The sequence below is a fragment of the uncultured Mailhella sp. genome (assembly GCF_944324995.1).
In the GTDB taxonomy this organism is placed as follows: domain Bacteria; phylum Desulfobacterota; class Desulfovibrionia; order Desulfovibrionales; family Desulfovibrionaceae; genus Mailhella.
Window position 1 is genome coordinate 1 of record NZ_CALUYL010000023.1, and the last position, 57,671, is coordinate 57,671.

The window sequence follows — 57,671 nt, forward strand, 5'->3', positions numbered from 1 at the left end:
CAGCTCCGGAGAAAGGAGCAGCAGGGTTTCCATTTTGCGCATGTAGGATATCTCCTTACGGTCAGAGGTCCGCCGCTTCCGACTTCCTGCCGGAAAAACCATACGGCGAACAAGGTGAACTGTCGTATTTACTAGGGTGCCGCGCTTCTGTCAAGTCAAAAAAGGCGCACGGGCAAAGCGGTCGGGCCGCAAAAATGCTCGCGCTCTCACCTCGCCCAGCCCCGGCAGCAGGCGGCCTTTCGCTTCGGAGAAGAATCCGCAAAAAAGCGGACGCCTCGATGCGCCGACGCCTGACCCGGGCGAGCCCGCCCGTCATCGCCCCATCATCAATAAAAAGAGAAGCGAGCGGCGTTCATCGCGCCTGACTCCGGGCCCGGACTCAGGCCGAAACTCACGGCATCTTTGCGGCGAGCCCCGGCGCTTCGTAGCCTGCGGGCCTTCCGCCGCGGAACGTCGAACGCAGCAGATTGCGCCCGGCAGTGGCCGGACGCGCCGCTTCTGCTTCATTTCGATCAGAACAGAATGATCTGATTGGTGCTCACCGAACCCACCACGGGCGCGAGGAGGCTGTCGGAAATGCCGACGCCCACGCGCGCGACAGGCGAGACGGGCTCGGTCACGCCTTCCAGCGTGAACGCCTTCTGCGAGCGCGCGATGAAGGCCGAAATGTCGGTCACGCGCGGATTCATGCCGGCCAGCAGTTCGGGAGCCGGTTCGCGGTACTCGACCACCAGCTTGTCCTTCTGCGTGGTGCTCGTCCATTCGTAGCGCGCCACCAGCGTGTCGCCCTGCCAGGCCGTCTTTCCGGCGCCGAGGAACAGGGGCGTCCACGGATCCATGGAGGCCGGACGCACGTACACGCGCACGGTGGCGTCGTTGGGGCCGACGCCGTTGCTCTCGTAAAACACCTTCAGCCTCTGATATTCCACGCCCACGGCGCGCACTTCCCAGATCAGTCCGGTGGGGCACTCGGCCAGCATGACGGCAAGCTGCGAGCCTTCCCGTTCCTGAAGCGAGAACCACACGTTGGCGGACACGCTGTTCATGAAGCTGTTCTCGTAGGGCACGCGGCACAGCGTGTAGCCGGAAAGCACGTTGGCATATCCTTCCGCGGCCTTCACGCTCACCGTGGGAGACGACGTGGACACGAAATCGCCGGTGGCGGCATCCAGCCCTCTGTAAATGGGAGCGCCGACGCATCCGCCAAGAAGCGTCACGACGCAGAGCGCCGCGCAGGCCAGAATATGTTTCATAAAGACACCTCGGTTCGATGGGTTGTCCGAAATTCCCGAATATCAGGAAGTATCAGCATAAATCCTTCCCTGCGGATTGGCAACGGGAAGAGATTCGGCCTGAGGGCGGAGAATCGGCCTTGCCCTCTTCGTCCGCCGATGGCACACTGACGCCCATGAACGTCACTGTTGCCATAAGCGGCGGAACCGACAGCCTGTTCGCCCTGCTCAGCCTCAAGGAGCAGGGACACTCGGTCACGGCTCTGCACGCGCGCTTTCTCCCCGGAGCGGCCGGAACCGAAGCTGTTCCCGCCATGGAAGCCCTCTGCCGTTCCTTCGGCATTCCCCTGCACGTGGTCGATCTCTCCGAAGAGTTTTGCCGCTGCGTCATGACTCCCTTTGCCGAAGAACACGCCCGGGCGCGTACCCCCAACCCCTGCGCCCTGTGCAACCGGACCATGAAGTTCGGTCGCCTGTTCGACTGCGCCATGAACTACGGCGACGCGTTTGCCACCGGTCACTACGCCGCGGTGACGGAGCATCCCGTTTACGGCCGGACGCTGCGTGCAGGGCGCGACGGCTCCAAGGATCAGAGCTACTTTCTCGCGCTGGTGCCCGTCGAGCGCCTGCGCCGCTGCCTCTTTCCGCTCGCGGAATGGAAAAAGTCCGACATCCGCGCCAGCCTTGCCGAGCGCGGCATCACGCCGCCCGTGCCCGCCGAAAGTCAGGAAATCTGCTTCATTCCGGGCGACGATCACTACGCCTGGCTCGAAGAACAACGCGCCCGCGGTCTGCGTCTGCCCGGCCCCGGCCCCGTGCTGCTCGCCGGAGAAAACCGCGTCATCGCGCAGCATCGGGGACTGTGGCAGTACACCGAAGGCCAGCGCCGCGGACTCGGCATTCCCTGGAAGGAACCGCTTTATGTGCTGAGACGCCTGCGGGATTCCAACACCCTCGTGGTCGGGCCGAAGAACCTGCTTCCCGCAACCACGTGTTCCGCCGGAGCGCTGAATCTCATGGTCTCCCCCGACCTCTGGCCGGAACGGCTCTTCGTGCGCGTGCGCTACCATCAGGCTCCGACGCCCGCCCGCGTGAGCGTGGCCGAAGACCGCATGACCATAACCTTCGACACGCCCCAGCAGCCTCCGGCCCCCGGACAGATCGCCGCCGTGTACGACGCGGACGGCTTCGTGCTTGCGGGCGGCATTCTGGATTAGCGCCGCAGGAAAGCGGCCCCGTCGAGGCCCTTCCGCCCGACCTTCGCCGCCCTGACGGAGAACGGGGCGTCCCGCCTGCACAAACGAAAATCCCCGGCTCCGTTGCCGAAACCGGCGCTTTCTTGCTCCGCAAAGCAGGCAGGACAATCCAGGCCGCACCGACAGGCCCCGCTCTTCCGGTTTCGAGGCAGCGCCGGATGAATCCGACAGGCAGACGCCCGGCAGAACAAGCGCCGGGCAAAGCGCCTCCGCGCGCCGGAGAGCACGGCATTTTCTTCCGAAGTTTCGCGCAAGGTTGCCGGCGTCACTTGATTCCCGGAGCCGGTGCGGCTATGATGTGGCCCGGTCTGCCGCCGAAATGCGGCAGAACCGACGTTTTCCATGCAACATGGCGACGAAGCGGCGCATTCCGCTCCGTCTTTCCCATACAACGCCCAGTGAGGACACTACATGATTGGTATTTCCAAGCTTTACTGCGGACAGGTGGAACCCTCCGACGCCCTGCGTTACGGTCGCCAGTCCGGCAAGCTGCCTTCTCACCTTCTCCAGTTCTCCGCCGACAAGAAGCCGGTCGTCGTCTGGAACATGACGCGCCGCTGCAACCTTAAATGCGTCCACTGCTACGCCCAGGCCGAAACCGACAAGGGCGTCGATCCCATTTCCACCGAACAGGCCAAGGTCATGATCGACGACCTCGCCGCCTACGGCGCGCCGGTCATGCTCTTTTCCGGCGGCGAGCCCACCATCCGCAAGGACATGCCCGAACTTGCCAGCTACGCCACCAGCAAGGGCATGCGCGCGGTCATTTCCACCAACGGCACGCTCATCGACCGCGCCATGGCCAGGCAGCTCAAGGAAGTCGGCCTTTCCTACGTGGGCGTTTCCCTCGACGGCGGCGAAGAGGTCCACGACCACTTCCGCGGCGTGAAGGGCGCGTTCCGCCGCGCCCTCGAAGGCCTCGACTACTGCCGCGAAGAAGGCATCAAGGTGGGCCTGCGTTTCACCATCAACAAGCGCAACGCCGTGGAAATCCCCAAGATTTTCGACATTCTGCGCGAACGCAACATTCCCCGCGTGTGCTTCTATCACCTGGTGTACTCGGGCCGCGGCACCGAACTCATCAATGAAGACCTGAACCATCAGGAAACCCGCGCCGTGGTCGATCTCATCATGGACAAGACCCGCGAATGCTTCGACGCCGGCACCCCCAAGGAAGTGCTCACCGTGGACAACCACGCCGACGGCCCCTACGTGTGGATGCGCCTGCTCAAGGAAGATCCCAAGCGCGCCGAAGAAGTGTTCCAGCTGCTGCAGTTCAACGAAGGCAACAGCTCCGGCCGCGGCATCGGCTGCATTTCCTGGAACGGCGACGTTTCCGCCGACCAGTTCTGGCGTCATCACGTGTTCGGCAACGTGCTTGAACGTCCCTTCTCCGAAATCTGGGACGACCCGAACATCGAACTGCTGCACAAGCTCAAGGACAAGAAGCCCTACGTGAAGGGCCGCTGCGCCAAGTGCCGCTTCCTCAACATCTGCGGCGGCAACTTCCGCTCCCGCGCCGAAGCCTACTACGGCGACGAGTGGGCCGAAGATCCGGCCTGCTACCTCACCGACGAAGAAATCGGCATCAAGTAGCACATCGCTCACCACAACGGGGAGGCTCCGCGGAGCTTCCCCGTTTTCTATGCCCCGCTTCCGACGTTTTCCCCGTCACGGCCTGCCGCCGCATGAGCGCGAGCTCCTCCCTCACGGACAAACGCACGGCCTCATGCGCCGTGCGCGGCGCGGCCAGTTCCGCCGAAGTTCCGGCGTTGAGTCCGAAGAGCGCCGCATGAAGCCCAAGGCCGCGCGCCGGGCGTCGCGTTCGCTCCTTTGTTCCGGCCTCCCGCACCCCGCATCCCGCCTTTCCGCATTTTCCGCCTTTTCCCCAAGAGCCTTTCCATGATTATTTCCCTTCTTCTCGGCAAGCAGATAGCCGCCATGCTCCTCATGGTGCTCATGGGCTATGCCGTGGTGCGGCTGCGGCTGCTCCGGGCCGAAGACAGCGCTCCCCTTTCCGCCGTGGCCCTGTACATCGTGAGCCCGTGCATGATGCTCGACGCCTTTCAGGTGGATTTCTCCGGGGAAAAGCTGCAGGGTCTCTTTCTCTCCCTTGTTGCGGCCGCGCTTTCCCAGTCGCTGGCCATCGTCTTCAACATGCTCGTGCGCCGTCCGCTCAGACTCGATCCCGTGGAACAGGCTTCCGCCATCTACTCCAACGGCGGCAATCTCATCATTCCCATCGTCATCTATGTGTTCGGGCAGGAATGGGTGCTCTACACCAGCGGCTTTCTCATAGGGCAGACCGCCCTCTTCTGGACGCACTGCTACACCCTGCTCCACAAGAACGGGCAGTTCCATCTGCGCAACATTCTCTTCAACGTCAACATTCTGGCCATGCTCGCAGGCGCGCTGCTCTTTGTGACCGGGCTGCACTTTCCCGAAGTGCCGCGACTTGCCGTTCACGCCGTGGGCAGCATGATAGGCCCCCTGTGCATGATAGTCACCGGCATGCTCATAGGCTCCATGAATCTCAAGCGCGTGCTCGCCTATCGCAAGCTCCCCCTCATCGTGGCGCTGCGCCTTCTCGTTCTGCCCCTCGTCACCCTGCTCGTGTTCCGCGCAAGCGGCCTCGAATCCTGGACAAAAGACGGCGGCACCATTCTGCTCATCAGCTTTCTTGCGGCCGCCGCGCCCTGCGCCTCCACCGTCACCCAGATGGCCCACCTCTACGGGCACAACGGCGAATACGCGAGCCTCATCAACGTGGTCTCCACTCTGCTTTGCGTCATTACCATGCCCGTCATGGTCTTCCTCTTCCAGCTCTGACGCGGCACCGTTCCCGGGCAGGGCAACGTTCTCATCGTTGCGAGGCCCTCAACGCCATGCCTGCCGGAGGCTGCGGGGGTCATCCCGCAACGCAGCCCCTTTGCCGCGCAACGCCTCCCGTCCGCGCCCTGCCCTGCGCCTTCCGCTCTCATAAAAGTTCTACTGCCCCGACCGTGACTCCGGCCCTTTTCAAAGGCCGGGGCCGGTGTTATCTTCCTTCTCGTTTTCATTGGACCGTTGACGCGCCCCTCAGGCGCAAAGGATATTGTCATGACCGAACTTTCCTTCCATCGCGGCCGCCGTCTGCGCCGCACTCCCGCTCTTCGCGACATGGTGCGCGAAACCTCCCTTTCCGCGGCCGATCTCATCATGCCCTACTTCGTGGTGGACACCCCCGACGAACACTTCCGTCAGCCCATCAACTCCATGCCCGGCCAGTTCCAGCTTTCCCTTGCCGAACTCGAAAAGGAAATCGGCGAAGCCGTGAAGCTCGGCCTGCGCTCCGTGCTGCTCTTCGGCATTCCCGCCGAAAAGGATCCGCTGGGCTCCGGCGCCTACGCCAAGGACGGCATCGTGCAGCGCGCCACCCGCATGATTAAAAAGAACTGGCCCGACCTTGTCGTCATCACCGACCTGTGCCTGTGCGAATACACCTCGCACGGCCATTGCGGCATCATTGCCGACGGCGACAAGACCGGCCACGTGCTCAACGATCAGACCCTCGACCTGCTCGCCAGAACCGCCGTTTCCCAGGCCGAAGCCGGCGCCGACATCGTGGCTCCCTCCGACATGATGGACGGCCGCGTGCTCGCTCTGCGCACCGCTCTCGACAAGGCCGGATTCGAGGAAACTCCCATCATGTCCTACGCCGTGAAGTACGCTTCCGCCTACTACGGCCCCTTCCGCGACGCCGCGGAATCCGCCCCCCACTTCGGCGATCGCCGCACCTATCAGATGGATCCCGGCAACGCGCAGGAAGCCCTGCGTGAAATGCAGGCCGACATCGACGAAGGCGCGGACATGTTCATCGTCAAGCCCGCGGGCCCCTATCAGGACATCATCCGCCTCATGCACGACACCTTCGACGTGCCGCTCGTGACCTATCAGGTGAGCGGCGAATACTCCCTCATCTGCGCCGCCGCCCAGAACGGCTGGATAGACCGCAAGGCCGTCATCATGGAATCGCTCATCGGCCTCAAGCGTTCCGGCGCCAAGATGATCATCACCTACTTCACCGTGGAAGCCCTCCGCGAAGGATGGATTCGCTGATGAACGGCCACGACTCCGCCCTCTCCTCGCTGGGCGCCTGCCATCCCGGCGGGCATCCCCTGGGTCGCGTTCCCGACGGAGCCCCCGGCGGCCATCCCGCCACGTCCAGGCCCCGCTTCCTGCCCGACGGCTCTCCCAAGTGCCGCCTCATCGCCTGGGAAGTCACCCGTTCCTGCAACCTGGCCTGCAAGCACTGCCGCGCCGAAGCTCATCCCGAACCCTATCCGGGCGAGCTCTCCACCGCCGAAGCCAAGGCCCTCATCGACACCTTCCCCGAAGTCGGCGAGCCCATCATCATCTTCACCGGCGGCGATCCCATGATGCGCGCCGACGTCTATGAACTCGCCGCCTACGCCCGCGACAAGGGCCTGCGCTGCGTCATGTCGCCGAACGGCACGCTCATCACGCCCGAGAACGCCCGCAAGATAAAGGAAGCCGGCTTCCAGCGCTGCTCCATCTCCATCGACGGGGCCGACGCCGCCAGCCACGACGCCTTCCGCGGCGTGCCCGGAGCCTTCGACGCCTCCATGCGCGGCATCGAATACCTGAAGGCCGAAGGCGTGGAATTCCAGATCAACACCACGGTGACCAAGAGCAACCTGCACTCGTTCAAGGACATCTTCCACCTGTGCGAGAAAATCGGCGCCGTGGCCTGGCACATCTTCCTGCTCGTGCCCATGGGCCGGGCCGCCGAAATTCAGGAAGAGGTGATCACCGCCGAGGAATACGAGGAAGTGCTGCACTGGTTCTACGACTTCCGCAAGACCACTTCCATGCATCTCAAGGCCACCTGCGCCCCGCACTACTACCGCATCATGCGGCAGAAGGCCCGCGAGGAAGGCGTGACCGTGAACATGGAAAACTTCGGCATGGACGCCATGACCCGCGGCTGCCTCGGCGGCACGGGCTTCTGCTTCATCAGCCATACCGGACAGCTCCAGCCCTGCGGCTACCTCACCCTCGACTGCGGCAACGTGCGCGACACCCCCTTCCCCGAGCTCTGGAAAAAGACGCCGTGGTTCCTCAAGTTCCGCGATCAGAGCGCCTACAAGGGCAAGTGCGGCGTGTGCGAATATCACAAGGTGTGCGGCGGCTGCCGCGCCCGCGCCTACAGCATGACCGACGACCCCATGGCTCAGGAACCTTTGTGCCTGTACAAGCCCAAGGCGGCAAAATAACGGGGATTTCCCCTTCCGCGCCCGCTCCGCGCCTGCGGGGCGGGCCCACATTTCTCCGGGCAAGGCTCCGCCTTCCCGTCCAAGGAAGCATCATGGCTCAGATCGACGCTCTGGACACCATCGACAGAAAACTGCTGGACATCATCCAGACGGCCTTTCCGCTGGTTCCCCGCCCCTACGAGGCGCTGGGCAGACAGCTCGGCATTTCCGAAGAAGAAGCCCTCGACCGCGTGAAGGCCATGAAGGAAAAAAGAATCATCCGCCGCCTGGGAGCCAACTTCCAGTCGGCCAAGCTCGGCTTCCGCTCCACGCTCTGCGGAGCCCATGTGCCCGAAGACAAGCTCGACGCCTTCATCGCCGACGTGAACGCCCTGCCCGGCGTCACCCACAACTACCTGCGCAACCACGACTTCAACGTGTGGTTCACCCTCATCGGCCCCTCCTGGGACAGCGTGTGCGAAACCATCCGGGGCATCGAAGAGCGCACCGGCGTCAGCATCATGAACCTCCCCGCGGAAAAGCTGTTCAAGATCCGCGTGGATTTTCAGATGGAAGAGTAGGAGGCGGGGGAAGGAAGGAAAAATTTTGAAAATTTTTTCCTTCCTTCCCCCGGGCCCCCATCCTTCCTTTCAAAACTTTTCATCAGGGAGTCGGCACGGCTTCGGAACAAGGTTTCCGGCCGCGCCGGCTTCTTTTTTTATGAAGGCAGGGAAAGACAAAGGGCGGCGAGATGCTGCCGGGGCGCTGCGTTGACACGGCATCTTCCGTCCTGTACGCTTTATTATTCCGCGCACCTTGTCACAGAGGAGCCGACATGCTGGACACCTCACGCCTTCAGAACATGTTTGAGCTGCTCGGCTGCGAAGAGCCGCTGGGCGTCTTCTACGCCGAAAAGGCACCGACCTCCTCCCACACTCCCCCGCCGGGCAAAGGACACGCCTGCATCATCAACTATCTGCGCATGGCCTTTGATCGGAAAATCTGCGTCCACTTTGCCGCCGACGCATGCACCTGCATGGGCGGATGGGTCTATCTCGGCTACCGGCTTCCCGCGCCGGAGCGCATCGTCCACTTCGTCACCACCGGATGGGAAGGCGGAGAAGGCGAACGCTATCTCCCCTCGCCCGATTCCATGCGCCGCTTTTTCAAAGACATCGACGTGCAGCCCGCCCCCGCGCCCTTCTGCGCGGCGCGCCCTCTCTCCCAGTTTGCCGAAGGCGAAGAGCCGCTGCTCGTCACCTTCCGCTGCCGCGGCGAGGTACTCACCGGCCTTTCCATGCTCGCCGGATTCGCCCTCGACGATCACAACGCCGTGGTCATGCCCTTCGGCTCCGGGTGCGCCAACATTTTCGCCTGGCCGCTCAGCTGGCGGCGACGGGGTCTCAAAAAGGCCGTGGTCGGAGGATCCGACCCGTCGTGCCGCCCCTTCATGGCCGCGGACGAGCTTTCCTTTACCGTGACGGCAGACGTGCTGCTCGCCATGCAGGAAGCCTTTCCCCGCTCCTTCCTCACCGGGAAAACCTGGACCGGCGTAAGAAAAAAGATTGACAGAAGCCGGAAAGTCTGGGAAGAGGCCGCGTCGAGATGATGCGCGAAAGCCTCGCGCGAGCAACGCGCGCCTCCCCTTTTTCAGCGGGAAAAACGGCGGAACCATGACCTTCCCGCCTTCGGACAAAAAGGACGGCAACGCGTTGCAGCTTTCCGTTTTTTTGTGGAAAAACGGAAGGTTGCGCCTTGAACGCGCAAAAGAAAAACCTCCGGCGCTGCCCGGAGTACCCCATTTGCAGGCACGGGGAACACGCGCTCCGCTCCCCGTGCGCGGCGCAGAACATCCGGCGTTCGCAACGGCCGCGTCCCTCTCCGGGCACGAAGGAAAAATTTTCCGAAGGCATGATTTAGTGCTTTCTTTCCCGGGGGCTATCAAGTATAAGGGACAAGAGCGCAATGCGTCATCGGGGTGCCTTTCCGCTGAAAACAGGGCAGGAAGGTACGTTTATTATTTAAATTTCCCATCAATTTTCCATAGAAGGGCTCATTCATGAAAACCAAATTCATTTTTGTTACCGGCGGTGTGCTTTCCTCTCTCGGAAAAGGACTGGCCTCGGCTTCGCTTGGCGCTCTGCTGAAGGCCCGCGGCCTTTCCGTGACCATCCAGAAGCTCGACCCCTACATCAACGTCGACCCCGGCACCATGAATCCCTTCCAGCACGGCGAAGTCTATGTGACCGACGACGGCGCGGAAACCGACCTCGACCTCGGCCACTACGAACGCTATCTCGACGTTTCCCTCTCCCAGCGCAACAACACCACCTCCGGACGCATCTACTACAACGTCATCAACAAGGAACGCCGCGGCGACTATCTCGGCGGCACCGTGCAGGTGATTCCGCACATCACCGACGAAATCAAGCGCACCATCCTGAGCCTCACCGAAGGCGACAATCCCCCCGACGTGGCCATCATCGAAATCGGCGGCACGGTGGGCGACATCGAAGGTCTGCCCTTCCTCGAAGCCATCCGCCAGCTCCGTTCCGACATCGGCCGCAACAACTGCCTGAACATTCACCTCACCCTCGTGCCCTATCTGCACGCCGCGGGCGAATACAAGACCAAGCCCACGCAGCACAGCGTGAAGGAACTGCTTTCCATCGGCATTCAGCCCGACATCATTCTCTGCCGCTGCGAACAGACCATTCCTTCCGAACTCAAGAAGAAGATCGCCCTGTTCTGCAACGTGGACGAAGACGCCGTGTTCACCTCCGTGGACGTGAAAAACGTGTACGGCGTGCCGCTCAAGTTCTATGAGGAAGGCTTCGACCAGAAAGTGGCCATCATGATGCGCCTGCCTGCGCGCAACGCCGACCTCTCCGGCTGGATCAAGCTCATGAACGACTTCGACGAAGCCGCCAAGAGCAAGGTGAACATCGCCATCGTGGGCAAGTACGTCGATCTCAAGGAAGCCTACAAGAGCCTGCACGAAGCCCTCGTTCACGCCGGCGTGGCCAACCATGTTTCCGTCAATCTGAAGTACGTCAATTCCGAAGAAGTCACCGCCGACAACACCCGCGACATCTTCAAGGGCTGCGACGGCATCCTCGTGCCCGGCGGCTTCGGCTACCGCGGCGTGGAAGGCAAGATCGAAGCCATCCGCTACGCCCGCGAAAACAAGATTCCCTTCTTCGGCATCTGCCTCGGCATGCAGTGCGCCGTCATCGAATTCGCCCGTCATGTGGCCGGTCTTTCCAAGGCCAATTCCGAGGAATTCGATCCGCTCACCGACGAAAAGGTCATCTACCTCATGACCGAATGGTACGACTTCCGCAAGAACTCCGTGGAAGTGCGCGACGAAGCCAGCAACAAGGGCGGCACCCTGCGCCTCGGCGCGTATCCCTGCGCCCTGCTGCCCGGCACCAAGGCCGCCGAAGCCTACAAGCAGGAAGAAATCTCCGAACGTCATCGTCATCGTTACGAATTCAACAACGCCTTCCGCGAAACCCTCAGCCAGCACGGCATGGTGTTCAGCGGAACCTCGCCCGACGGCACGCTCGTGGAAATCGTGGAACTGCCCGATCACCCCTGGTTCGTGGGCTGCCAGTTCCATCCTGAATTCAAGTCCCGTCCCATGCACGCGCATCCGCTGTTCAAGGACTTCATCGCCGCTGCGGTGAAGCAGTCCAAGAAGAAGTAATCCGGGGCTCTCATTGCCGCAAAACAGAGGCGGGGAGGAACACACGTTCCTCCCCGCCTTTTTTCGTGGAAATTCCTTCGATGCTGTTCTGTCCGAAGCCGTCGGCAGGCCCGTCGGAACAGGCTACGTCAAAGAGCGCGGCCTTGCGCCGTCAGATGCGCTTTTCCAGGAAAATCAAATTCTCCGAAATGGAACCTTCAAACAGCACCTCGGCCTTTCCGGCGTAGCGGAAGCCCAGCTTGAGGTACAGGTTTGCGGCGGGCCTGTTGTTCTCCCATGTGTCGAGGCGCATCACCTCGCAGCCGCGCCGCGCCGCCTCTTCCAGCGCAAAGAGCACCATGCGCTTTCCGGCCCCCTTGCCCGCCTGCGAGGGCGGCACGCACAGCGTGTGAATGACCAGCACCTTGTCCGGCTCCGCCGCATATTCCCAGGGAATCGAGGCGTAGGCGTCGAGCTGCACATGGTTGAGAATCATGCTGGCGCAGACCTCGCCGTTCTCTTCCAGCACGTACAGCGTGCCGTCCTTCACGCCCTTTTCCGCCACGGCACGGGTGGGATACACGCCAAGCTCCCAGTTGGTGCTGCTGCCGTGCTCCTGCTCAAAGCTCAGCAGCTCCGTGTAATGGCGCTCCACCGCGTCAACGTCGCTATCCGTCGCTCTGCGTATCATCGTTATTTAATCTCCTCTAATATTTGTATCTAATGCATTACTTATTTTTTCAGCATTATCTAAAAGTTGTTCTTTATAAGTATTAAGCATTTTTATAAAACCTTCTATATAATTAAATATATCATTAATATCTAATTTTCTCCGTTCACCATGTGCTATACCATGTCGACATTCTACAAAGTTATTTATATAATTAGCTTTCAATTCAAATATATCTTCATTTATACCAATGAATGGTAATATTTTCATTAAATTTTTATAATTTAAATTTGACTCTGTATTAATAATATCTTCAATATCATAACATATACATTCATTATCTTTTATTTTATTCAAAACTTCTATAGCTCCATCGTATGAACTTTGTGTAGCTAATATTTTTTTATTTATTACAATAAAATGAGCAACCAAAATATTATTTGGAACATTATAAATTTTTTCATTTATAAAAATTTTTATAAATTTTTTACCCGTATTTTTAATAAACCCCTCCCAATGGGAATATATTAATAAAATACATGTTCTACATAAAACATCACGATTTGCATCATCAACATTATAGAGTAACTGTTTATAACATATTAAATCTCTAAACCGCCAAACCCATTCTCTCTCTATATCTTCTACAAATTGTGCAAGCCAATCATCTTTCATTAAAGTACTCAATTGCAAAAGGAATGGTTTTTACTACTCTGCTATTAGCCCTAATACCAGCTCCACTTGATGAAGTAAAATCACTTTCTGTAGAAAAATTATTAATCAATTCTTTTAAATTATCATTTTTTTCAATAAAATTTATATTTTTTGCAATACCAACAGATACTGCCTCAAAAATAGCAATAGAAAATCCACCCTTATGCCTGTTTAAATTAGGGTAGAACTTTCTAAATGCATCTTCACCCATAACGTTATTTATAATATAAAATGTTCTTTTGAACACATCAAATATTTCATTATGAACAGTTACATTATTTGCAATCTCTATAATTTTTGCATCTAAAAACTTTGCAACATCATCTATACTTAGCGATACATTTCTTTTCCAATCTATTTTATAGAAAACAATAAAACGTATAATCAACTCAAGATGGTATTGCTCCAGCATTTTATCATCACTAATCGATATCGAATTTATAAAATTATCATTTTTAGACAATTTATATATATTATCATAAAAATCTTTATTTGTCATTATTAAAAGACAGTTACGCACTTCTTGATCTGTTAATGGAGAACCTCCAGTATTTATTCGTTTAAATAAATCAAACTTAGTATCTTTAGTGCTCTCTTTTTTTATAATTTTAAAATCTATTTTTTCCCGTCTAAAAGATAATTTCATGGCTTTAGTAAACTTTTCTTCATCATTCCAAGAAACTTTATCAAGAGCTAGTAAATAGTCCCCTTTTTCCAAAACTAATGGATCTAATTTATTGCCATTTTCGTCCTTCAATTCTCCCATAAAAGATAAAATTGAAGAAAATCTTTGAAGCCCATCTACTAAATCCCAAACCCCATCATCTCTCTGAGAAACAAAAAAAGATGGAATAGGTATTCCCAATAATATTGATTCTATAAATTTTGATTTCTGTTCCTTACTCCATCGAAAAACTCGTTGAAACTCAGGATGAATTTCTAACTCACCATTTTGATACATACTAACAGCTTCGCCAATAGACATTGGATACGCATCAGAATGTATTTCTTTCTTATACTTTTCAATTTCTCGTTCTAGCTCAGTCATTTTTCCCCCTCCTGAAATAATTATACAAAAATCCCCGCGGAATCCGAAGACGCCGCGGGGAAGATGTCAGCGCATTACAGGTTTCTGCCGCAGCACTTCTTGAACTTCTTGCCGCTGCCGCAGGGGCAGGGATCGTTCCGTCCGACCTTCACGCCGTTGTACATGTGATGTTCCTCCTTCTCGGCGGAGGCTCCGCCGTCGCCAAGGGCGGCGGGATCGGTTTTGTGGCGCAGGTTCAGCACGGGCTCGGTCTTCTGAGGCTCCGCTTCGGCTTTGGCTTCGAGCTGAGGTTCGGCCTCGGGCTCCGGTTCCGCGGCAGGTTCGGGCTGCACGGGCTCGGCAGGCGCGCTCTCCGGCGCAGCTTCCTGAGAAGGAGCCTGTTCGGCAGAGGCTTCGGCGGGCGCAGTTTCGGCAGCCTGCGCTCCGGCTTCGCCTTCCGCGCCTTCGGCGGGGGCCGCTTCTTCGGCTTCCACACGTCTCATGCGCACGTGCGTGAGCGAGGTCAGCGCGCCCTCATGGATGCGGAACAGCATGTCCTTGAACATGGCCAGACCTTCGCTCTGGTACTCGCGCTTGGGATCGCGCTGGGCGTAGCCGCGCAGGCCGATGCCTTCGCGCAGGTAGTCCATGGCGCGCAGATGATCCTTCCAGCAGCGGTCCAGGGATTCCAGCAGGAAGTAGCGCAGAATGTCGTTGTACACGGGGCCGGCTTCCTCGCGCAGCTCCTGGAATATCTTCTTCACGGCCTCAAGCGACTGCTCGCGCGAAGGAATGGCGCTCATGGTCAGCTCGGGCATGGCGCGCGCGATGTTCAGCGTTTCCATGAGGCGGCTGTTCACCTCGGCGCACATCTGCGCGTCGGGCGCTTCCTTGTGCGCTTCCACGGGCTGATAGATGTTGTCCAGCACCTCGTCCACGAAGTCGAAGAGCACGCCTTCCACGTCGGGCAGCTGCATGAGATCGCGGCGCAGGGTGTAGATCACCTCGCGCTGCTGGTTCATGACGTTGTCGTAGTCGAGCAGCGTCTTGCGGATTTCAAAGTTGTGGCCTTCCACGCGCTTCTGCGCGTTCTCGATGGCCTTGGACACCATGCGGTTCTCGATGGGCTCGCCTTCCTTCATGCCCAGCTTTTCCATGAGGCCGGAAATGCGTTCCGAACCGAAAATGCGCATGAGGTTGTCTTCCAGCGACAGGTAGAAGCGGGAGGAACCCGGATCGCCCTGACGACCGGCGCGGCCGCGCAGCTGATTGTCGATGCGGCGGCTTTCGTGACGTTCCGTGCCCAGAATGTGCAGGCCGCCGAGTTCCTTCACGCCCTCGCCGAGCACGATGTCGGTGCCGCGGCCGGCCATGTTGGTGGCGATGGTCACGTGGCCCTTCTGACCGGCCTGCGCCACGATGGCGGCTTCTTCGGCGTGATGCTTGGCGTTCAGCACGCTGTGCGGCACGCCTTCCTTCTTGAGCATGGCGGAAAGCAGTTCGGAAGTCTCAATGGAAATCGTGCCCACAAGCACGGGCTGTCCGGTCTTGTAGAGTTCCTTGATGGACTCGATGATGGCGTGATACTTTTCCTTCTGCGTGCGGAAGATGAGGTCGGGCAGATCCTTGCGGATCATGGGCTTGTTCGTGGGAATGGTGATGGTTTCCAGATGATAGATCTGGTCGAATTCCACGGCTTCGGTCTGGGCCGTGCCGGTCATGCCCGCGAGCTTGTCGTACATGCGGAAGTAGTTCTGGAAGGTGATGCTGGCGAGCGTCTGGTTTTCGGCCTCGACCTTCACGCCTTCCTTGGCTTCGAGCGCCTGATGCAGACCGTCGCTGAAACGGCGGCCGGGCATGAGTCGGCCCGTGAACTCGTCCACGATGACCACCTTGCCCTCGTCGCTCACGATGTAGTCCACGTCGCGCTTGAAGCAGTGATGCGCCTTGAGCGACTGAAGAATGTGATGCTGATAGGCGATGCTCGCCGGATCGAACAGGTTCTCGATGCCGAGAATCTTTTCGCACTTGGCCACGCCAGCGTCGGTGAGCATGGCCGTCTTGGACTTTTCGTCGATGGTGTAGTCTTCCTCGGCCTTGAGCTGACGAACCACGGCGTCCATGGCCTGATACAGCTCGGTGGACTCGTCGCTCGCGCCGGAAATGATGAGCGGGGTACGCGCTTCGTCGATGAGAATGGAGTCCACTTCGTCCACGATGGCGAAGTTGTGGCCGCGCTGCACAAGCTGCTCGGCGTAGAACTTCATGTTGTCGCGCAGGTAGTCGAAGCCGAATTCGTTGTTGGTGCCGTAGGTGATGTCGCAGGCGTAGGCGGCCTTGCGCTCCTCGTCGGTGAGGCCCTGCACGATGACGCCCACGCTCAGCCCGAGGAAGTTGTACAGACGGCCCATCCACTCCGCGTCGCGGCGGGCGAGGTAGTCGTTCACGGTGACCACGTGGACGCCCTTGCCGGAAAGCGCGTTGAGCACCACGGGAAGCGTGGCCACAAGGGTTTTGCCTTCGCCGGTCTTCATTTCCGCAATCTTTCCGGCGTGAAGCACCATGCCGCCCACAAGCTGCACGTCGTAATGACGCATGCCCATCACGCGCGAAGAGGCTTCGCGCACCAGCGCGAACACTTCGGGCAAAACGTCGTCGAGCGAGCGGCCGCCGTTCTGCACCTGGTCGCGGTATTCCGCGAGCTTTGCGGGAATCTCCTCGTCGGTGAGCGCCTTCATCTGAGGTTCAAGGGCGTTGCACTTCTTCAGCTTGGGTCGCAGAGAACGAAGGTAGCGTTCGTTACGGGTACCGAATATTTTGCCGATCAGGAACTTGATCATGGGTATCTCCAGAAAATGTCGTTGGAACAAGGCAGAAGATAAGTCAAGGCCTTGTATTTGGCAAATGGTCATCGCCCACTTTTCCGCATATTTTCCCGGCGCGGCCCCTTTCTTCCGCCAGCGTCCGGCAGAGGCGGCGGCATAAGGCGCAAAGGAACACGCCGGGGCGCGCCGGGAAAAACGTCGGAACTTTCAACATATCAAAGAAGGTGGCAGGACGCGCCAGGGCTTGCGGAGAAAACGCCTGCGGCAACGCGGCGAGCCGCTCCGAATCCCGCCTCCATGCGGCGGCAAAACGAAGGAGCCGGCGGCCTGCCTGGGCAAAGACGATGCCGCTGCGCACAAGCGCTCTGGACAAATTGCCGCGCATGCCTCATGATGGCCGAAACGCCGCCCGTCGCCGGGCACATGGTGTGCCGGATCCCGGGGCCGCTTCAACAGATGCCCATGCTCAACATACGTCGATCGCTTTTCGTGCTTGTATGCCTTTTCGTCGCGGCCGCCCTTGTCGGCGGCTGTTCCTCCAAAAACGGCTATCAGAACGGCCGCTACCGGGGAACCAAGGCCTACACGGTGCGCGGGAAAACCTATTATCCGCTGCAGTCGGCGCGCAACTTCGTGGAAACCGGCGTGGCCTCCTGGTACGGCCCGGGCTTTCACGGCAAAACCACGTCCAACGGCGAACGCTACAATCAGAACGCCATGACGGCCGCGCACAAGCTGCTGCCCTTCGGCACGCGCCTCAAGGTCATCAATCTGGACAACGGCCGCACCACGGAAGTGCGCATCAACGACCGCGGCCCCTTTGTGGACAGCCGCATCATCGACCTTTCCCGCGCGGCGGCGCGCGACCTCGGCATGATAGGCAAGGGCACGGCGCGCGTGCGTCTCGTATCGCTTGAGCGCGGCGGCGAACCTTCCCTCTTCACCCCGGACGGCGACATGCTCGGCCTGTTCTACGTGCAGATAGGCTCGTTCCGCGAGCGGCCGCGCGCCGTGAACCTCGCGGACTTCATGCGCACGCAGGGCTACGGCTGCCGCATCGCGCGGCACGACGGCAACGATCTGAACTTCGTGCAGCTCGGCCCCTATCATTCCCGCTCCATCGCCGAAAAAACGGCGCGCTCGCTGAGTCTCCGCTACCGGGGCCTGTTCGTGATTGCGGAATAGCGCTCGCGCGGACGCGCCAACGTTCCGGCGCGTCCATCACGCAATAACATAAAAAATTGCCGACCGCGGAATCCTCCGCAGACCTGCGGGCCTGCGGGCGCGCCCTGCCGCGCGGCCTTCCGGCGGACTGCGCCTTCCACGCCAAAACAGCTCTCCTCCCCCCGGCCCTCCGCGCCTCCTGCTGCGGATGGGCCGATGTCCGGCCCGGCTCGCGCCTTCCGGCGTCTTCTTTTTTCAGTGCTTCTCCCGCAGCATCCGTCCCTCGGCGCGGTCCCTGCGGCGCTCGGTCTCCGCGGGATCCTCCTCCTGCTGCGCCTCAAAGAGCCTTCCCCGCATCACCGCGCCGCCGCCGTAGCGCGAACGAAGCGCGTCCACGGCCATGTTCAGCCGCCCGCGTCTGGCCTCGTCCTTTTCCGGCTCCTTTGCCGGCATGAGCGAAAGCTGCTTCGGCGCACCCGCTTCAAAGCCCGACACTCCGACGCCCACAAGACGCACCCTGTCAGTCAAATCCAAACCGTCCAGCACAGCGCAGGCCGTCTCGTAAATGCTCTCCGTGCTGCATATCCGGCGATCCAGCGTGACCTGCCGCGTGATCTGATGAAAGTCCGCGTACTTTATCTTGAGCGTCACCGTGCGCCCGGCCAGCCCCTGACGCCGCAGCGACGCCCCCACCCGTTCCGCGTGGCGCAGAATCCAGGTGCGCAGCACCTCCCTGTCGCGCGTGTCCACATCGAGCGTCGATTCCGCGCTCTCCGACTTGGGCGGCGTCCACGGCACCACCTCGCGCGGATCCTCTCCGTGCGCCCGCTCCCAGAGCACGACCCCGGCCTTGCCGTAGCGCCGCCGCCAGAACTCCTCGCCGTAGCGCGACACGTCGCCGCACGTCTTCACCCCGAGCCTGGCAAGCTCCTCGGAAAAACGCCGTCCCACGCCGGGCACGGCCGTCACCGCAAGCGCGGCCAGAAAATCGGCCGTCTTCTCCGGCGCAAGCAGAAAAAGACCGTCGGGCTTGCGCTGCTCCGACGCAATCTTCGCCAGAAACTTCACCGGCGCAATGCCCACGGAACAGGTGAGGCCGCCCGTGGCCTCCTTTACCGCCGCCTTGAGCGCGCGCCCCATCTCCTCCACCGGGCCGAACAGCCGCTCAAGGCCCGTGGCGTCCAGATAGGCTTCGTCCACCGACGCCATCTCCACCTTCGGCGAAAAGCGCTCCAGCGTTTCGCGCACAAGCGCCGACACCTCCGCGTAGCGGCGCATCCGCGGCCGCACGTACACAGCCTGCGGGCAGCGCCTCTTCGCCTCCGCAATGGACATGGCCGAATGCACCCCGAAACGGCGCGCCTCGTAGGAACACGTGCTCACCACGCCCCGATGATCGCCCCCGACCACCACGGCCCGCCCCCGCAGCGACGGGTTGTCGAGCTGTTCGATGGATGCGAAAAAGGCGTCCATGTCCATGTGCATGATCCAGCGCTGCGAAGGCGACACCCTCATCCTCCCGAAAAGGCCGCGGCCAAGTATGACAATATAGTTACAGAAGGCCCCTTTCCGAGGATTGTCCTTGACAAGGGGGGGCGCTCTCTCTAAGGAAGAAGTACCTGTCGTCATCATGCCCTTGCGCGCTGAAAAGGGCAACCTTCCGGGGCGTAGCCGCCCCTCTTTTCCCATCCCATAAGGAGTCAGGATCGTTGGCCAGAAAGAAATCTATGCAGAAGTGGACCGTGGAGGATTCCGTTGATCTGTACGGCATCCGCAACTGGAGTTCCGGATATTTCGACATCTCCCAAAAGGGCGAAGTGGTCATCCGCCCGTTCGGCCGCGAAGGCGGCCCGGAAGTCAGCGTTCTGGAAATCATCCGCGAGCTCAAGGAACGCGGGTACGACCTGCCCGTGCTGCTGCGCATTGAAAACATTCTGGACTCCCAGATATCCCTTCTTCATCAGACTTTCCGCGCCGCCATCAGCGAGCTCGGCTACAAGGGCGACTACCGCGGCGTGTTTCCCATCAAGGTGAATCAGCAGCAGCAGGTGGTGGAAAAAATCGCCCAGTACGGCGCGGCCTATCATCACGGCCTCGAAGTCGGTTCCAAGGCCGAACTCATCGCCGCCATCAGCCAGCTCAAGAGCCGCGAAGCCTGCCTCATCTGCAACGGCTACAAGGACGAAGAATTCATCGATCTCGGCCTGCACGCCCTCAGCATGGGCTTCAACGTCATCTTCGTGCTCGAAATGCCCGGCGAGCTTGAGGTCATTCTCGAAGAGGCCAGGCGCATGAACATCCGCCCGCAGATCGGCGTGCGCGTGAAGCTCAGCACCAAGGCCAGCGGTCACTGGTCGGAATCGGGCGGCGAACGTTCCGCCTTCGGCCTCACCTCCGCCCAGATCGTGGACGTCGTGGACATCCTCAAGGAACACGACATGCTCGACACCCTCAAGCTCATGCACTATCACCTCGGCTCGCAGGTGCCCAACATCCGCGACATCCGCGCCGCGGTCATGGAAGCTACGCGCATCTACGCAAGCCTCGTGCAGGAAGGCGCCGCCATGGGCTATCTCGACCTCGGCGGCGGCCTCGCCGTGGACTACGACGGCTCGCACACCAACTACGTGAGCTCCCGCAACTACACCATGCTCGAATACTGCACCGACGTGGTGGAAGCCGTCATGACCATTCTCGACGCGCAGGGCATCGCGCATCCGCACATCGTCACGGAATCGGGCCGCGCCACCGTGGCCTACTATTCCATTCTGCTCTTCAACGTGCTCGACGTGAGCCTCATCGAAGTGGGAAGCCTGCCCGAAGAGCTCCCCGAAGACGCTCCCGAACCCGTGCGCAACCTGAAGGAAACCCTTCAGAACATCAATCCGCGCAACCTCCAGGAAGCCTACAACGACGCCATCTACTACTACGACGAAATGCGTCAGCTCTTCATCACCGGCCGCGTCACCCTGCGTCAGAGAACGCTCGCCGAACGCTTCTACTGGGCCATCATGCGCGTGCTCTCCGAAGAAAAGAACCGCGTGAAGTACATTCCCAAGGAGCTCAACGAAATCGACTCCATGCTCGCGGACATCTACTACTGCAACTTCAGCGTGTTCCAGTCGCTGCCCGACAGCTGGGCCATCGATCAGCTCTTCCCGGTCATGCCCATTCACCGGCTCAACGAATTCCCCGAACGCCAGGGCATTCTCTCCGACCTCACCTGCGACAGCGACGGACGCATCTCCCACTTCATTGATCCGCAGGGCCTCAAGACCACCCTGGAACTGCATCCGCTCAAGGAAGGCGAGGAATACTATCTCGGCACCTTCCTCGTGGGCGCCTATCAGGAAACCCTCGGCGACCTGCACAACCTGCTCGGCGACACCAACGTGGTCTCCGTGCGCATTCAGGAAGACGGCACCTACGACTTCGTGCGCGAACTCGACGGCGACTCCGTTTCCGACATTCTCGCCTACGTGGAATACGATCCGCACCGCGTGCTCGTGGGCATTCGCAAGTCCGCGGAACGCGCCGTGCGCGAAAACCGCATCACGCCCACGCAGCGCTATCAGCTCATGCAGGCCTTTGAAGACGGCCTGCGCGGCTACACCTACTTTGAACGCTAGCAGAGCGCCGGAGTCTTCTCCGGCCTCTGTCCCACGGCCGAGAACCTCGTTCTCCCCCTTTATCAATCAAGGCGTTCGGAACACGGCCTATTTCCGTCTCTGAACCCTTCATGCCGCAAGGAGCAAGAACATGGCAAAGGTACTCATCATCGGCGCCGGCGGCGTCAGCTCCGTCGCCACGCACAAGTGCGCACAGGCCGCTGACGTTTTTACCGACATCGTGCTCGCGAGCCGCACCAAGGCCAAATGCGACGCCATCGCCGCGAGCGTCAAGGAACGCTGCGGCCGCGACATCGAAACCGCCAAGGTCGATGCCGACAACGTGCCCGAACTCACGGCGCTCATCCGCCGCGTGCAGCCCGATCTGGTCATGAACATCGCCCTGCCCTATCAGGATCTGCACATCATGGACGCCTGCCTCGAAGCCGGCGTGAACTATCTCGACACCGCCAACTACGAACCGCCGAACGACGCCCACTTCGAATACAAATGGCAGTGGGCCTATCAGCAGAAGTTCAAGGACGCCGGTCTCTGCGCCCTGCTCGGCTCCGGCTTCGATCCCGGCGTGACCAACGTGTTCTGCGCCTACGCCCAGAAGCACCTTCTCGACGAAATCAACGTGCTCGACATCATCGACGCCAATGCCGGCGATCACGGCCTGCCCTTCGCCACCAACTTCAACCCCGAAATCAATCTGCGCGAAGTGTCGGCCAAGGGCCGCTACTGGGAACGCGGCGAATGGGTGGAAACCGATCCCCTCTCCTGGAAGATGAACTTCGACTTCCCCGAAGGCATCGGCAAGCGCAACTGCTACCTCATGTATCATGAGGAACTCGAATCGCTCGTGCAGAACCTCAAGGGCATCCGCCGCGCCCGCTTCTGGATGACCTTCGGCGACGCCTACCTGAACCACCTGCAGGTGTTCAAGAACGTGGGCCTCATCGGCATCGAGCCCGTGAAGTTCCAGGGTCACGACATCGTGCCGCTGCAGTTCCTCGCCAAGCTCCTGCCCGATCCCGCGTCCCTCGGCCCCCGCACCGTGGGCAAGACCTGCATCGGCTGCCTCATGCACGGCGTCAAGGACGGCAAGAAGCGCACCGTGTACATCTACAACATCTGCGATCATCAGGAATGCTACCGCGAACTCGGTTCGCAGGCCATTTCCTACACCACCGGCGTGCCCGCCATGGTCGGCGCCATGATGATGGTCACCGGCAAGTGGAACAAGCCCGGCGTGTGGAACATGGAACAGATGGATCCCGATCCCTTCCTGGAAGAACTCGGCAAGTACGGTCTGCCCTGGAAGGTCACCGAACCCGACCTCTGATTGACGGCGGAGCCCGGAACGCCGACGACGCCGTGCCGCGGCTCTGCCGCGCCGTTTTCGACGCCGCGCGTTTCCGGAGCTCCGAACCTTGACTGCACAACGAAAGCGGCCGGGACACGCCCGTCCGCTTTTTCGTTCCCGGAGTTGCCATGACGGCCGAAGAACAGATAGCCAGACTCGAAGAACTGGCCTATTTTCAGGAAAAGCTGCTCTCGCAGCTCAACGAGGCCCTGACCGGTCAGCAGAAGCAGCTCGACATACTGGAAAAACGCCTTGCCGAGCTGGAAGAAAACGTGACCGCCCTCATGAACGCGCAGGACGGCCCGGTCAACACGCTGCCTCCGCACTACATGCCGGAACGCTACTAGCGCCCCGCAAAAAACGCGGAAGAAACGGGAACGCCCCGAGCCGCCTGTGCCCCGCGCCCCGACAGCGGGAAAGCCCTGTGCCCCCGCGCGAGCCTGCGCGGAGCCGACAGCGCGGAATCCCTGCGCATCCGCCGGCCCGAAAGCCTGAGTCACCCCCTGCGCGACCGCGTTTTGCCTCGTGCCCCCAGTATGCCGGCCTGCCGAACCGATCCGCCCATCCTTCAACCCTCCGAGCGCCATGAACGAATATCTTGCCAAACTCCGTCCCGAAGCGTGGCCTTCCCCCTGCTTCGTCACCGATCTTGCCATGCTGAGAAAGAACGTCGCCATTCTCGACGACGTGCAGAAGCGCACGGGCGCAAAAATCATGCTTGCGCTCAAGTGCTTTTCCCAGTGGATGACCTTTCCCGTGCTTTCGCGCGCCATGCGCGGCCCTCTCTACGGCTGCTGCGCAAGCTCGCCCGACGAAGCCAGACTGGCCAAAGAGGATTTTTGCGGCGAAGTTCACGCCTTTGCCGCGGCCTGGAGCGAAGAGGAACTTGCCGAAACCCTGCGCTACGCCGACCACATCGTGTTCAACTCCTTCGCGCAGTGGAAGAAGTTCCGCCCGCTGGTGCAGAAGGCCGAACAGGAACGCGGCATGAGCATTGAATGCGGTCTGCGCCTCAATCCCGAGCATTCGGAAGGCGCGGTGCCCATCTACGACCCCTGCTCGCCGGGCTCCCGTCTCGGCATTCGTCCCGCCGCCTTCCACGCCGAGCTCGAAAAGGATCCGCACGCGCTGGACGGCATAAGCGGTCTGCACTTCCACACGCTCTGCGAACAGAATGCCGACAGTCTGGCCCGCACGCTGGACGCCGTGGAAAAGCACTTCGGCGCATATTTTTCCCGCATGAAGTGGATCAACTTCGGCGGCGGCCATCACATCACCCGCGCCGACTACGACATTGAGCTGCTGTGCCGCTGCATCGAGCACGTGCGCGACGCCTACCATGTGCAGGTATATCTCGAACCGGGCGAGGCCGTGGCCCTCAACGCAGGCGTGCTCGTGGCCACCGTGCTCGACGTGGTGCAGGCCGACATGCCCGTGGCCATTCTCGACACCTCCGCCGCCTGCCACATGCCCGACGTGCTGGAAATGCCCTACCGGCCGAACGTCATCGGCGCGGGCGAGCCCGGCGAAAAGAACTTCACCTGCCGCCTGGCGGGCAAGTCGTGCCTCGCGGGCGACGTCATCGGCGAATATTCCTTCGATGAACCGCTCAAGAGCGGCGACAAACTGGTGTTTCTCGACATGGCCATCTACAGCATGGTGAAGACCACCACCTTCAACGGTCTGCGCCTGCCCTCCATCGCCATCTGGGACTCGGAAACCGATCAGCGCCGCGTCACCCGCACCTTCGGCTACGAGGACTTCCGCGGCCGCCTGTAACCGAACGCCGAAAGGACGACCCCGCTCTTCCGGGCGTCGCCGCGCACCGACAAACCATGAACGAACCCCGACGGGATGCCCGCCGGGGTTTTTCTTTGCCCGCAAAACGCCGCAGGCTTCCCCCTTTCCCGTCGCGTGCCGCAAGGACTCCTGCGGAAACATGCGGGAGCCGACGCCCTTCACGTATGCGAATACTCCCGCAGCAGCGCAGAACACTTGCCGGAAACGCCATCCACAAGGCACATCCGCGTCTTTCCCTGTGCAAAAGCAGGCATCGGCAGCATCAAAAAACTTTCATGATGCAATACTCAAACAAAGTATAAAAGTATTATCATACTATTATAATACACATGTAAAAAACCGCTTTTCTACTCTAATAAAACTCATACATGAGCGCATAATAACGTGTAAAAAACTGAACATTCTAATCATTATCATATTGTTTTCGTCATAAAAAAGAAACTATACCTTTTCCATGCCTTTCATTAAAGGCCACAATCCTGACTTCTTTCTTCGGCATCAGTCATGGAACGTTATCCATGCGGAAGGCGGTCAGGCAAAACAGTGGGAAGGTATGATATGAAAAAGCTTCTTACCCTCATGCTGGCGGCGGGAATGACGCTCGCTGCGGCGAACGGCGCGCAGGCCGTGGACGTCAAGGTCAGCGGAACCTACGACTTTTCCTTCAGCGGCTCCGACAATCTCAACGGCGACAACTCCTTCATGAGTGATTCCGACTATCGCCACAACACCGGCAGAGAGCTGAATCAGCATCACTTCGACGTGTATCAGCGTCTGCGTCTCGGCATGGACTTCATCATGTCCGAGCAGCTTTCCGCGTTCTATCAGGCGCAGATAGGCATCTTCAACTGGGGCGGCTCCTACAAGGGCGCGAGCAAGATGGAAAACGACGGCGGCGCTCTCGGCACCCGCGCCACCAACATCACCACCCGCCTCGCCTACCTCGACTGGATGATTCCTCAGACCGACATTCATGTCCGCATGGGCCAGCAGGAAGTGCTGCTTCCCAACTACGTGGCCGGCAGCCCCATTCTCGACGATCCCGCCACCGGCGTGTTCATTTCCGCTCCCGTGACCGACACCTTCTCGGCCAACGCCTTCTGGATGCGCGCCGTGTCCGATCCGCTGAAGAACTCCTACGGCGAATACGAATACGACAACGCCGACGTCGATCTCTTCGGCCTCATCGGCGACTTCAAGTACGATTACTTCCGCGTGACCCCCTGGGGCATGATCGGTCACGGCGGCAGCAACTTCGGCGACGTGTCCAACGCCGGCCCCACGCCTTCCGGCCTGCTGCCCTTCAACGGCATGAACCGCCTCAGCTGGAACAACGGCACGCTCACCGCCACGCCCGACGGTTCCGATTCCACGCTCTGGTTCGCCGGCCTCGGCGGCGAATTCACCTTCTTTGATCCGCTGCGCCTCGCCCTCGACTTCTATTACAGCGGCAACAAGAACGACAGCGCCTCCACGGAACGTGAAGGCTGGTACCTCGCCGCCCTCGCCGAATACCGTCTGCCCTGGTTCGTGCCCGCGGTGAAGGCCTGGTACGCTTCCGGCGACGACAGCAAGGTGACCAACGGCTCCGAACAGCCCCTGTACCTCTCCGGCGGCTTCGAGCCCGGCGCGAGTTCCTACTTCAAGGGCCGCTTCAACATCGCCAACACCATAGACAACGGCAGCGCCGGCGGCACCTGGGGCGTGAGCGCGCAGCTCAACGACATCAGCTTCATCGAAGACCTTTCGCACGATCTGCGCGTCACCTACTTCCGCGGCACCAACAGCAGCAACATGCCCAACATCATCAACAACGTGTACGGCGGCTCCGTCACTCCCGCCAACTACCTCACCACCAAGGACCACGTTGTGGAACTCGATTTCGACACCTCCTACCAGATCTACAAGAACTTCGTCTCCGTTCTGGAACTCAGCTACGCCTTCCAGGACTTTGACGGCGGCGTGTGGAAGAACGCCGCGGGCGAAGGCGGAGACTTCTCCAACGCCTGGCGCGCCGCGCTGAACTTCCGCTATCGCTTCTAGCCCGTTTTTTTGGTCCTGCCGTCCCCGCCTTTCTCTTCTCAGTCATTCCGGGAGAAAGCCGGATCCCTCAGGCGACCGGACTCGAAAAAAGGCCGACTCCTCGGAGTCGGCCTTCTTTTTTAATCTCTCTGTCCGGCGAGCCGTCGCCTTCACGCTAGGCGCGGGGGTCGGCGTCGCGCACTGCGCCCGCCCCCAGAAACATGACGGCGCACAGCCCGACCACCACGCCCATGGCCTCCTGAAGACCGACCAGCGATCCCAGCATGCCGATGAGCGGAGGAATGAAAAGCTGTCCGCTCGCGGCGAGCATGGAAAGAATGGCCGCCACCGTGCCGGCGGGCATGTCGTGACGGCGTCCCGCAGCACTGAAAATGATGGGCACGCTGACCGAAAGGCCCAGTCCCATGAACGCGTATCCCAGCAGACAGAGCGCCGGCCACGGAGAAAGAAGCGCCGTCAGAATGCCGCAGAGCGCGCATCCGCAGCAGACCCGCAGAAGTCTGGCGTCGCCGAAATGTTCGCGCAGCCGGTCGCCGAAAAAGCGCATGGCCACCATGGCCACGGAAAACGACGCGTAGGCCAGCGCGGCCGTCTGCTCCGACGCGCCCTTCACTTCATGCAGAAGCAGCACGCCCCACTCGCCCACCGAACCTTCCGAGGAATAGGAACAGAGCATGAGAACGCCGAACACCAGCACCCAGAGCGGCGGCCGCGAAAGGCGCTCCCGCTTTTCCCTGGGACGCGGCGCGTCGCGCAGAAGCTGCCGGGCGAAAAAAGGAAGAAGAACAAGAAGAATCAGCGCCGCTCCGGCAAAATGACCGAAGGGGGAAACTTCCCACGCGGCCATGACCGATCCGCCGAGCGCCCCGAGCAGGCCGCCCGAGCTGTAGAGCGCGTGCATGGAGGAAATGACGGGACGACGCATGGCCGACTCCACCAGAATCGAACCGGTGTTGATGCCCACGTCGTTCACGCCGATGGCAAAACCCAGAAGCGCAAAGAGCAGACACGCCGAAAAAAATCCCGAGGCCAGCCCCATGCAGGGAAAAAGCAGAATGAGCGCACCGCCGGCCAGCGTCAGCACGGTGCGGCAGCCCATGCGGGAAACGGCCCATCCCGCCAGCGGAAAGGAAACCAGACCGCCGAGCCCCATGCACAGCAGCATCACGCCCACATCGGCGTCGCTCAGCAGCGCCCGCGCCTTGATGGCGGGCATGCGGGACATCACGCTTCCGTAGGCAAGCCCCGCGACGGCAAAGAAAAAGGAACAGGCCCAGCGCGGCCCTACAACCGGAAAATGCATGACGCCCCTTGCCGCCGTTTTCCGGCGGGCTTTCATGAAATCAGACACGGGATCGGAACGGAAGTCGTTCCGGTCTCGACGAGAAGGGTATCGGCAGGACCGGCGGCACTGTCAAGCGCGGCGCTGTACTTCGCCGAAGAAACAGGGCACTATGCCGCAAGGAGGATTCCGTCATGGAAAACGCCGGTTGCGCATGGAGCCGAAACGACGCTCTTCTGCGCCGCTATCACGACACCGAATGGGGCGTTCCCGTACGCGACGACAGACTGCTTTTCGAGCATCTGACGCTGGAAGTCATGCAGTGCGGCCTGAACTGGCTGCTCATGCTGAAAAAACGGGAAATTTTCCGGCAGGCGCTGGCGGGCTTTGATCCTTCGCGCCTTGCCGCCTTCACGGAAAACGACGTAAACGCCGCCCTCGCCGTTCCCGGCATGATACGCTCGCGGCGCAAGGTGGAAGCCGTAGCCGCCAACGCGCGCGCCTTTCTCGCCGTGCAGAAGGAATTCGGCTCCTTTCACGCCTGGCTGTGGAACTTTACCGACGGACGCATGCTGGTGTACGAAAGTCACGCCGCGTCCGTTCCGGCCAGCAACGAACTTTCCGACCGCATCAGCGCGGCGCTGAAAAAACGCGGCTTCCGCTATGTGGGAAGCATTACCGTCTATTCTCTGCTTCAGGCCTGCGGCGTCGTCAACGATCACGAACCGGACTGTCCGCGCTTTTCCGAAGTCATGCGCGGCGTCGAGGTGGCGCATCTGGAACGCCGGGCCCCTCTTTCGGAGGAATCATGAAACTGCTCTCCCTGATCGTTTCCCTGGCCGTGACGCTGGGCGCGCACGCCGCCTGCGCCGCGCAGAGCGCCGTATCGACCTACACCGAAGAAGCGCCTTCCGTCAGCATCCGCGCCACCTGGCAGCGCTTCGGCCTGACACGGCCGGACAACGCCTCCGACGACACGGTGCGCAACGCCGTGGCCGCCTTCCGCAGCATGGCCGCCGAAGAGCGCGAACAGATGCGCTCGCTCCGGGCCGATGATCCCGACATGCCCGAACACACGTACGAAATGGATCTTGAAGGCGTGATTTCCGGCAACGACAAGGTGGCGGGCATACTCTGGAAGGACTATCAGTACCTCGGCGGAGCCCACGGAAGCCTGACGCTGAGCAGCCGCAACTACACGCGCTCGGACGGCAGGGAAGTGCGGCTTCAGGATCTTTTCCGCAGGCCTGACAAGGCGCTGACGCTGTTTAGCGAGCTTTCGCGAAAGAAACTCGCGCAGCGCGATCTGCCGCAGGACATGGTGGAAGCGGGCACCGCGCCCGATCAGGAAAACTTTCAGGTCTTTCTGCTGGAAAAGGACGGCATTACCCTGTATTTCAGCCCCTATCAGGTGGGGCCGTGGTCGGAAGGCGTGGTGACCGTCACGCTGTCCCTCCGGGAGCTTGCCGCCGCCGAGCCGCACACGGCCTACTGGAAATAAGCGCTCCGGCCGGGCCTTGCCTCGCGCCTCGGCGCGACGGCCGCAGAACATCAGGGTCGCGCCCCAAAAAACGCGCTGTCGCCCTTCGCAGGGCAGACGGCGCGCAGCGCAAAAAAACTCACGCCTTCGACGCGCCGTTGCCGGTTCGTCCGGCCTCTGCCCCTCGTTTCGAGGGCAGGAGCCTCAAGGCGCAAACGGCTCCGCGCGGCACGTTGTGTGCAAAGACTCACGCGCCGCACGACCTTCTCTTCTTCTTTCCGCAAAGCGCCTGCGCAGCTCGCGGAGCTCACGCCAGAGTGCAGGGCCCCCGCGAGCCGAACGCTAACTACCCGCGCGACTGCGCGAGTCCGCACTTCATGGCCTCAATGCGACGCCACGACACCTTCACCCGCTCCGGGCTGACGCGCCCTTCCCGCACCAGCGAGGCGAGGGCCTGAAACACCTTGTCGTGCAGCAGCGGATCATAGGACAGATTGTTGCCGAAAAGCAGAATGTCGTTGCCGGCAAGCACGGCAAGACGCACCCGCTCTTCCAGCGAGCTCCCGGACACGGCTCCCATCTGCAAATCGTCGCTCACGACCACGCCCTGCCAGCCGAGCCTGCGGCGCAGCAGCTGATCCACCACGGCGGGCGACAGCGAAGAGGGAAGATTCGCGTCGAGGCCGCGATGATACACGTGCGCCACCAGCACCATGCCGGGCCAGCCCCGGCGGAAAGCCTCCGCATAGGGCGCAAGCTCTTCCCGGCTCCATGTCTGCGTGACGTCCGGCAGTTCGTGATGAGAATCCTTGCCCGCGCTGCCGAGTCCGGGAAAATGCTTGAGCGCGGGCAGCACGCCCGCACGGTACAGGCCCTCGGCAAAGGCCAGAGCCCGCGGCGTCACCTGCGCAGAGTCGGAACCGAACAAGCGTCCGGCGTCGCCGAGTCCCGGGCTTTTCGCCGAGCGGTGCAGATCGACCACGGGAGCAAGATCCACGTTGATGCCGAGCTTTGCCATCTCGCTCCCGGCCCTGAAGCCGAGCGAACGCACGTTATCCGGCGACATGCGGCCCATCTGTTCGGCCGAAGGCAGCGGCTGAAAACCGCGCTCCGACTTCAGTCGACGCACCTTTCCGCCTTCCTGATCCACGGCCACGAGCAGCGTGCGGGGCGACGCCTTCTGCAGCGAAGACACGAGCTTCTTCACCTGCGACGGCGACTCAATGTTGTACAATCCGCTCTTTTTCGGCGACCTGTCGAACAGAATGACGCCGCCGAGCCTTCCCGCGGCCACGGCGTCGATGACGGACTGCGGCGCTTCCAGGCCGCGAAAGCCCACCATAATCATGGATCCGATCATCTCTTCCAGGGAAGGTTCGTCCTGCGCCGCCGCGCACGGATGCGGAAAAAGCCAGACAAGCGCCAGAACGACCACCAGAAATCTATGCACGGGAACCTTCGTCCTCCTCTTTGTCCTCCCGTTTCGCCACGGAAGGAAGTTCCCCCTTCGCGTAGCGTTCGGCAAAGGCGCGGAGGGCCTCAAAAAGCAGCAGCTTAAAATGACGGTTCACATCTTCCTTGCGGTAGTCGAACACCGTGGTCAGGGCGCGGGCCATGTCGCGCTGCACGCAGAGCATGAGCAGATACGGCGCCATGACCGTGATGATGCAGCTTTGCAGCGCGGGATCCTCGCGCGGAATGCCCGTCATTTCCGAAAGAAGCGAGCCGATGCTCCGCTCCTTGGAAAGCGTGCTCGTCAAAAACGCCACTCCCCCCAGGGGCGAGGGCGCAATGAGCTCGTGCGCCCAGATTCTGGCGTACCAGCTCTGCCCGTCGTAGGCCGCGCCGATGTAGGCGTCAAGCACCCGCTCCAGCTTTTCCTCCACGGGAAGTTCCGCAGACGTGATGAGCTCCATCTGCCGCTCGTTCACGATGTGCTCGTGAACCTCGTCGAGCACGGCGCGGTACAGATCGTCGCGGCTGCCGAAGTGATAGTTCACGGCGGCGATGTTGACGCCCGCCTCCCGGCAGATCATCTTGCTGGTGGTGTCGGCGTAGCCGTGTTCGGCAAACAGCCGCACGGCGGTGCCGAGAATCTGACGGCGCGTGGCTTCGCCGTCTTCGCGCGAGTTCTTCTTGCGGGAAAAAAACAGCATACGGGGGATCCTCTCGTCACGGAACGCTGCGCGCAGCATACGGCAGGAAAGGGCGGGCCGCAACGGTCTGCCCCGGAACGCAGCAGGGGAAAAGCATAAAAAAAGGCTGGGGCATCGTGGACGGCCATGCCCCAGAACCTTCATGGACGCCGAGGGGTGGCAGACGTCACGCGTATCTCTTTCATGACGTCTCGCCGTCCTTCCCCAGAAGGCGACCTGCGCGACAGAGGAATGGAGAGGTTGTATTCCTGCGCGCACCACGAGCGAAATTCGTCCCGTCGAAACGGGCCAGCGCTGTTTCCAGCAAGATCAAATCTAAATTTGAATTTGAACAACTCCCCCGCTTCTGTCAAGTCAAAAATCGCGCAACCGCTCAACGCGCGGCAAAACGCCCTTCTCCACGCCGGGCCACATCCACGCAACTATCGATGATCCTTTGACTATTTTTTCTCGCCTTGACAAAAGAAGAAAAAATGTCAGAAAAAATCCGCACTTTTTCTCCTCGAGGCTCCTCCATGTCCCTTCTTCCTTCCGCAAGCAGCAAAGCCACGCTGATCGGCCTGACCGCCCCCGTCTGCTGGGGCATGTCCGTCGGGCTGGTGCGAAGCATCACGGAAGAGTTCGGTCTGGCAGCCGGTCTTTCCGTGCTCTATATCTCCACCTGCGTGTTTCTGTTCTTTCTTCTCGGCCTGCCAAAGCTGAAGAACTATTCAAAAAAATATCTCTTTCTGGGCATTCCGACGGCCAACGTCTGCTCTCTGTGCTTCTGTCTGTCGCTCTATCTTTCCGACGGCGGACAGCAGACCGTGGAAGTGGGCATGGTCAATTATCTCTGGCCCTGCCTCGTGGTGCTTTTCGCCGTGCTCTTCAACGGCCAGAAGGCCCGCTGGTGGATCGCTCCCGGCGTCGTGGTGAGCTTTCTCGGCGTGATGCTCGTTCTCGGCGGCGACAAGGGCATTCAGCCGGGCGAGATATGGCTTCACGTGCAGAACAATCCGTGGAGCTATCTGCTGGCCTTCTGCGGAGCCGTGGCCTGGGCCGCCTATTCCAATCTCACGCGGGCGTGGTCCAACGGGCAGAATCCCACGCTCATCGTGTTCGCCATCGACTCATGCGTGTTCACCGCCATCTGGCTTGCGGGCTTCGGCGATCTGTCGCACGCCTCGATCATGGGCTGGGTGAGCGTTGCGGTGGGCGCCGTGGCCATGGGCGGCTCCTACGCCGCCTGGAGCTACGGAGTCACCAAAGGCAACATCACCGTGCTCGCCATCGCCTCCTATTTCACGCCGGTGCTCTCCTGCCTGTTCGCCACCCTGTGGATAGACGCAAGGCTCGACGGCGCGTTCTGGCAGGGCGTAGCCGTCATCGTGCTCGGCTCCCTGCTGTGCTGGAGTTCCACGGTCATGCGCAAGTAGCCCCGCATTTTCGCAGCATCAAGGCAAAAAAAAGACCGGAAGTTTCCCCGCAGGGGCTTCCGGTCTTGCTTTTTACATGTCGGTGCCGGCCAGTTTTGCCTCGTGGGCGGCGCGGAGCTGTCCGCAGGCCGCCTCGATGTCCTGCCCTTTGCTCTTGCGCACGATGGCCGTGATGTCCTTGGCCCAGAGCGCCTTTTCAAAGCGCAGAAGCTCTTCCGGCGAAGGCGCGCGATAGGGCGTGCCCGGCGTGGGATTGTAGGGAATGAGGTTCAGCTTGGCCTTGAGTCTCGCGCAGATGCGGGCGAGCTGCTTCACGTGTTCCGGCTGATCGTTCACCCCGGCGATGACCAGATATTCCAGGGTGATGCGTTCCCGCGTCTTGAGCGGATACTGTTCCAGCGCGCTGATGAGCTCCTCAAGCGGCCAGTGCGCGGCGCGGGGCATGAGCTTTTCGCGCAGCTCCTGATTGGGCGCGTGCAGCGACACGGCGAGAAACGCGAGGCCGCTGTCGCCGAACTCCCGCATGCCGGATTCGATGCCGCAGGTGGATACCGTGATGCGCCGGGGCGAGAAGGCGAGGCCCTTGGGATGTTCCAGCGTGCGCAGCGAATCCATGACCGTGGCCAGATTGAGCAGAGGCTCGCCCATGCCCATGTACACAAGGTTGCGGATGATGGGCCGCTCGGGCTGCGTGTCGTGAACGTAGGCGCGCGCCACCTGCACCTGACCGAGAATTTCGCCCATGGTCATGTTGCGCCGGAAGCCGAGCTTGCCCGTGCTGCAGAAGGAACAGGCCATGGCGCAGCCCACCTGCGTGGACACGCACTGCGTCATGCGCACGGAAAGATCGTTGGGGCGCTTGGGCGCATCGCTGGGAATGAGCACCGTTTCCACGAGTTCGCCGTCGGCAAGCTCAAGAAGAAACTTGGTGGTGCCGTCGGAGCTTACGCGCACGTCGGCCACGGAGGGCCAGCGTATGTCGGCAATTTCCGCAAGACGGGCCCTGTCGTTCTGGGAAATGTCGGTCATGGCCTCGAAGCCGGACACGTTCTTCACCCATATCCACTGCCATATCTGCACGGCGCGGAACTTCTTGAAGCCGAGCCGCTCCACCACAAAACGTTCAAGGGCGGGATACGGAAGATCGCAGAGATTCACTTTGCTTGCATCGGACATGAACAATCCTCGGCCGCAGCGCGGTCAGTTTCCTTGAAGGTGTTATTCCGGCAGGGCCGGACAACGGAGCGCGTCACGAAACGCGCCTTTGCGGCACACGACCGCCTTCAGCAATCGGCGCAGACAACGCCCAGATGCCGTTCCAGAATATCGTTCAGCGCATCCCAGTCGCGGCAGGTCACGATTTCCTGCCGCAGCGCCCGCGCGCCGTCCAGATTCTTGACGTAGCGCGGCACGAAGGTGCGCATTTTCAAAAGCGCATGCTGCGGCGCATAGCGGCGGGCCAGCGCCGCATGGCGGCGTATCACGCGGGCCAGAGACGCGCGGTCCGCAGGCAGATCGTCGAGCACGTCGCAGGCGTGCTGCGCGTCGAGCTTCCGGGAGCTTTCGCAGACGATGCCGGAAGAAGGAGGCAGTTCCCCTTCCATGGCTCCGGCGCGGATCATGGCGGCGTGTTCGGCGAACACGGCCGGATTCTTGAGCGCGCCTCTGGCGTACATGACCGACGACGCGCCGGTTTCCCGCAGCACGCGTATGCCGTCCGCCGCGGTGAAAAGATCGCCGCTGGCAATCACGGGAACAGGAAGAGCCTCGGCCAGCTCGGCCACGGCCTCATGCCGGGGAGAGCCGGAAAATCCCTGCGTCGCATGGCGGGGATGCAGAGTGATCCAGCCTGCGCCGAGATCGGCAAGACGACGGGCCAGATCCAGATAGACTTCATGCTCGGCATCCCAGCCGAGGCGGATCTTGAATCCGACGCGGCCCGCTCCGGCGGCCCGCACCACGGCCTCGGCCACGCGAAGAGCGTTCGGCACGTCGCGCAGCATGGCCGCGCCCGCGCCGGTCTTGGTCACCTTGGGCACGGAGCAGCCCATGTTCACGTCGAACCACGAGAACCCCCGCTCGCGCAGAATGCGCACGGCCTGCTCCATGAACGAGGCTTCCGCGCCGAAAATCTGCACCACCAGCGGATGATCGCATGCCGTGCTGCCGTCTTCCAGCGCATCGCCCTCTTCGGGCGTGGTGGCAAGCAGCTCTTCGGTATTGCGCCCTCCATAGACCAGTCCCTTGGCGCTCACCATTTCCGTGCAGCACACGGCGGCGCCCATTTCCCGGCAGAGCAGCCGGAAGGGCAGATCGGACCAGCCGGCCAGCGGAGCCAGCCACGGGGCGTCGGGGCGAATGGGAAGTTCTGACATGAGATATCCTTAAAACAAGCGGCGTTTTCCGGCGTTATGCATAGCAGGCGAAGGCCCTCATGGCAAGGCGGGCCCGGCAACGCTTTGCGCATGGCGGGAGGCGCGCGCCAGCACGGCCGCGTCCACGCGCCTCGCTCCCGCTTCCAGAAGCCGTTCCGCGGCCCGTTCCATCGTGGCTCCCGTGGTGCAGATGTCGTCCACAAGCAGAACGTGCAGATCCTTCACCTCGTCCGAGGCTTCAAAGGGCTGCTTCATGAGACTGCGCTGTTCCCTGTTCAGCAGCGACTGCGGCGTGAGGGAAATCGTTTTCACGAGCAGATCGACACGCACCGGCACGCCGAGCGTTGCCGACGCGCGCCTGACCATTTCCCGGCACTGATTGAAACCGCGGCTGCGCAGTCTGGCCCGATCCAGCGGCATGGGCACAATGACGTCCGGCCTGCTCGTCACCGCGTAGTGATTGGCGCATACCGCCGCAAACACCCGGCCGAGCGCGTCGAGCACGGCCAGCGAGCCGCCGAACTTCGCCCTCAGCACCAGATCGCGCAAAAGATCGTCGTACACGCCGAAGAAAAGAAATTCACGCCACGGCGGCAGCGCCCGCAGACAGTGATCGCAGGGCATGCAGGGCGCGTCTTCCAGAAGAGAGGGCTCGCCGCAGTACGGACAGAATCCCGTGATGCGCGGGCGCAGTCTTTTCCGGCAGTCGGGGCAGAAAAGCTGCGCCAGAACCTCTTCCACCTCAGGCACGGGCGAATCCGGAGCCGAAGGCGGTTCAAAGGGCTCGCGGCAGGCCGCACAGCGCCTCTCCAAAAGCCCCAGAGAGCGCAGCGCCCGGTCGGCCGCATGAAAAAAGTTCGCGCCCCTCACGGCAGCACAAAACGGGAAAGACTTGCAGCAAATTCGACCACGCGCGCCGAAGCCTCCGCATGGCCCGCCAGATCCTCCGGCCCGTCGAGCCCGTAGAGACGAAGCGGCTCCACCCATTCCAGCCCGAGCGCAAGAGCCATGTAGCGCAGCGTGCGCTCCGCGCCCTCGAAGAGCTTGTCGCCGCGAGGCCGCGCCCCGATGAGCACGGCCGTGACCGGGCGTCCGCCTCCGGGCTTGTCCGCGCACTTCCAGAAGCGCTGCGCACGGTCGATCCACGCCTTGGCCTGCGCCGGCAGATGATAAAAGTACACGGGCGAAATCAGCACGCTCAAAGGCGCGCGGCACACGGCGTCAAAAAGCGCCTTGGCTCCGTCGCCCGGCGCGTCGAGCGCGCAGCGGCCGGGATGCGCGTCGCAGAATCCGCAGGAAACGCAGGGCCGAACACCCTCGTCCGCAATGCGAAACTCCCTGCACGGCGCGCCGAGAGCCTGCCGCACCAGAAGCGCGGCGGCGTCGCTGTTGCCGCCCCGGCGAGGACTGCACGAAGCCAGAAACACCGGCTCGATCATACCTTTTCCCCTTCCGTTTTCCTGCTCTTTGTCAAGGCTCCGCCGCACGTTGCAAAAACGGCGACTTCTCGCCTAAAGGCGGGCCTTCGCCTGAATGCACCGCTACCGGCCGAAATCGCAACGCCATTCCGCCAGAGCGGAACGCGGCGCGTCAACATGCGCCTTGCGCTTGGCGCAGCACATCGCGCCGCCCCTGCTCCGGCCGAAACGCGGGGCTTTCGGCGCAACGCCGGACGCAGCGGGCGAAGCCTCAGAGCGTGCAGTAGCAGTTGTGCGCGGCTTCGTAGCCCACGCTGGTTTCCGGGCCGTGACCGGGATAGACCATCACGTTGCCGGGCAGCTTGTAGATGATCTCGCGCAGGGACTTCACCAGCTCGTCGCCGTTGCCGCCGGGCAGATCGGTGCGCCCCACGGAACGGAAGAACAGAAGATCGCCCGTGAGCACGAGGCCGAGATCGGAGAAATAGTAGCAGAGGCTGCCCGCAGAATGACCGGGCGTGTGCATGACGCGGCACGAAAGACTGCCCCACGTCACCTCGCCGGGAGCGAGCACTTCGGCCTCGAAGGGTTTCAGATTCATGCCGAAGCACATGCCCTTGCACAGCAGCAGGGAACGCTCGGCCCAGTCTTCCGCGCCGACCAGCGGCAGCATGCCCGTGGCGCGGGTCATGTCCGCGCAGCCGATGCAGTGGTCGCAGTGCAGATGCGTGAGCGCCACGGCGCGCAGCGTGAGGCCGTTGTCGGAAATGCTCTTCAGCACAAGATCGGTCTCAATGGAAGGATCGAACACCACGGCATCCTTGCCGTTGTGCACGATGTAGCAGTTCGCTTCCAGAGGTCCGAAAGGAAGGGTTATCACGGGCATGGGAAACTCCTGAAATGTTTTGCCGTTTCAAGCCTCCTTCTCTTGTATGCCCTTTGCCCCTCTTTCGCAAACGAAAAGACCCCGGATTTCCCGGGGCCTTATGAGAGATAAACGCCTTACACTGCGCCGCCGGACTCCCGCCATGCGCGGCACAGACTCAGAAAGTACGCATGAAAGCGAAGGTCGCTCGTGAGCTCAGGATGAAACGACGTGGCGAGCACATTTCCCTGCCGCACCGCCGCAGGGCTCATGCCGAGCGGCCCTTCCACCCGGGCGAGCACCTCCACCTGCGGCCCGCAGGACACGATGATCGGCGCGCGTATGAACACCGCCTCCTCATCGTCGGCCACGCCGCGCACGTTCAGCACGGTTTCAAAGCTGTCGGTCTGACGACCGAAGGCGTTGCGTCGCACCCGGGCGTCCAGCAGGCCGAGCCGAGGCTGATCCAGAAGCGCGCCGTCCGGCCCTTCCACCTCGCGGCTCAGCAGAATGAGTCCCGCGCAGCTTCCGTACACGGGCATGCCCCGAAGTCCGCAGGTCCGCAAAGGCTCCAGCAGTCCTTCATCCACAAGCAGCCTGCCCATGGTCGTGCTCTCGCCGCCGGGCAGCACCAGTCCGTCGAACTGCTCAAGCCCGGCGAGCGGCGACGAAGAGAGCGGCCGACGCACCTGCGTCACCCTCGCCCCGCAGCGCTCCAGCGCCGCGCAGTGTTCCCGAAACGCGCCCTGGAGCGCCAGCACGCCGATGTGAAGTTCGCCTACCATCCCCGCTCCTGCATGCGCTGTTCCGGGGCGATGGTCGAAATTTCAAGGCCGGGCATGGCCTCGCCGAGCCCTTCCGACACTTCCGCAAGCACGGCCGGATCGTTGTAGTTGGTGGTGGCGGTCACAATGGCCTTGGCAAAGCGCGCCGGATTCGACGACTTGAAAATGCCCGAGCCCACGAAAATGCCGTCGCAGCCGAGCTGCATCATGAGCGCGGCGTCGGCAGGCGTGGATATGCCGCCCGCCGCAAAGTTCACCACGGGCAGAGCGCCCTTCTCGCGCACTACTTGAAGCAGTTCCAGCGGCGCGCCGATTTCCTTGGCAAAGCCCGGCACTTCCTCTTCCGGCAGCGAAAGCAGGCGTCTCAGCTCGCTCGTGACCATGCGCATGTGCCGCACGGCTTCCACCACGTTGCCGGTGCCGGGTTCGCCCTTGGTGCGTATCATGGCCGCGCCCTCGGCAATGCGCCGCAGCGCTTCGCCCAGATTGCGCGCGCCGCACACGAAGGGCGTCTTGAATTCGCGCTTGTTCAGATGAAAATTCTCGTCCGCCGGCGTGAGCACTTCGCTCTCGTCGATGTAGTCCACGCCGAGCTGCTCCAGAATGCGCGCTTCGGCGATGTGTCCGATGCGGACCTTGGCCATGACGGGAATGCTCACCGCGGCCATGATGCTCTTCACCACGGCCGGATCGGCCATGCGCGCCACGCCGCCCGCCCTGCGGATGTCGGCCGGCACCTTTTCCAGCGCCATGACGGCGCAGGCGCCCGCCTCCTGGGCGATCACCGCCTGTTCCGGGGTGGTGACGTCCATGATCACGCCGCCCTTCAGCATTTCCGCAAGACCGCTCTTGAGTCGAAACGTATTCTTTTCCATGATGATTCTCCTTGAATAGACGCCGACGCGGAAAAACAGCGCGCTCTTCCGCCTTCCGGCAGATCCGGTACTACGCTTCCGACTTGCCGTTTTCCAGAAAATGCGGCAATACGGTGACAATTAATATTGTCACGAATACAAAAAATATTGCGACATTTCAGCGCCGTCACGCCGTTTCGGCATGCGGCGCAACCGGGAGAACAGGATGCAGGAAGAAAAAATGCGCAGACTGCGCACACTCTACGACGAAGCCGACGCGCCCTGCCGCTATCAGCGCGTGGCTGCGGCGCTGGAAGAAGCCATACGCGAAGGGCTGTTCAAGCCCGGCGACGCGCTGCCCACGCAGCGGGCCCTTGCCGCAGAGCTTAAAGTCACCACGGGAACCGCCACCCACGGCTATGCCGAAGCGGCGCGCCGCGGCCTTGTGGCCGGCGTGACGGGGCGGGGAACGTTTGTGAGCTCCACAGGCTCGGATGTGGACGTCATGCCGCCTCCGGCGCCGCTGCCGCCGTCCACGCAGTGGCCGGACGCCGAGGCCGCCGCGCCGTCCGACGGAGATTCCGGCGCGGAGCCTCGCTGGAATCTCGGCTTCATTGCGCCGTTCGAGTCGCTGAATCCCTCGCTGCACAAGGCGCTCGGCAACCTTCTGCGCCGCCTGAGCGACAGAGAGCTTGCGGAGCTTCAGAGCTACCATCGTCCGGCGGGCATGGATCGACACCGCGAGGCAGGCGCGCTCTGGGCGCGGCGCTACGGCGTGCCCGCGTCGGGCCGCGATCTTTTGGTGTGCGCAGGCTCTCAGCACGCGCTCATGACCATACTCGCCACCCTGTGTACGCCCGGCGACAGAATAGCCGTGGAAAACCTGAGCTATCCGCTGCTGCGTGAGCTTTCCTGGCGGCTGCGTCTGCCGCTTGCGCCCGTGCGCACCGACGCGTGCGGCATGCTGCCCGACGCGCTGGAGAGCGCCTGCCGTTCCGGGGGCGTGAAGGCCGTGTATCTCATGCCGTCCTGCCGCAATCCCACGCTCACGCGCATGCCCGAATCCCGCCGCAAGGACATTGTGGAAGTCTGCCGCAGGCACGACGTGTTCATCATTGAGGACGACGTGTACGCCCTGGCCCTGAATCCGCCGACGCCCGTGCTTCCCTTTGCCGCGCTGGCCCCGGAAAGAACCTGCTTCATTGCCGCCACCAGCGAAATTCTGGGCGGCGGGCTGCGCGTGGCCTATCTGTGCCCGCCGCAGCACACCCTCGACGAACTCGAACGCACCCTCTCCTACACCATATCCATGGTGCCTCCGCTCATGGCCGAGCTCGCCGCCCAGTGGATCACCGACGGCACGGCCGACAGAACCCTTGCCGCCAAACGCGAAGAAGCTGCCGCACGCAACGCCGCGGCCCGCGAGATTCTGGACGGGTATCCGCTCGTGTCCCGGGCCACGGGATTCTTCTGCTGGCTTGAGCTTCCCGATTCCTGGACGGGCAGAGCCTTTGCCAAGGCAGCGCTCGAAAAAGGCGTGCTCGTGGCCGAAGGCGAGCATTTTCTCATGGGGCACGCGCCCCGGGAAAACGGCGTGCGCCTGGCGCTCGGCGGCGTTCTGCGGCGCAAGGATCTGGCCCGGGCCCTCGGCATCGTCGCCGCTCTTCTCGAATCCTGAACAGGGCTGCGCCCGCGCCGTCCGGAAAACGTTCGGGCGGCCTTTCACCGCAGAAAGGGCGCGCTGCGCCGTATCGCGAAAAAGCCGAACGGCGGCAAAACGCCTCGACCGCCGCGCTTCCGCCCATGAACAAAGCGACGATTCTTCCCTCTCCCGGCAGACAGGCAGCAGGGAAAACGCATTGACGTCCCGCCCCAAGCCGTTATGATAACTCGTCCTTATCATCAGGAGAGAGATATGATAACCGCAATACTCCTTTACTGCGTCCTCGGCGCCATTGCCGGCCTGCTGGCCGGTCTGCTCGGCATCGGCGGCGGGGCCGTGGTCGTGCCCATGCTCGTCTTTTCCTTTCAGTGGCTGAACATTTCGCCGGAAGTCGCCATGCACATGGCCATCGGCACATCGTTCGGCGCCATCATGTTCACGTCCGTGTCCAGCGCCATGGCGCATCACCGGCACGGCGGCGTGGACTGGCACGTGTTCCGCTGCGTGGCCCTCGGCATTCTGGTGGGCACCTACTGCGGCTCCTTCGTGGCGGCCCGCATTCCGGCGCGCTATCTGCAAATGTTCTTCGTGGTGTTCCTCTACTACGTGGCCACCAACATGCTGCTCAACAAAAAGCCCAGCGCCAGCCGCACCCTGCCCGGATTCGCCGGCATGACGGGCGCAGGCGCGATCATCGGCGCGGTTTCCAGCCTTGTGGGCATCGGCGGCGGCACGCTTTCCGTGCCCTTCCTCGTGTGGCACAACATGGACATGCGCCGCGCCGTGGGCACCTCGGCGGCCATGGGCTTTCCCATCGCCTTTGCCGGCTGCCTCGGCTTCGTGACCAACGGCTGGAACAATCCCGAACTTCCTCCCTACGCCTTCGGTTATCTTTATCTCCCGGCGCTGGTGGGCATTGTGGCCATCAGCATGCTCACGGCTCCCGTCGGCGCGAGCATCGCGCACAAGCTGCCCGTGCCCAAGCTCAAGAAGTTCTTTGCCTTCTTCCTGTACGTGATAGCCACCAAGATGCTCATCGACGTTCTGTAATCTTCCGACAAGATGAAAAAAAAGGTCGTGCGCTCAAACGCACGACCTTTTTTTTCGTCCTGTTTTCTTATGGAAGGCGGCCGAGTTGCAGAACATGGCGGGCGCTCCTGCCGAAGCCGCGCGCCCTGAAGCCGATGCCGACGCCATCAGCCTCAGCGCAACGCCATGAGCAGCGGAACAATGATCGGCACAAACAGCGTGAGGCACATGCCGGAAAACACCGCGAGCACGGCGCAGCGTTCGCCGCTCACCTGCGCAATGACCGGCAGACAGGTGTCCATGGCCGCCGCGCCGCCCGCCAGCACCGGCCCGAGACGACCGGTCAGCCGCATAAGAAGCGGCGGCAGCAGCAGGGCCAGCGCCTCGTGTATCATATTGGACAAAAGCGCCACGGAGCCGAGCGCCGGATCGCCCAGCCGCGTGATGATGACCGTTGCCAGGCTGTAGTAGCCGAAGCCTGCGCCCACGGCCAGCGCTTCGGGCAGAGACAGCGCGGAAAAACGGGTCAGCACAAGCCAGGCCAGAGCGCTGCCGCACAAGGTGCCGACCACCACGCCGAGCGGAATGAGCAGGATGCGGTAGCGAAGCTCGCGGATGATGCCGAGCGCCTTCAGATCAAAGCCCACGGTCATGCCCGCAAGCACAAGAAGCAGGTACAGCACCCACACCGCGGCCTCGCCTGCAGCCGGGCCCTGCGGCAGCACGCGCAGCCAGCCGACAAGCGCTCCGGCGAGAAAAAAGCCCAGCGCCACAAAGGAACCTGCGCTCCCGCCCCTTTCCGACGCCGCGCCTCCCGATTCGCCGGGGGCGTATTCCGCAAACACGTGCCTGCCGAGAAAACGCGCCGCCGCAAAGCAGCCCGCCACGGAAAAGGTACTGATGAGCACCGCGTACAGGCCGAGACTCCGCAGCTGCCCGAGCAGCGCGTCGTCGAGACCGATGGAAAGACCGAGCAGAAACAGCATGATGCGCACGGTCCAGCCGAGGGCCGCGTTCACCACGCGCACCACGGCGGCATGACGGCGCAGCACCCACCCTGCGGGAATGCCCCCCGCAATAAGACCCATTTCCAGAAGCATTCCTTCTCCCCGAATCCTTGATTGTCAACTCGAAGCGGCAGCGCGTCCTGCCGGAGACCGCCCGGGCGCAACAAAAACGCGCCCGCAGCCGCCGAAAAACACCGTCGGCCTCAAAACGCCGACGGCCTGAGGCAGCGTCAGCGCGTCCGCCGATAGCGCAGCCAGACCTCTCCTTCGTCCAGCGTCTGCGCGTCTTCAAGACGGAATTCCGCAGTCACGCCGGAGTCGAAGAGACTTTTATCCCCGGCCGACGCCGTGACCGGCATCATGACCAGACTCAGCTCGTCAACGACGTCGGCGCGGAGGAACGCGCCGTTCAGCAGACTGCCGCCTTCAAGCAGCAAGCGGCGTATGCCGAAAATGCTCTTCAGCTTGTGCAGCGCCAGCGCAATGTCGATGTCGTCCTTGCCCGCAAAAATGTAGGACACGCCCTTTTCCTGCAGACAAGCAAGACAGGCCTGCGGCACGCTCTCGCACAACACTTCCACGATGTGCGCCCCGTCGTAGCCCGGATCCTCGTCCTCGATGCAAGATCCCTTCCAGCCGAGACTTCCATGCCTGTCGAAGGCCACGGCAAAAAAGGACGCATTCTCATCGGCCACATGATCCATGGGAAGCACGACGGAGCCGTCGAAGCGGGAAAGATCGGGCCTCACTCCTCCCGTGAAGCTCTCCTCCATGGTCACGCGGCCGCAGGCAAAGGCGCTGGCTCCGTAGTCGCGGTGAATGCGGTAGTAGGCCTGCGTGGCGGCCCGGCAGCGCGGAAGGCGCAGAAAATCGCCCGTCACCTTGCCGTCCAGCGACATGGACATGTGACAGACGACAAAGGGCCTGTCCTGAATCGTTGAACGTTCCTTCATCGGATTCCTCCATGGAAACTCCCGAATGCTCGACTCCGGGGGAAAAGGTTGACCATGGAAAAGTTCCGAGTGCGGCCATGGTGCAGAAGGCGGAAGCGGCAAAAGCCGCCGACGCCGGGCCATTCTACCTGAACGACGCAAAAAGGCCAGAGGGCGATAACGCATAAAAAAGGCCCCCTTCCGGGGAAGGGAGCCTGAAAAGCGTCCTGTCGCGAAGACTAGAAGCGGTAGCCCAGCGTCACGCCGAAGTTGTGGGCGTAGCTGTTGTGCGCTTTGCCCTCGTAAGCAGCCGTCATGCCGTGGCCATCAACGCGCTGCTTGTAGTTGATGTCGCGCACGTCGATGTACATGTAGGCGAGATCGAGGGTCCAGTTTTCATACTTGAAGCCCGCGCCGAGGGTGTAGTAGTTGCGGCCGTTGGAGGGCACGAGATAGTCGTAGCAGTTGTCGTCCTGCAGAGGCGAGGTTTCGTAGGTGAAGCCCGCGCGCAGGGTCAGCCAGTCGATGGGCGCGTATTCCACGCCGAAGGTGAAGGCCCAGGTGTCGCGCCAGTTCTTCTGCTCAAAGAACTGCGGCGTGCGGTCGCTGTGCATGTTGATGGTAAGGTTGCGGAAGCGGCTCCACACGGTGTAGGCCACGTCGCCTTCAAAGCTCAGGTTGGGCAGGGGCTTGTACATCACGCCCAGGGTGATGACGTCGGGAATGGTGAGCTTGCCGTCGGCATTGCAGGTCTGCAGGCTCTGTCCCATGAGCCCCGTCACGACCGGACTTCCGGAGAAGCGGAAGCGGGTCTGTCCCTTGAAGGTCATGTCTTCTCTGGAGCGATAGGTCAGGCCCGCGCTCCACTGATCGTTGAAGCGGGCGTGCAGGCCGAAGTTGTAGCCGAAGGCGTAGCCGTTTTCGGAGTGGATGCGGGCATCGGCCTGTCCTACTCCAAAACCCAACATCCCGGCATTGACATTATACTGCTGGTTCAGGCTGAGGTAGCCCCAGGTGTAGCTCACGCCCGCGCTCACGGAGAACACGTCGTTGATCTTGTAGGCGATGTTGGGGTTGATGGTGCTCGAAAGCAGCGTGACGGACTTGAGTCCGCTGGACGCGGGAAGTCTTTGCCCCATCACGGGATACGTGGCAGGCGTCTTGCTGCCGGGGGCCGCCCAGTTGTCCGGGAACTGGGAGCCGAGGCCGTAGCGGGTGAAGGTGCCGACGCCGAACCACCAGTTGTCGCTGATCTGATGCGTAAGATAGAAATGCGGAATGGGCCACACCTGATCGGAGCTGGACACCGTTCTGCCGGTGTCGGCGCGGCTGATGTCGAAGTTCAGCGCAGAAACGGCAAGACCCATCTGGGTGGCGGTGCCGGGAATCTGCGTAATGCCCGCGGGGTTGTAGGCCACGGCCGAAGGATCGTCGGCACGGGCCACCATGCCGCCGGCAGCGCCGCCGCCGAGACCCATGCCTCGCGCGCTCCATTCGGTAATGGCAAAACCTTCGGCATGAGCGCCGGACACGGAACCCGCCACCAGTCCGAACGAAAGCAGGACTGCGGCGGCAACTCTGGCCTGACTGCGCACGGCACAAAAGACCCCGCGCATCACATTGAGAGATACGTTCATGAAATCCTCAGCAAGGAGATGGATTTTCCGGCTGCGCCGGAATGGGACGCACATTCCGCCCGAAAGACGACAAAACGTCCCCCGAAGCCGGCCTCTCTCCGGCAACGGAAATACTGCGTCGGTGTATGGGTATCGTGCTTTGTAAAAAAAATAAACCTCTATTTAACGGTAGATTATAAGATTTTCCATCATATTTTTGATGGATTATCCATCATTTTGCCGGAACTGCGAGCCGTGGAACAGGGGCGCGGCGTGAAATATTCTGCGCGGCAAGACATTTCGGACGCCGCATGCCGGAAGCCGTCGCCCGCGCATCGTTGCCGCTTCGGCCGAAAATCTCATCGCCGCGCCGAAGGCACAGCAAAAAAATTTAACATCCGACCGAAAACGGAGCAAAAACGACGCGTTATTCAGCGCGCGTCCACGTCATTCGGCGCGTATCCAGATGAAGCTGCCCTGTCTGCCGTCCTCGACGCCGAATCGTCTGAAACGCCTGTAGGAAAAGAACAGTTCCGCATTGTCGAAGGTACACAGGTCAATGCCGAGAATACGGCCGGGGCGAAGTCCCGCCGTTTCCAGCTGATGCCGCGCCAGCATCCACAAATCCACGGTGCGCCTCGCCTCATCGTACCAGGGCAGAAACTCCGGCCCCCATTCCTGCGCGAAATTCACGAATTCCGAGGCCGCCGGTCCGAGACTCGGCCCGCGCACGGCCCACAGCTCGGCAGGATCAAGGTCGTAGCGCTCGCAGAACTCTTCCACCGCAAGGCGCGGATAGTCCTGTCTGTTGCCCCGCCAGCCCGCGTGTACGGCCATGACGAAGCGGCCGGACTCGTGCGCCACAAGAATGGGCTGACAGTCCGCGGTTTTAATCATGAGCGCAAGTCCGGGGCGGGACGTGGCCATGCCGTCGGCCTGCTCGCAGGGCACGGCAAGAGGATTCTGCGCCTGCGGCTCGAACACGGTGCGCACGCCGTGAACCTGATGCACCTCCGCAAAGGCTTCCACGCCGAGAAGCGCGGGAATCGACGCGCGGCGCGAAGCGGACGACGCATCGCCGCTGGAAAGAGACACCGTGCCGAAGCCTCGCGTGCTGAACGCGCAGCCCACGCCGGGCACGCCCGGAAACTGAAAGGGAAGCATGGTCAGAGACAAAGCAGTTCCTCCTCGGTACACACGGCCCGCGCGGGCCTGTCCCACTCATCGTGGGGAAGACGGTTCAAGAGAAGTTCGTGGAAGGCCAGCCCCACGCTGGCGCAGCGCGCTTCGGCAAGCAGTCTGTCGTAGTAGCCGCCGCCGTAGCCCAGGCGGAATCCCTGCCTGTCGAAGGCCAGGCCCGGCACGACGATTAACGTCTGCGGCCCGTCCGCCAGATCCGCGGCGGAAAGCAGGCGGGAGCGCTCCGTCATTTTCGGCTCGGGAATGCCGAAGCCGGACGTTTCAAGCTCCTCCTCTCCGGCGCAGGCAATCATGTCCATGACGCCCTTCTCGCCCTTCCGGCAGCGCGGAAGAAACACGGTTCTGCCGCTTCTCCACGCCTCGTCAAGAAGCAGCGACGTGTCGGGTTCGCCCTTGACCGAAACAAACAACGCCACACGGCGGCACCGCCGCCAGAGCTCGTCGGCAAGCAGCCGCTCCTGCATGCGCCTTGAGCGCGCGGCGCCCTCCTCTCCGCAGGAAAGCTCGGCGCGCCGACGCCGTATTGCCCGGCGCAGCTCATCCTTGTTCATGTGTTCGACATCCATGCTCTTCTCCAAAAGTTTCCGGCCTCACGCTCTCCGACCGGGAAGCGCCGCTCCGACTGAAAGCGACGGCAAGTTCCGGGCGCAACGCCGGGCGTTTCGGCAGGCGCTGAACGTTTTCTCTCCCGCGCCGGTATGCCGCGGACGCTCTCACTATGAAAACGTTTCCGAAAAAACGTCCACGGGAAAAAGAAATTGCAGATTCCATGCGGATTCTGTTCCCGAAAATACGCCTTCCGCTTTTTTAATCCGCCCGTTCCGAAGAAAATACAACATTAATAACCTGCCAGAGTAAATGGCGAAAAAACGCCGCGCGCCGCGCATTTTCATGCATTTGCCCTCTCCTCCCCCTTTGTCAAACGAAAAAAAATAGTCTATATTGCGTCCAGCAGAAACGTTCTGCGGGTATTTTCGTCCGCTCCAGCGGAAAAGGACCTTCCCTACATGCCAAGCCCCGTTCCGGAATCAGCTCCGTACATTCCGAGCTGCTGCTCTCCGTCGGCGCGCTTCACGCGTTTTGCCGACTCCGCGAACGCCGGAGATCAGCCCGATACCGGACAGCTCTGGATCGTGCTCGGCGACATCCACGGTTGCATCCGCCGTGTCAGGGAAATCCCCGAACTGGAACAAGCGGCCGGAGTCATTCTCACCGGCGATCTGACCACGCTGGGAGGCGTTGCCGCCGCCCGCACGGTGATCGAGGCCTTTCAGGCCGTGCATCCCGTCATTCTTGCCCAGATAGGCAACATGGATCGCGCCGAGGTGAATGACTGGCTTGAGGCCAAGGGCATCAACCTGCACCGCAACGTGCGGGAACTGAGCCCGGACGTCGCCCTCCTCGGCGTGGGCGGCTCCACGTTCAGCCCCTTTGGAACGCCGTCGGAATTTCCAGAGGCACGTTTTTCGGAATGGCTGGAGGATCTGGCCCGCCGCGCCGTCAGCTACAGAGAGCTGGTGCTCGTGGCCCACAATCCTCCGTACAACACGGTCTGTGACCGTATCGACGGCGGCCGTCACGTCGGCTCCACCGCCATACGGGATTTCATAGAGGAATATCAGCCCGCCGCCTGCCTGTGCGGGCATATCCACGAATCAGCAGGAATACAGCGCGTCGGACGCACCATTGTCGCCAATCCCGGCCCATTTTCCGCCGGGGGCTACGCCTTGCTTACGCTTGCACGCCCGGGCGTAAGGGTCGCACTCCGCAGACTGGAGAGCTGACGCCGTATCACATTTTTTGAGGATCACATGAGTCAGAACCCCGTTCTTCCCGAAGAGAATAACGAAGAAATCAAAACCACAAAAACCCGCCGCACCAGAAAGGCCGCCGCTTCCGAAGAAAAGCCGGCCGCCGGAGAAAAAAAGACCGTCCGCCGCACCCGCAAGAGCACCGCTGCGGAAGAAACTGCTGCGGACGACGCCACGGAAGAGAAAAAGCCCCGTCGCCGCACGACGAAGAAGGCCGCCGCTTCCGAGGCGCAAAGCGAGGAAACAAGCGAAGCCAGGCCCGCCGCCCGCAAGAGCCGCACACGCAAGAGCGCCGCGGCCCGCAGCGCCGAGGCGGAAAAGAAGGCCGAGACGCCCGCCGAAGATGAGCAGATCATTCATCTCGGCTCCGCGCTCGTGCTCGACGACATGCTGCCCCCCTTCTCCGTGACGCCCGAAAGCGACGCGCCCGCCGCTCCGGAAAAAAAGCGCCGCACCAGAAAAAAACGCGCCGCGACCGCCGAATCGGCCAAGGCTACGGAAGCGGAAGTACCCGCCGAAGCACAGCCCGAAGCCAAGGCTTCCGACGCTCCGGTCTCGGAAAAGACGGCTGTCGAAGCTCCGTCTGTTGAAGCTCCGCTCACGGCCGCTCCGGCCGCCCAGGCTCAGGATGCGGAAAGCGCCGACGCTCCGGCCCGGGAAAACGCCGCGGAAGACAACGCTGCCTCCGCTCTCCCCGAAAAGTCTGCCGAAGGCGCGCCCGAAAAGGCCGAGGCCAAAGAGCACGCCGCCGAAGAGTCCGCCGACAAGAAGCGCCGCTCCCGCCGCTCGCCGCGCAGAAGCGCCCGCAGCGCCGAGGCGGAAAAGAAGGCCGAGACGCCCGATGAAGACGAACAGATCATTCATTTGGGCTCCGCGCTCGTGCTCGACGACATGCTGCCCCCCTTCTCCATGACGCCCGAAAACGCCGACGCCGAAACCGTGGCAACCGAAGCCGAAGAGAAGGCCGAACGGGCTGAACACACCCGCCGGCAGCGCCGCAACCGCGCCGACAAGCCCCGCCGGAACGCCGAGCCCGAGAATGCCGACGACAACATCGGCAACCGCGCCGACGAGCCCGTCGCAGCCGGACAGTCTCAGCCCGAATGGTTCGACGACGACATCGTGACCAACATTCTGCCCTATCCCGGGGAATTCTCCGAAGACGGACGTCCCTATTCCCGCTCGCGCCGCAACCGCAAGAACCGCGACGCCCAGCCGGCCTTCAACGGTTCGCCCTATCTGCCCGGCTCCTATCAGCAGGGCTTCTACGATCAGCCGCAGGCCATGACCTCCGACAACCCCTTCGGCAACCGCAAAAACCGCAAGAACCGCAACAATCGCCGCAATCAGCAGAACGTTCCCGTCATTCCGGACGACTTCGACTTCAACGCCGCCATGCTGAACGACAGCGTCCTCGGCGTGGCCCTCGGCCGCCGCGAGGAAGAATTCATTCCCGAAGACGACGGTCCGCAGCCCGCCCTGCCCGGTCAGCCCGTGGCCCTGCCCCTTTCCTCCAGCGACATGGCCGAAGAGGATCTGGCCGCGCTCGACGCCGCCGTCAACGGCAACCGCATCGACATGCCTCCCGCCTCGCAGAAGGAAGGCCGCCAGAACCGCAAGAACAAGAAGAATCAGAAAGACCTCCCCGCTCCCGCCGCCAGGAGCGAGAAAAAGCCCGAGAAAACCGAAACGGAAGAGACCGCGCATCCGCGCCGCGTGCTCTACGTGAGCGTCGTGCCCGACGAACAGGTGGAAGTCGTCATCACCGAAGACGGTCAGGTCACCGAATACTTCGTGGAAATGGCCCATCAGGTGAAAATCCGCGGCAACATCTACAAGGGCGTCATCAACAACATCGACACCAATCTGCAGGCCGCCTTCGTCAACTTCGGCAACGGCAAGAACGGCTTCCTCCAGATCGACGAAGTGCATCCGGAATACTATCTCGTGCCGCACGACGCCTCCCACGGCCCCAAGTATCCGCCCATCCAGAAGGTGCTGAAGGTCGGTCAGGAAGTGCTCGTGCAGGTGGTCAAGGAACCTTCCGGATCCAAGGGCGCGTTCCTCACCACCTGGATCTCCATTGCCGGACGCTTCCTCGTGCTCACTCCCGGTCAGGAACAGATCGGCGTTTCCCGCAAGGTGGAGGATCCCGAAGAGCGCGCGCGTCTCAAGGATCTGCTGAACGGCATTCAGCCCGGCGAAAACATGGGCGTCATCATCCGCACCGCGAGCGAAGGCGCAAGCAAGGCCAGCATTCAGCAGGATCTGCAGTACCTCAAGAAGCTCTGGAAGGACATCCAGAAAAAGGCTCCCACGGAAAAGTCGCCCTGCCTCATCTATCAGGAAGCCGACCTCGCCACCCGCTCCGTGCGCGACTACCTCTCCGACGACATCGTGGAAATCTGGACGGACGACGAAGCCACCAAGGCCCGCGTGGAAGAAATCGCCGGACTCATCTTCCCGGATCGCGCCGGAGACATCGTGAAGCTGCACAAGGATCAGCGTCAGAGCCTGTGGGAACGCTTCAATCTGCTCAAGCAGCTCGAAACCGTGACCAGCCGCGAAGTGGTGCTGCCTTCCGGCGGACGCCTCGTCTTCGATCAGACCGAGGCCCTCATGGCCATCGACATCAACTCCGGCAAGACGCAGGGCAAGACCAACTTCGAGGCCATGGTGTTCCGCACCAACATGGAAGCCGCCGAAGCCATCGCCCGTCATCTGCGCCTGCGCGACATCGGCGGTCAGGTGGTCATCGACTTCATCGAAATGCGCGACAAGAACCACTGCCGCGAAGTGGAACGCACCCTGAGAAACGCCATGCGCAAGGACCGCGCCCGTCACGACGTGGGCCACATGAGTTCCTTCGGACTCCTGGAACTCGTGCGTCAGCGCACCGGCACCTCGGCCATTTCCATTTCCTGCGAGCCCTGCCCCTACTGTCACGGCACGGGCGTGCGCCGCAACATGGAATGGCAGTCGCTCCAGGCCCTGCGCGACCTGCAGAGCAAGCTGTGCCGCAGCCTCGACAGCGGCAAGAACAAGAAGAACGACAAGTCTTCCGAACCTTCCACCTTCATTTACGAAAGCGATACGGAACTCGCCCTGTACCTGCTCAACCGCAAGCGCGACCGCATAGCGGCCCTTGAGGAAAAATACGGGGTACACATAGAAATCCGGCTGAAGTAACAGCAAAGGCCCCGCCTCCTTTCGAGGTCGGGGCCTTTTTTCAGGATGCGCATGCTGAAAAACATACTCATCGTCATCGTCATCGCCGTCTGCGCGCTCTACGTCTATCAGAAGCAGCAGACGGAAGTTCCCGTGCCCGCCTCCGCGTTCCGCAAGGTGGACGAATCCGCACTTCAGAACCTGAAGGACAAACTTCCCGCCGTCATCTTTGAAAAGGACATTCAGCCCGTCATCACCCGCAACCGCAACGGCGGTCTCACGCGGGAGGAACTCGACAAATTCCTCGACAAGCTGGAAACCATAGGACAGGCGCTCGGCGACAAGGCCACCGACGCCGTGAACAAGGCCGGACACGCCATCGCGCCCGATCTCTTCCCCAGAAAAACGCTGGCGGAGCGCTCGGCGGACATAGCCAAATCGCTGGCCGGCGCCGCCGAGAAAGGCGCAAAGGCCGGTCTGCCCGTGCTTCAGGAAGCGGCAAAGGACGTGCTGAACGCCCTGGCCGCGGCGCTCTCCTTCCTTCTCGACAAGGCCGCCGATCTCATCGCGGGCGCATAGCCGCGCCAGGATTCGCTCCGGAAGGCGCAGAGCCCGGCGCATCCGGGGCAGGAACGCCCGGTGCCGCAACTTCTGAAAGCGCGCCCTGCACGAAGGCGCGCAAGAAAAAACGCCTGCCCGGAACATGCCGTCCGGCAGGCGACAACCTGACGCGCAGGCAACGCGCCCTCACAGAAGCGCGCCCGCTGCTGCGCGTCTGCCGTTCACAGACGCAGTCGCGCCGCCCTCACGCGCAATTCTGCATCTTCTCACGCACAGTCTTGCGACGCACCTTTCCCGACACTGAATTCCACCGCCCCTGCGACACGCAGCAGAGACAAAAAAAGCCGCCGATCTTTCGATCCTGCGACTGAATTTGCGGCGTTCTGAAACGCCGGACTGCAAAAGCGTACTGTGGCTTTGCGTCGTCATGCCGAAGGCCGACGCGCCGAGCCGTTTTCCGCTTCCGCCCGATTCCCCAAGGAAGGCCGGCTCCTTCCGAAGCCGGCCTTCCTGTGAAAGGAATGATGAAAGAAATGCATGGGGACGTTGCCCTACTTCGCCGCCGCTTCTCGAGCCATGGCGCGCTTTTCCCAAAGCTTCATGTCCTTCATCTTCTGACGACGGGCACGCTGCAGTTCCTTGCAGGTGAGAGGCGTTCCCTTCTTGAAGCCCCATTTCGCGCGATAGGAAGCGGCGTCAAGACCGTGGAGAATAAGATGCTTCTTGGTAATGACCTTGAAGGTCTTGCCGCACTCAAGGCAGACGATGCTCTTTTCCTTGATGGAGCGCTTGGGATCAATGGCGGGAGCTTCCGCAGCGGGGCAGGCTTCCTCAGTCTCTTCACAGCAGTCGAGCTTCTTGAGCTTGCTTGCCAGCGAAGAAATCATTTCCGCCATTTCATCTTCGGACATGACACGGACGGACGCCTGTGCCTTGACCAGTTCTATAGCATGCTTGAGATAATCTTCCATCGGGGCCTCCTTATAAGAAAATAATATTTCATATGTAAACGCAATCTCTCCGTCTGTCAAATGAAGCAAAGAAAAAAGCGAGGCTTGCAAAATAACAGAGCCGTGATTCCGCTTTGCCTAGTCCCGCAATGGAATGCGAGCTCCCACAGGCACCGATTTCACAAATCTGTTCCAGAAAAAAAATGAGAAAAACGATGTCGGCATGAGGAATTCAGAGAAAAGGACGTCCGGCGCAAAGAGGCCTTCATGCAATGAAACGATCAAGACCAAAACGCCCGTCGCTTTCCCGTTCGCCGCCTTCATTCTAAAAAGAATTCCTCTCTGCAAGAACGCGCACTTGTGCAGAACATGGCGAGTATATTTCAGAACCGGGCTCCGTTGAAGCGCCGAGCGTACAGAACGAAGGCTCCTGTTGCGTTGCCGAAAACAGGCGCGTATGAATGCGCGCACCATCGGCGTCGGCCGAGTCCGCCGTCTTTGTCGGAAGCGATACGGTGAACTTATGTGAGAAAGAGTAAACTTATGTCCTGCACGCCTTCTGCCGCACGTTTTTCCCGCCGTATGACACATTATACACAAAATTGAAAAACGTGTCTGAAAACGCCGCAGAACAGCTTTGCACGCGCTTTTATGCGTTCCGAAACGCCCCGTAAAAAGTACGTCTGATTTTTTTCAACGATTTTTCCGTCGCACATCGGGGCGTCGCGCTCCGCACATGAGTTCCGACGCGCCCCGTTCCGCACGAGGCCCCGCAGACACATGTTCCCGACGATTCGCCACGTTCCGCAAAACGGCAAGAACTCCTGCTCCGCTTCCGCGCAGGCCGCCGCAAAAGACGCCGTCATTTTTCGCCGACACGCCCCCTCCGGCTCGCGGTTCCGGGCCGGACAAGACTCCCGTCAGCGCCGGGCAAACGCCCCAGCAAACGCGCAACGCGTCCGGCACGTCCACACCATCAGACAACGGTTCGCCCTCCCCTCCTTCACGCCCTGAGCTTTTGTCGCCGTCAAACACACGCGTCGTGACCGCCTTCCTCACGCAGACGCCCGTTTCCACGCTGCCAAGCGCGTGTCGTGCTTCTTTCCCGGAGGCATGCGTTACACGCGTCACGGCGCATTTCGCCAGCAATAGACAGGAAAAAGCAACAGCGTTGCGCATTGCCGACCGCGGCTTCGCCTCCCCCCTCGGCTCTTCCGACGCCTGCCGTCAGTCGCAAGGCGCTCCGCGCCCGTTTCTTCGTGCCGCAACCAGCGCGCAGGACGGCGTTTCCAGACTTTCCGCCCCTGCCGCGCCGCGCTTCCGATTCACGGGTCAGACGGCAAGACGCCCCGAGAGCATTCTCTGCGGCCAAGAAAGCGCTGTGCCGGCACGCAGCCGCTAAAAAAAGAGGGGGGAAATCCCCCTCAAATCACTAGGAACGGTGTTCCGGCAAAGGATAGCGCCCGCAGGTGAACTTTTCCCCTTCCGGGCAGTAGCCGAGTCTTTCGCATCGCGCGCCCGCGTGGCGGAACACCTCCGGCAGCACCTCGCGGCAGAGGCTCAGCATGGTCCGCGCCACGCCCCGGATCTCCCACTGGGCGCGGGTGCAGCAGCGATGTTCAAAGAAATTGAGCAGCGTGCGGCAGTTCATGGTCACCACGATGCTGGAGGCGGCCGCCTGCGGCAGCACGAAGCGCGCGTCCTCGCAGGAAGAGGAACCGCGGCCGTCCTCTTCAAGCATGGCCTTCAGGTCTCGATAGGCGCTGCCCACCTCCTCCATGAAGCTCAAAAAACGCGCCCGCGCCTTCGGATTGGCGGCAATGGCGGGCGGCATGACGTAATTCATGTCGGAAGCGTCCACATAACGCTGACTCTGCTGCGAATAGCTCGCAATGCGATGGCGCACGAGCTGATGCGTCAGCGCGCGCGACACTCCCGAAAGCGCAAACGTAAAGCTCACGTGCTCAATGGGGCTGGCATGGCCGGAAGCCATGATGTTTTCCACAAAGGCGGCCTGCTTTTCGCGCGATATGTCCCCGGCCAGCAGATGCGGCCACATGTCCGCCACGTCGCCGGCGTGATAGCACTGACGGAAGGCGGCATAAATAAGGGAAAGCGGCTCGGGCGTATGCGCCAGAAGCTCGACGCGGGCTTTGACTTCGGACATGTTTTCCTCCTCGCCCGTCGGACGCGACGGACGGCGCTGACGCGCGCAAAACGCAAAATGTTCGGATGGAAGCGGCAGAGCGCCTACAGAAGGCTTCCCTGCGCGGTGCCCCCGTACAGACGATGAAGATGACGATAGGCCTTGGGCGTGGCCACACGACCGCGGGGCGTACGGTTCAGGAATCCGCACTGAATGAGATAGGGCTCATAAATGTCCTCGATGGTGCGGATTTCCTCGGAACAGGCTACGGCCAGCGTCTTCACGCCCACGGGCCCGCCGTTGAAGTGGTCGATGAGCACGGTAAGAATTTTGCGGTCCATTTCATCGAGTCCGGCCTCGTCCACATCGAGGCGCACCAGCGCGGCCCGGGCCTGTTCGCCGTCCACCACGCCGTCTCCGTACACGGCGGCAAAATCCCGCACCCGGCGCAAGAGCCGGTTGGCAATGCGCGGCGTGCCGCGGGAACGGCGTCCGATTTCCAGCGCGCCTTCCTCGGTCACCTGCACACCGAGAATGCGCGCAGAACGCTGCACCACGCGGGCAAGTTCTTCCGGCGAATAAAATTCCAGACGGCTGATGATGCCGAAGCGATCCCGGAGCGGCGAAGAGAGCAGGCCGAGTCTGGTCGTGGCTCCCACCAGCGTAAAGGGTTCGATGTCGAGCTTCACCGTGCGCGCCGCAGGGCCCTGACCGATGATGAGATCCAGCGTGAAGTCTTCCATGGCCGGGTACAGCACTTCTTCCACGCTGATGGGCATGCGGTGGATTTCATCCACAAACAGGATATCGTGCCGGGAAAGATTGGTCAGAATGGCGGCCAGATCGCCGCTGCGCTCCAGCACCGGGCCGGACGTGGCCACAAGATTCACGCCGAGTTCCGCCGCCATGATGCGGGCAAGCGTGGTTTTGCCGAGTCCCGGATTGCCGTAGAACAGCACGTGGTCCATGGACTGACCGCGTTCCTTCGCCGCGTTCAGATACACGCGGAGATTGGCGCGCAGCTCTTCCTGACCTATGAAGTCTTCCAGCCGCTGCGGACGGATATTTTCATCGGCGCTGTCCTGCGCCATGCTCTTGGGTACGAATTCTGCCATTTACTTCTTTCCTCTGGCCAGCGCCTTCAAGGCGGCGCGCAGCGCTTCGCCCACGTCAAGCTCCGGATCGCTCTCCAGCACCTTTCTGAGCACCTGCCCGGCCGTGTCTTCGTCATATCCCAGATTGGCCAGACCCGTCAGCGCGTCGCGATACACGGAAGGCCGCCCCGCCGCCGCGGCGGACAGGGAAACGGGAGTCTCGCCCTTCAGCTTATATTTCAATTCCAGAAAAATCTGCTGCGCCGTTTTCTTGCCTATGCCCGAAACCTGCGTCAGGGCGGCGGCGTCATCGTCGGCCACGATACGGCGCAGATCGTCGGGGCGATAGCGCGAAAGTATGGCGAGAGCCGTGCGCGCTCCCACACGATTGATGCCGGTCAAGAGATTGAAGGTCTGCCGCTCGTCCCAGGAAGGAAAGCCGAACAGCTCCTGCGCGTCCTCGCGCACGATGAAGCTCGTATAAAAAGCCGCGGAGCCGCCCTGGGCAGGAAGCTGAGTCAGCGCATGTTCCGGCAGAAAAATCTCGTAGCCGATGCCGCCGGCCGTTACCAGCACGCAGCCGTTCTCGGTGCGCTCCAGCACCCGCCCTTCCAGATAAGCAAGCATCCGTCCTCCTACAGACTTGTAACGTCATGAAATATTTACTTTATCTAAACAATCAGACTACGTTATTATACAAAAAAACGCAAGACAGACATTTTGCCTTCCACGGCATGCGCAGCATTCAAAACCAAAAAATCAAACAAAACAATATCGTCGGCACATGACGGAACAATGATAAGCTGTCGTTTTCTCCTTCATCGACGTCAGATGCGAACGGTTCTCTCCTCCAACGCGTTGAACAAAAGTCATGACACGGCAGAAACACCTCATCATGTTTCCCGAGAGGTTGACCCGGCCGAACGATTCGCGCCGTGCCAAAAGACACGCCAGTACAAAGAACGGATGAGCAGCTCGACGTAAGGACTTGCGCCATCGCTCTCCCCTGCTGATGAGCCATACCCTCAGCTCGTGTGCTCTGCGGACTCCCTGACGAATCTTTTCCGCATGACGCAGAAAGAACCGCCTACAAGCTCTCCAGCGCATTCAGCCGCTTTTTCTCCCGGGGAAGGTGAGGGGGGAATATCGGAAACGTCGCGCGAAGCCTCAGAAGCTCTTCAACTGCGCAACTTGATGCACTCTTTCGCCCTCA

Annotated in this window: 49 protein-coding genes and 1 pseudogene; 24 read left to right on the forward strand and 26 right to left on the reverse strand. The window is 61.3% G+C overall.

What is annotated here, in order from left to right; genetic code table 11:
• Positions 1-512 precede the first annotated feature (512 nt).
• Positions 513-1,253, reverse strand: a complete 741-nt coding sequence (locus Q0K02_RS09585) for a DUF4851 domain-containing protein (RefSeq protein ID WP_294488014.1) — start codon at positions 1,251-1,253, stop codon at positions 513-515.
• 155 nt (positions 1,254-1,408) lie between these two features.
• Here Q0K02_RS09585 and Q0K02_RS09590 point away from each other — a divergent pair, with 155 nt between their 5' ends.
• The 8 genes from Q0K02_RS09590 (at position 1,409) to Q0K02_RS09625 (ending at position 11,452) form a co-directional block, all read left to right on the forward strand.
• A complete protein-coding gene (locus Q0K02_RS09590; protein WP_294488137.1) occupies positions 1,409-2,449 on the forward strand; it encodes a tRNA-specific 2-thiouridylase in 1,041 nt (346 codons plus the stop codon).
• 450 nt (positions 2,450-2,899) lie between these two features.
• Positions 2,900-4,084 carry a 12,18-didecarboxysiroheme deacetylase gene (ahbC, locus tag Q0K02_RS09595; RefSeq protein WP_294488017.1) on the forward strand — a complete coding sequence of 395 codons (1,185 nt, stop codon included), beginning with the start codon at positions 2,900-2,902 and terminating at the stop codon, positions 4,082-4,084.
• Positions 4,085-4,390: 306 nt separating this feature from the next.
• Complete coding sequence (locus tag Q0K02_RS09600) at positions 4,391-5,317, forward strand: AEC family transporter (protein WP_294488019.1); 927 nt, start codon at positions 4,391-4,393, stop codon at positions 5,315-5,317.
• 270 nt (positions 5,318-5,587) lie between these two features.
• Positions 5,588-6,586 (forward strand): porphobilinogen synthase, encoded by a 999-nt coding sequence (hemB, locus tag Q0K02_RS09605; protein ID WP_294488022.1) that lies wholly within the window; start codon positions 5,588-5,590, stop codon positions 6,584-6,586.
• Complete coding sequence (gene ahbD, locus Q0K02_RS09610; RefSeq protein ID WP_294488024.1) at positions 6,586-7,764, forward strand: heme b synthase; 1,179 nt, start codon at positions 6,586-6,588, stop codon at positions 7,762-7,764. The genes hemB and ahbD overlap by 1 nt, the downstream gene beginning before the upstream one ends.
• A 92-nt stretch (positions 7,765-7,856) precedes the next feature.
• Positions 7,857-8,324, forward strand: coding sequence for an AsnC family transcriptional regulator (locus Q0K02_RS09615; RefSeq protein ID WP_294488027.1), 468 nt, complete (start codon positions 7,857-7,859; stop codon positions 8,322-8,324).
• 254 nt (positions 8,325-8,578) lie between these two features.
• Entirely contained in the window at positions 8,579-9,352 is a 774-nt protein-coding gene (locus Q0K02_RS09620) for a DUF169 domain-containing protein (RefSeq protein WP_294488031.1), read from the forward strand.
• A gap of 450 nt (positions 9,353-9,802) precedes the next feature.
• Positions 9,803-11,452: a CTP synthase gene (locus tag Q0K02_RS09625; protein ID WP_294488032.1), complete on the forward strand. Its 1,650-nt coding sequence runs from the start codon at positions 9,803-9,805 to the stop codon at positions 11,450-11,452.
• A gap of 151 nt (positions 11,453-11,603) precedes the next feature.
• On the opposite strand, the gene Q0K02_RS09630 is transcribed toward Q0K02_RS09625, so the two are convergent.
• The 5 genes and pseudogenes from Q0K02_RS09630 to secA all read right to left on the reverse strand — a co-directional run.
• Positions 11,604-12,122, reverse strand: a complete 519-nt coding sequence (locus Q0K02_RS09630) for a GNAT family N-acetyltransferase (protein ID WP_294488035.1) — start codon at positions 12,120-12,122, stop codon at positions 11,604-11,606.
• Between the two features lie 6 nt (positions 12,123-12,128).
• Positions 12,129-12,776 carry an MAE_28990/MAE_18760 family HEPN-like nuclease gene (locus Q0K02_RS09635; RefSeq protein WP_294488037.1) on the reverse strand — a complete coding sequence of 216 codons (648 nt, stop codon included), beginning with the start codon at positions 12,774-12,776 and terminating at the stop codon, positions 12,129-12,131.
• A complete protein-coding gene (locus tag Q0K02_RS09640) occupies positions 12,766-13,863 on the reverse strand; it encodes a DUF262 domain-containing protein (RefSeq protein ID WP_294488039.1) in 1,098 nt (365 codons plus the stop codon). Before Q0K02_RS09640 ends, Q0K02_RS09635 begins: the two co-directional genes overlap by 11 nt.
• Before the next feature lie 74 nt (positions 13,864-13,937).
• Positions 13,938-14,345 (reverse strand): SEC-C metal-binding domain-containing protein, encoded by a 408-nt coding sequence (locus tag Q0K02_RS12370; RefSeq protein WP_363315679.1) that lies wholly within the window; start codon positions 14,343-14,345, stop codon positions 13,938-13,940.
• Positions 14,325-16,682, reverse strand: a pseudogene (gene secA / locus Q0K02_RS09645) (preprotein translocase subunit SecA); the annotation flags it as partial. The gene Q0K02_RS12370 and the pseudogene secA, both read right to left, overlap by 21 nt.
• Between secA and Q0K02_RS09650 the strand changes: the two are divergent.
• Entirely contained in the window at positions 16,681-16,827 is a 147-nt protein-coding gene (locus Q0K02_RS09650; protein WP_294488043.1) for a hypothetical protein, read from the forward strand. The pseudogene secA and the gene Q0K02_RS09650 overlap by 2 nt on opposite strands.
• Before the next feature lie 302 nt (positions 16,828-17,129).
• On the forward strand, positions 17,130-17,852 hold the full coding sequence (locus Q0K02_RS09655; protein WP_294488045.1) for a septal ring lytic transglycosylase RlpA family protein: 723 nt from the start codon (positions 17,130-17,132) through the stop codon (positions 17,850-17,852).
• Positions 17,853-18,086: 234 nt separating this feature from the next.
• Here the strand turns inward: Q0K02_RS09655 and dinB are convergent, their stop codons facing one another.
• Positions 18,087-19,316, reverse strand: a complete 1,230-nt coding sequence (gene dinB / locus Q0K02_RS09660) for a DNA polymerase IV (protein ID WP_294488140.1) — start codon at positions 19,314-19,316, stop codon at positions 18,087-18,089.
• Between the two features lie 224 nt (positions 19,317-19,540).
• On the opposite strand from dinB, the gene speA reads away from it, so the two are divergent.
• The 5 genes from speA to Q0K02_RS09685 all read left to right on the forward strand — a co-directional run bounded on the left by speA (position 19,541) and on the right by Q0K02_RS09685 (position 26,651).
• Positions 19,541-21,460: a biosynthetic arginine decarboxylase gene (speA, locus tag Q0K02_RS09665; protein WP_294488048.1), complete on the forward strand. Its 1,920-nt coding sequence runs from the start codon at positions 19,541-19,543 to the stop codon at positions 21,458-21,460.
• Between the two features lie 130 nt (positions 21,461-21,590).
• Positions 21,591-22,787 (forward strand): saccharopine dehydrogenase family protein, encoded by a 1,197-nt coding sequence (locus Q0K02_RS09670; RefSeq protein WP_294488050.1) that lies wholly within the window; start codon positions 21,591-21,593, stop codon positions 22,785-22,787.
• A 149-nt stretch (positions 22,788-22,936) separates the two neighbouring features.
• On the forward strand, positions 22,937-23,155 hold the full coding sequence (locus tag Q0K02_RS09675; protein WP_294488053.1) for a SlyX family protein: 219 nt from the start codon (positions 22,937-22,939) through the stop codon (positions 23,153-23,155).
• Positions 23,156-23,393: 238 nt separating this feature from the next.
• Complete coding sequence (gene nspC, locus Q0K02_RS09680; protein WP_294488056.1) at positions 23,394-24,587, forward strand: carboxynorspermidine decarboxylase; 1,194 nt, start codon at positions 23,394-23,396, stop codon at positions 24,585-24,587.
• 579 nt (positions 24,588-25,166) lie between these two features.
• Positions 25,167-26,651 (forward strand): outer membrane homotrimeric porin, encoded by a 1,485-nt coding sequence (locus Q0K02_RS09685; protein WP_294488059.1) that lies wholly within the window; start codon positions 25,167-25,169, stop codon positions 26,649-26,651.
• A 154-nt stretch (positions 26,652-26,805) separates the two neighbouring features.
• Here Q0K02_RS09685 and Q0K02_RS09690 read toward each other — a convergent pair whose 3' ends face one another.
• Entirely contained in the window at positions 26,806-27,954 is a 1,149-nt protein-coding gene (locus tag Q0K02_RS09690; protein WP_294488064.1) for an MFS transporter, read from the reverse strand.
• Between the two features lie 173 nt (positions 27,955-28,127).
• On the opposite strand from Q0K02_RS09690, the gene Q0K02_RS09695 reads away from it, so the two are divergent.
• Complete coding sequence (locus Q0K02_RS09695) at positions 28,128-28,745, forward strand: DNA-3-methyladenine glycosylase I (RefSeq protein ID WP_294488067.1); 618 nt, start codon at positions 28,128-28,130, stop codon at positions 28,743-28,745.
• Positions 28,742-29,434, forward strand: coding sequence for a DUF3298 and DUF4163 domain-containing protein (locus Q0K02_RS09700; protein ID WP_294488069.1), 693 nt, complete (start codon positions 28,742-28,744; stop codon positions 29,432-29,434). The genes Q0K02_RS09695 and Q0K02_RS09700 overlap by 4 nt, the downstream gene beginning before the upstream one ends.
• 325 nt (positions 29,435-29,759) lie before the next feature.
• Here the strand turns inward: Q0K02_RS09700 and Q0K02_RS09705 are convergent, their stop codons facing one another.
• Positions 29,760-30,863: a glycoside hydrolase family 3 N-terminal domain-containing protein gene (locus tag Q0K02_RS09705; RefSeq protein ID WP_294488071.1), complete on the reverse strand. Its 1,104-nt coding sequence runs from the start codon at positions 30,861-30,863 to the stop codon at positions 29,760-29,762.
• Complete coding sequence (locus Q0K02_RS09710) at positions 30,856-31,569, reverse strand: TetR/AcrR family transcriptional regulator (RefSeq protein WP_294488074.1); 714 nt, start codon at positions 31,567-31,569, stop codon at positions 30,856-30,858. The genes Q0K02_RS09705 and Q0K02_RS09710 overlap by 8 nt, the downstream gene beginning before the upstream one ends.
• Positions 31,570-32,084: 515 nt before the next feature.
• On the opposite strand from Q0K02_RS09710, the gene yddG reads away from it, so the two are divergent.
• Positions 32,085-32,984: an aromatic amino acid DMT transporter YddG gene (yddG, locus tag Q0K02_RS09715; protein WP_294488076.1), complete on the forward strand. Its 900-nt coding sequence runs from the start codon at positions 32,085-32,087 to the stop codon at positions 32,982-32,984.
• Positions 32,985-33,056: 72 nt separating this feature from the next.
• Here yddG and rlmN read toward each other — a convergent pair whose 3' ends face one another.
• The 7 genes from rlmN to pdxS all read right to left on the reverse strand — a co-directional run bounded on the left by rlmN (position 33,057) and on the right by pdxS (position 39,302).
• On the reverse strand, positions 33,057-34,160 hold the full coding sequence (gene rlmN, locus Q0K02_RS09720; protein ID WP_294488078.1) for a 23S rRNA (adenine(2503)-C(2))-methyltransferase RlmN: 1,104 nt from the start codon (positions 34,158-34,160) through the stop codon (positions 33,057-33,059).
• Between the two features lie 107 nt (positions 34,161-34,267).
• Positions 34,268-35,359, reverse strand: a complete 1,092-nt coding sequence (locus tag Q0K02_RS09725; RefSeq protein ID WP_294488080.1) for a tRNA-dihydrouridine synthase family protein — start codon at positions 35,357-35,359, stop codon at positions 34,268-34,270.
• 57 nt (positions 35,360-35,416) lie between these two features.
• On the reverse strand, positions 35,417-36,109 hold the full coding sequence (locus Q0K02_RS09730; RefSeq protein WP_294488082.1) for a ComF family protein: 693 nt from the start codon (positions 36,107-36,109) through the stop codon (positions 35,417-35,419).
• A 116-nt stretch (positions 36,110-36,225) separates the two neighbouring features.
• Entirely contained in the window at positions 36,226-36,798 is a 573-nt protein-coding gene (locus Q0K02_RS09735) for an NAD(P)H-dependent oxidoreductase (RefSeq protein WP_294488086.1), read from the reverse strand.
• A 250-nt stretch (positions 36,799-37,048) separates the two neighbouring features.
• Positions 37,049-37,663 (reverse strand): MBL fold metallo-hydrolase, encoded by a 615-nt coding sequence (locus Q0K02_RS09740; protein WP_294488089.1) that lies wholly within the window; start codon positions 37,661-37,663, stop codon positions 37,049-37,051.
• A 116-nt stretch (positions 37,664-37,779) separates the two neighbouring features.
• Positions 37,780-38,427, reverse strand: a complete 648-nt coding sequence (pdxT, locus tag Q0K02_RS09745) for a pyridoxal 5'-phosphate synthase glutaminase subunit PdxT (RefSeq protein ID WP_294488093.1) — start codon at positions 38,425-38,427, stop codon at positions 37,780-37,782.
• The gene (gene pdxS / locus Q0K02_RS09750; RefSeq protein WP_294488095.1) at positions 38,421-39,302 is read right to left on the reverse strand and encodes a pyridoxal 5'-phosphate synthase lyase subunit PdxS; all 882 of its coding nucleotides are present in this window, start codon (positions 39,300-39,302) and stop codon (positions 38,421-38,423) included. The genes pdxT and pdxS overlap by 7 nt, the downstream gene beginning before the upstream one ends.
• Before the next feature lie 205 nt (positions 39,303-39,507).
• On the opposite strand from pdxS, the gene Q0K02_RS09755 reads away from it, so the two are divergent.
• A complete protein-coding gene (locus Q0K02_RS09755; RefSeq protein WP_294488096.1) occupies positions 39,508-40,959 on the forward strand; it encodes a PLP-dependent aminotransferase family protein in 1,452 nt (483 codons plus the stop codon).
• A gap of 237 nt (positions 40,960-41,196) precedes the next feature.
• Positions 41,197-41,994 (forward strand): sulfite exporter TauE/SafE family protein, encoded by a 798-nt coding sequence (locus Q0K02_RS09760; RefSeq protein ID WP_294488098.1) that lies wholly within the window; start codon positions 41,197-41,199, stop codon positions 41,992-41,994.
• 152 nt (positions 41,995-42,146) lie between these two features.
• Here the strand turns inward: Q0K02_RS09760 and Q0K02_RS09765 are convergent, their stop codons facing one another.
• Positions 42,147-43,073 carry a lysine exporter LysO family protein gene (locus tag Q0K02_RS09765; protein ID WP_294488101.1) on the reverse strand — a complete coding sequence of 309 codons (927 nt, stop codon included), beginning with the start codon at positions 43,071-43,073 and terminating at the stop codon, positions 42,147-42,149.
• Positions 43,074-43,210: 137 nt separating this feature from the next.
• The gene (locus Q0K02_RS09770; protein ID WP_294488105.1) at positions 43,211-43,933 is read right to left on the reverse strand and encodes a dihydrofolate reductase family protein; all 723 of its coding nucleotides are present in this window, start codon (positions 43,931-43,933) and stop codon (positions 43,211-43,213) included.
• Positions 43,934-43,944: 11 nt separating this feature from the next.
• On the opposite strand from Q0K02_RS09770, the gene Q0K02_RS09775 reads away from it, so the two are divergent.
• Positions 43,945-44,100, forward strand: coding sequence for a hypothetical protein (locus tag Q0K02_RS09775; RefSeq protein WP_294488108.1), 156 nt, complete (start codon positions 43,945-43,947; stop codon positions 44,098-44,100).
• A gap of 51 nt (positions 44,101-44,151) precedes the next feature.
• Here the strand turns inward: Q0K02_RS09775 and Q0K02_RS09780 are convergent, their stop codons facing one another.
• The 3 genes from Q0K02_RS09780 to Q0K02_RS09790 form a co-directional block, all read right to left on the reverse strand.
• Complete coding sequence (locus tag Q0K02_RS09780; protein WP_294488111.1) at positions 44,152-45,549, reverse strand: outer membrane protein transport protein; 1,398 nt, start codon at positions 45,547-45,549, stop codon at positions 44,152-44,154.
• A gap of 426 nt (positions 45,550-45,975) precedes the next feature.
• Positions 45,976-46,704, reverse strand: coding sequence for a laccase domain-containing protein (locus Q0K02_RS09785; protein WP_294488114.1), 729 nt, complete (start codon positions 46,702-46,704; stop codon positions 45,976-45,978).
• A complete protein-coding gene (locus Q0K02_RS09790; protein ID WP_294488117.1) occupies positions 46,695-47,294 on the reverse strand; it encodes a 5-formyltetrahydrofolate cyclo-ligase in 600 nt (199 codons plus the stop codon). The genes Q0K02_RS09785 and Q0K02_RS09790 overlap by 10 nt, the downstream gene beginning before the upstream one ends.
• 441 nt (positions 47,295-47,735) lie before the next feature.
• On the opposite strand from Q0K02_RS09790, the gene Q0K02_RS09795 reads away from it, so the two are divergent.
• The 3 genes from Q0K02_RS09795 to Q0K02_RS09805 are packed head-to-tail and all read left to right on the forward strand — an operon-like array spanning position 47,736 to position 52,286.
• A complete protein-coding gene (locus Q0K02_RS09795) occupies positions 47,736-48,512 on the forward strand; it encodes a metallophosphoesterase (protein ID WP_294488120.1) in 777 nt (258 codons plus the stop codon).
• Between the two features lie 27 nt (positions 48,513-48,539).
• Positions 48,540-51,728: an Rne/Rng family ribonuclease gene (locus tag Q0K02_RS09800; protein ID WP_294488123.1), complete on the forward strand. Its 3,189-nt coding sequence runs from the start codon at positions 48,540-48,542 to the stop codon at positions 51,726-51,728.
• A 51-nt stretch (positions 51,729-51,779) separates the two neighbouring features.
• A complete protein-coding gene (locus Q0K02_RS09805; protein WP_294488125.1) occupies positions 51,780-52,286 on the forward strand; it encodes a hypothetical protein in 507 nt (168 codons plus the stop codon).
• Positions 52,287-52,819: 533 nt separating this feature from the next.
• Here Q0K02_RS09805 and Q0K02_RS09810 read toward each other — a convergent pair.
• From Q0K02_RS09810 to ruvA, 4 genes are all read right to left on the reverse strand, one after another.
• A complete protein-coding gene (locus Q0K02_RS09810; protein WP_294488128.1) occupies positions 52,820-53,239 on the reverse strand; it encodes a MucR family transcriptional regulator in 420 nt (139 codons plus the stop codon).
• A 1,411-nt stretch (positions 53,240-54,650) separates the two neighbouring features.
• Entirely contained in the window at positions 54,651-55,385 is a 735-nt protein-coding gene (gene thyX / locus Q0K02_RS09815) for an FAD-dependent thymidylate synthase (protein ID WP_294488131.1), read from the reverse strand.
• Between the two features lie 83 nt (positions 55,386-55,468).
• Entirely contained in the window at positions 55,469-56,455 is a 987-nt protein-coding gene (ruvB, locus tag Q0K02_RS09820) for a Holliday junction branch migration DNA helicase RuvB (protein WP_294488143.1), read from the reverse strand.
• A gap of 24 nt (positions 56,456-56,479) precedes the next feature.
• The gene (gene ruvA / locus Q0K02_RS09825) at positions 56,480-57,085 is read right to left on the reverse strand and encodes a Holliday junction branch migration protein RuvA (RefSeq protein ID WP_294488133.1); all 606 of its coding nucleotides are present in this window, start codon (positions 57,083-57,085) and stop codon (positions 56,480-56,482) included.
• Positions 57,086-57,671: the final 586 nt, after the last annotated feature.

Bases quoted from the DNA above. Each gene is read 5' to 3' on its own strand.
- Q0K02_RS12370 (WP_363315679.1), bottom strand. From the start codon at position 14,345: ATGAGACGTGTGGAAGCCGAAGAAGCGGCCCCCGCCGAAGGCGCGGAA.
- ruvA (WP_294488133.1), bottom strand. From the start codon at position 57,085: ATGCTTGCTTATCTGGAAGGGCGGGTGCTGGAGCGCACCGAGAACGGC.
- Q0K02_RS09650 (WP_294488043.1), top strand. From the start codon at position 16,681: ATGGGTATCTCCAGAAAATGTCGTTGGAACAAGGCAGAAGATAAGTCA.
- Q0K02_RS09735 (WP_294488086.1), bottom strand. From the start codon at position 36,798: ATGATCGAGCCGGTGTTTCTGGCTTCGTGCAGTCCTCGCCGGGGCGGC.
- Q0K02_RS09640 (WP_294488039.1), bottom strand. From the start codon at position 13,863: ATGACTGAGCTAGAACGAGAAATTGAAAAGTATAAGAAAGAAATACAT.
- ahbD (WP_294488024.1), top strand. From the start codon at position 6,586: ATGAACGGCCACGACTCCGCCCTCTCCTCGCTGGGCGCCTGCCATCCC.
- Q0K02_RS09620 (WP_294488031.1), top strand. From the start codon at position 8,579: ATGCTGGACACCTCACGCCTTCAGAACATGTTTGAGCTGCTCGGCTGC.
- Q0K02_RS09670 (WP_294488050.1), top strand. From the start codon at position 21,591: ATGGCAAAGGTACTCATCATCGGCGCCGGCGGCGTCAGCTCCGTCGCC.
- Q0K02_RS09780 (WP_294488111.1), bottom strand. From the start codon at position 45,549: ATGAACGTATCTCTCAATGTGATGCGCGGGGTCTTTTGTGCCGTGCGC.
- dinB (WP_294488140.1), bottom strand. From the start codon at position 19,316: ATGCACATGGACATGGACGCCTTTTTCGCATCCATCGAACAGCTCGAC.
- Q0K02_RS09585 (WP_294488014.1), bottom strand. From the start codon at position 1,253: ATGAAACATATTCTGGCCTGCGCGGCGCTCTGCGTCGTGACGCTTCTT.
- Q0K02_RS09630 (WP_294488035.1), bottom strand. From the start codon at position 12,122: ATGATACGCAGAGCGACGGATAGCGACGTTGACGCGGTGGAGCGCCAT.
- Q0K02_RS09690 (WP_294488064.1), bottom strand. From the start codon at position 27,954: ATGCATTTTCCGGTTGTAGGGCCGCGCTGGGCCTGTTCCTTTTTCTTT.
- Q0K02_RS09765 (WP_294488101.1), bottom strand. From the start codon at position 43,073: ATGCTTCTGGAAATGGGTCTTATTGCGGGGGGCATTCCCGCAGGGTGG.
- Q0K02_RS09695 (WP_294488067.1), top strand. From the start codon at position 28,128: ATGGAAAACGCCGGTTGCGCATGGAGCCGAAACGACGCTCTTCTGCGC.
- Q0K02_RS09805 (WP_294488125.1), top strand. From the start codon at position 51,780: ATGCTGAAAAACATACTCATCGTCATCGTCATCGCCGTCTGCGCGCTC.
- Q0K02_RS09800 (WP_294488123.1), top strand. From the start codon at position 48,540: ATGAGTCAGAACCCCGTTCTTCCCGAAGAGAATAACGAAGAAATCAAA.
- yddG (WP_294488076.1), top strand. From the start codon at position 32,085: ATGTCCCTTCTTCCTTCCGCAAGCAGCAAAGCCACGCTGATCGGCCTG.
- Q0K02_RS09740 (WP_294488089.1), bottom strand. From the start codon at position 37,663: ATGCCCGTGATAACCCTTCCTTTCGGACCTCTGGAAGCGAACTGCTAC.
- Q0K02_RS09700 (WP_294488069.1), top strand. From the start codon at position 28,742: ATGAAACTGCTCTCCCTGATCGTTTCCCTGGCCGTGACGCTGGGCGCG.
- Q0K02_RS09755 (WP_294488096.1), top strand. From the start codon at position 39,508: ATGCAGGAAGAAAAAATGCGCAGACTGCGCACACTCTACGACGAAGCC.
- rlmN (WP_294488078.1), bottom strand. From the start codon at position 34,160: ATGTCCGATGCAAGCAAAGTGAATCTCTGCGATCTTCCGTATCCCGCC.
- Q0K02_RS09725 (WP_294488080.1), bottom strand. From the start codon at position 35,359: ATGTCAGAACTTCCCATTCGCCCCGACGCCCCGTGGCTGGCTCCGCTG.
- hemB (WP_294488022.1), top strand. From the start codon at position 5,588: ATGACCGAACTTTCCTTCCATCGCGGCCGCCGTCTGCGCCGCACTCCC.
- Q0K02_RS09810 (WP_294488128.1), bottom strand. From the start codon at position 53,239: ATGGAAGATTATCTCAAGCATGCTATAGAACTGGTCAAGGCACAGGCG.
- Q0K02_RS09790 (WP_294488117.1), bottom strand. From the start codon at position 47,294: ATGGATGTCGAACACATGAACAAGGATGAGCTGCGCCGGGCAATACGG.
- Q0K02_RS09775 (WP_294488108.1), top strand. From the start codon at position 43,945: ATGGAAACTCCCGAATGCTCGACTCCGGGGGAAAAGGTTGACCATGGA.
- Q0K02_RS09615 (WP_294488027.1), top strand. From the start codon at position 7,857: ATGGCTCAGATCGACGCTCTGGACACCATCGACAGAAAACTGCTGGAC.
- Q0K02_RS09710 (WP_294488074.1), bottom strand. From the start codon at position 31,569: ATGCTGTTTTTTTCCCGCAAGAAGAACTCGCGCGAAGACGGCGAAGCC.
- Q0K02_RS09625 (WP_294488032.1), top strand. From the start codon at position 9,803: ATGAAAACCAAATTCATTTTTGTTACCGGCGGTGTGCTTTCCTCTCTC.
- Q0K02_RS09600 (WP_294488019.1), top strand. From the start codon at position 4,391: ATGATTATTTCCCTTCTTCTCGGCAAGCAGATAGCCGCCATGCTCCTC.
- pdxS (WP_294488095.1), bottom strand. From the start codon at position 39,302: ATGGAAAAGAATACGTTTCGACTCAAGAGCGGTCTTGCGGAAATGCTG.
- Q0K02_RS09675 (WP_294488053.1), top strand. From the start codon at position 22,937: ATGACGGCCGAAGAACAGATAGCCAGACTCGAAGAACTGGCCTATTTT.
- Q0K02_RS09795 (WP_294488120.1), top strand. From the start codon at position 47,736: ATGCCAAGCCCCGTTCCGGAATCAGCTCCGTACATTCCGAGCTGCTGC.
- nspC (WP_294488056.1), top strand. From the start codon at position 23,394: ATGAACGAATATCTTGCCAAACTCCGTCCCGAAGCGTGGCCTTCCCCC.
- Q0K02_RS09685 (WP_294488059.1), top strand. From the start codon at position 25,167: ATGAAAAAGCTTCTTACCCTCATGCTGGCGGCGGGAATGACGCTCGCT.
- ruvB (WP_294488143.1), bottom strand. From the start codon at position 56,455: ATGGCGCAGGACAGCGCCGATGAAAATATCCGTCCGCAGCGGCTGGAA.
- Q0K02_RS09770 (WP_294488105.1), bottom strand. From the start codon at position 43,933: ATGAAGGAACGTTCAACGATTCAGGACAGGCCCTTTGTCGTCTGTCAC.
- Q0K02_RS09590 (WP_294488137.1), top strand. From the start codon at position 1,409: ATGAACGTCACTGTTGCCATAAGCGGCGGAACCGACAGCCTGTTCGCC.
- Q0K02_RS09655 (WP_294488045.1), top strand. From the start codon at position 17,130: ATGCTCAACATACGTCGATCGCTTTTCGTGCTTGTATGCCTTTTCGTC.
- thyX (WP_294488131.1), bottom strand. From the start codon at position 55,385: ATGTCCGAAGTCAAAGCCCGCGTCGAGCTTCTGGCGCATACGCCCGAG.
- Q0K02_RS09635 (WP_294488037.1), bottom strand. From the start codon at position 12,776: ATGAAAGATGATTGGCTTGCACAATTTGTAGAAGATATAGAGAGAGAA.
- Q0K02_RS09760 (WP_294488098.1), top strand. From the start codon at position 41,197: ATGATAACCGCAATACTCCTTTACTGCGTCCTCGGCGCCATTGCCGGC.
- pdxT (WP_294488093.1), bottom strand. From the start codon at position 38,427: ATGGTAGGCGAACTTCACATCGGCGTGCTGGCGCTCCAGGGCGCGTTT.
- ahbC (WP_294488017.1), top strand. From the start codon at position 2,900: ATGATTGGTATTTCCAAGCTTTACTGCGGACAGGTGGAACCCTCCGAC.